Genomic DNA, 56,035 nt, shown 5'->3' on the forward strand with positions numbered 1-56,035 from the left:
AATTCGCGCAAGCGAATGATCAGACGGAAAGGGCGCCCCGCGGGGCGCCCTTTTTGTTAGGATTCAAATGCCGTGCTTCCCTCGATTTCGAGATAGCAAGCCAATACGCCAAGCTTGCGTTGAACGGCGACCCTCGACAAAATTGCAGTCAGAAATGTCCTGTAGGGGAGGATGGTGGGATGACCAAGCATGTTGAAATCGGCCGGACTGGAGTCAGGCTGCCGCAAATAGGGTTCGGTTCAACAGGCCTGGGAAGCATACCTCAGATATATGGTTACGAGGTAGACGAAGGCCGTGCGCTGGACACAATAAGGGCAATTCTCCAGCGCCCGGATGGCTTCATTGACACAGCGCGTGGGTACGCGATGGGTCGAAGTGAAGAGCGTATCGGGCAAGTCATTCGTGAACTGGGGGGGTGGCCTGAAGGCCGGGTTCTGTCCACGAAACTGGACCGGGACATGGAGAGCAACAGGTTTGATGCGTCACAAGCGCGAAGGTCACTTGAAGCAAGTCTTGAGGCCCTCGGGGTGGAACAGGTGGATATTCTCCATCTACATGACCCCGAATACGCTGCAGATATTTCAGAGGTGACCGGCACCGGCGGTGCACTTGATGAGCTGTTCCGGATCAAGGAAGAAGGTCTGGCGAAGGCAGTGGGGCTTGCAGGCGGCCGGATTGACGTCCTGATGCCGATGCTGCGTGATCGCGAGTTTGACGTCCTTCTGACACACAACAGGCATACGGTGGTCAACGTGAACTCCGCTCCAATGATCGAGCTTGCGCGGTCCAATGGTGTGGCGGTTCTGAATGCGGCGCCCTATTCCGGAGGAATTTTGGCCAAGGGAAGCTCTGCTCATCATTATTACGTCTATCAGCAGGCGACCGAAGCCGTTCTGGGCCCGGTTCGTGCAGTTGAGAGTATCTGTTCTCGTTACGATGTACCGTTGGGGGCGCTTGCGTTGCAGTTCTCAGTCAAGAACGCAGACATTGCTTCAACAATCTGCGGGGCGACATGGCCGCAACATGTGGACCAAACATTCGAATGGGCCAACTGGGCTATTCCGGATGCGGTTTGGAGCGAGTTGGCGGAACTGGGTCAATCCCAAAACGATCCTGAAACTGGGTAGGGTCTATCGGTTTTTACGTTGCGCGGTGGCTCATCACCCATTTTACAGACTGTATTGGGGTCCTGGTCGCATTTCGCCCCCTGCCAAGTCCTGCGAACCTCACCAATACACGCGGGTTCTCAACAAAAACGTCAAGGTGGGATGTTTCCCGCCAATTGGGTTTGATGAAGGGTGGTGATGCGCGTCTGTCATCCTCTCAACCGCAAAGTCAAGGAAACGGGCAGAGCGCCTTATTTGGGCGCGTTCCGCGCGGGCTTAAGTCCTTGTTTGACAAGCGCTGCGATCCATACCGGCGGCAGACAGTCTTGCTAACAGCCGCCGGTGATTGCAAATCAGGACAGCGCTGATTCAGCAGCTGCCCGGACGGCACGGATGTTGTCTCCGTAGATCTGTGGGGTTGAAACCGATCCGCCCTTGAATACCGCGGAACCGGCCACCAGCACATCCGCACCTGCCGCTGCCACAAGCGGAGCGGTTTTCGGGTCGACGCCACCGTCAATCTCGATATGCACCGGACGATCACCGATCATCTGACGCAGTTTTTTGACCTTGCCGGTCATGTCGATGAATTTCTGGCCCCCAAAGCCGGGGTTCACGGTCATCACGCAAACCAGATCCATGAGGTCCATCAGATGCTCGACCGCTTCGGCTGGGGTGCCGGGGTTCAGCGCAACGCCGGCTTTCATTCCGGCGCCGCGAATGGCCTGCAAGGTGCGATGGGTGTGGGGGCCGGCTTCGACATGTGCGGTCAGAATGTCCGCTCCAGCATCGGCATAGGCCTGGATGTAGGGATCGACCGGCGTGATCATCAGGTGAACGTCCATCACCGTTTTCACATGCGGGCGAAAGGCTTTCACGGCTGGAGGGCCAAAGGTCAGGTTTGGAACGAAATGGCCATCCATCACGTCAACATGAACCCAGTCGGCGCCCTGCGCTTCGATGGCCTGAATTTCCTGTCCGAAATTGGCGAAATCGGCGGACAGGATAGACGGCGCGATCTTGATGGTGCGGTCAAAGCTCATGGTGGCCTCGTATCAGCTGAAGAGTCGCGGATGCGTATACCCGTGAGCCGGTGGGATGGATAGCCCCCGCAAACGCTGTGTTGCCACAAAACTCTCACCGCGCGGCATTTGACCCAATGGGCTGAGAGGTGGGACCGGCGGTCGGATGCGGCTGAGAACCTTTGTTGGCTTATACCTCGTTCAGGGTCAGCGTTACACGCTCACCCGCGAAAACCGTGCGGCCGTACTCGACTGGCCGTCCATCCGGGTCGGCATTGACGCCGACCGAGAAGAGAACAGGAGCACCTTCTGACAATCGAAGTTGCAACGCCTGCGTCGCGGTCGCCCCGCGCGCGGTCAGGCGAGTCGACACGCGGACGTAATCCCTGACGCCGCAGGCTTGCAGCGCTTTGGTGACGGATTGGGTTTCGGTCAATGTCTGCAAGATTTCAGGAAACCGTTCCGCCGGGAAAACGCTCTGAAACAGGGCTATGGGCTGCCCATCCGCCAGGGACAATCCGTCATAGACGTGCACTGGATCACCCTTGTTCAGGCCCAGAGCTTCGGCTTCGGCTTCATCGGCGACGCGCGTGGTCAAAGCCAGGATTTTCTTGCCCGGTATCTTGCCGCTGGCCGAGATGTTCTTGTGATAGCGCACCCTTTTGCCGATCGGATAATCTGTTGGCCGTGCCGCAACAAAAACGCCCGCACCGCGCCGAGCGTGAACCAGACCCTGATCAGACATGTCAGCCAAAGCGCGCCGTACCGTGTGGCGGTTGACGCCATAGGTGGCGGCCAGCTGGGCTTCGGTCGGCAGGCGATCTCCGGTTTGATAGCGCCCCTCGGCGATGTCCGACGTCAGGCGCAGGGCAATACTTTTCCAGATCGGCGTTTTGCTCATACCACCAAACCTTCAAACGGTCGCAGATTGCGTTTTGACAACCTGTCAGTTAACATTTGTCTAGTTGTATAGTTCATGTAGACAACCTGTCCAAGAGGCTTTGATGGCAAACCAGACGGAAATCGGGATCAAGGCACGGAAGGAATGGATGGGTCTGTTGGCGCGCGCGCCGGACGCCGCCCTGATGGCGCTGTGGGACGGTATTCAGGACTGCCCGAGTTTCGAATGGCTGCGCAGGCCCGAGGTGGGTGGTGTCATGGTGCGTGGCCGCATCAGAGGAACCGGCGCTTTGTTCAACCTGGGCGAAATGACCGTTACGCGCTGCTCGGTCGTGTTGCAGGATGGTACGGTCGGTCACGGATATGTTCAGGGTAGGTCGAAATCCAAGGCAGAAGCGGCGGCATTGATTGATGCGATGATGCAGACGGCCGCTGCTGATGATTTGCAGGAACGGCTGCTTGATCCGCTGAGGCTGCAAATGCAGTCGATCAAGACAGCGCGCGCCGCAAAGGCAGCGGCCACCAAGGTCGAGTTTTTCACGCTGGCTCGGGGGGGAGACTGATGTCTGATCAAATGCGGTTCTCGGGGGGCTTTCAAGACGCACCTGTCGACGCGGCACATGCATTCCGCGCGGCCATGACCGTCATGGCGCGTCCGGGTGAAATCCGCGCCCTGACTGGCTGTGAACCACCTGCGCCCTTGTCCGTCGCGGCCGGCACGCTGCTCCTGACGCTTTGCGACGCCGAGACAAACGTTCACCTGGCGGGTGAAGCCGACACCGATGTGGTGCGCGAATGGCTGACCTTTCACACGGGTACACCGATGGTGGCGGCGGAAGAGGCTGATTTTGCCCTTGGCACGTGGGATGCACTGGCGCCACTCAACACCTATCGTATCGGGACGCCGGAATACCCGGACCGGTCCGCGACGCTTGTTGTGGAATGCAGGCGCCTGGAGCAGAATGGTGCGGTTCTGAGGGGCCCCGGCATCCGGGACACGGCGCGGCTTTCTTTGCCGGATGTTCCGGCTCTTCAGAACAATGCGCTGCTTTACCCTTTGGGGTGTGATTTTTTCTTCACCTGCGGTGAGGCGGTCGCAGCTCTGCCGCGTAGCACGCAAATCAGGTCCAGGGGGTAAGCCATGTACGTCGCGGTCAAAGGGGGCGAAAAAGCCATCGAGAATGCCCATGCGTGGCTTGCCGAAGAACGCCGTGGTGCGACAGATGTCGCGGAACTGAGCCTCGCGCAGATCCGTGAACAGTTGAGCCTTGCGGTGAACCGGGTCATGGCCGAAGGGTCGTTATACGATCCCGACCTTGCTGCGCTCGCGATCAAACAGGCGCGCGGCGATCTGATCGAGGCGATTTTCCTCGTCCGCGCTTACCGCACGACCCTGCCTCGTTTCGGCTGTTCCAACCCCGTCAAAACCGGCGACATGGCCTGTGATCGCCGGATCTCGGCCACGTTCAAAGATGCCCCCGGTGGTCAGGTTCTGGGGCCAACCTTCGACTACACCCACCGATTGCTGGATTTCAAGCTGGCGGCCGAGGGCGAAGTTCCAAAGGCGCCTGAAGGCCCTGTGCGGCTGGAACCGATGCCACATATTACCGCATTCCTGAAAGGCGAGGGTATCATTCAGGATGAACCTGCCCGCGATGACGTTCCGGGCGATCTGACCCGTGAACCGATGGAGTTCCCGTCCACCCGCCCGGTGCGCCTTCAGTCGCTGACTCGTGGGGATGAGGGCTTTGTGCTGGGCATGGCTTATTCGACCCAGCGCGGTTACGCCCGCAACCACGCCTTTGTCGGAGAATTGCGTATCGGCAAGGTCGTGGTTGAGCTGGACATCCCCGAGTTGGGCTTTGCCATCGACATTGGCGAGGTCGAGCTGACCGAATGTGAAACGGTGAACCAGTTCACCGGTTCGAAAACGGAACCGCCGCAGTTCACGCGGGGATATGGGCTGGTCTTTGGCCAGTCTGAACGAAAATCCATCGCGATGGCGCTGGTCGATAGGGCCTTGCGGTGGGAAGAGTTGGGTGAAGACAACGTGGGTGCGCCCGCGCAGGATGAAGAGTTTGTCCTGAGCCATGCGGACAACATTCAGGCCACCGGCTTTCTCGAACATATCAAGCTGCCGCATTACGTCGATTTCCAGTCCGAGCTGGAACTGGTCCGCAAACTGCGTCGAAAGGCCGAAGAGCGCATGTCAGAGGAGGCCATGGAATGAAAGCCGTCGTTTTTGATATCGGAAACGTGCTGGTCAAATGGGATCCGCATCTGGCATGGCTGGAGGAGATGGGCAGCCGCGAGGCGGTGGCAGAGTTCCTGGCGCGCATCAATTTCCCCGAACGCAACCTGCGGGCCGATGGAGGAGAGATGTTCGCCGATCTGGCCGCTGAACTGGAAAATGCGGAAGATCGGCAGCGCCTCAGTGTTTACGTTGAACGTTATGCCAGAACCGTTCCGCGAAAGATCGAGGGAAGCTGGCGCCTGCTTTACCGCCTGAAAGAGAAAGGCACTCCGGTTCACGCGATCACCAATTGGTCAGCGGAAACCTGGCCTGTCGGCGTGGGGGCACATCCCGAATTGGGCGAAGTGTTTGGTGTCACCGTCGTGTCGGGGCAGGAGAAGCTTTTGAAGCCTCAGCCAGAGATTTTCCATCTGCTGTGCAAGCGGGCCGGGCTTTCACCCGAGAACTGCATTTTCATCGATGACGGGCCGCACAATGTCGAAGGCGCGCGTGCGGTGGGCATGGATGGGATCCACTTCACCGCGCCGCACGCGCTTGAACGCGCTCTTTCAGAAAGAGGCTGCTTATGAGCGCGTACAATTTCGCCTATCTGGACGAACAAACCAAGCGAATGATCCGGCGGGCGATCCTCAAGGGCCTGGCCATACCGGGGTATCAGGTGCCGTTTGCCAGCCGCGAGATGCCGATGCCCTATGGCTGGGGTACCGGGGGCGTACAGGTTTCAGCCGCGACGTTGACGCCCGAGGATACGTTCAAGGTGATCGATCAGGGCGCAGACGACACGACCAACGCCGTATCCATTCGCAAGTTCTTTGAAAACACCGCAGGGGTCGCCACCACGGAAAAGACGGAACAGGCCACAATCATTCAGACCCGCCACCGCATCCCCGAGGCGAAGTTGCGCGAAGACCAGATCATCGTTTATCAGGTGCCGATTCCGGAACCTCTGCGCTTTCTGGAACCGCGCGAGACCGAGACGCGCAAGATGCACAGTCTTGAGGAATACGGGCTGATGCATGTGAAATTGTACGAGGATATCAGCCAGCACGGGGCGATTTCGACCGCTTATGCCTATCCGGTGAACGTGGCTGGACGCTATGTCATGGACCCGTCCCCAATTCCGAAATTCGACAATCCAAAGCTTGAGATGGACGCGATCCAGCTGTTTGGCGCCGGGCGCGAGCAGCGGATTTATGCGGTGCCGCCGCATACCAAAGTCGTGAGCCTCGATTTCGAGGACTACCCGTTCGAGGCCACCAAGGCCGATCATCCCTGCGACCTGTGCGGGGCCGAAGACAGCTATCTGGATGAGGTCATCACGGATGACGCGGGCAACCGGATGTTTGTCTGTTCCGACACGGATTACTGCCGGTCACGCCGCGAGGCGGGCCATGCAGGTCGATTGGCCGAAGGGAACGCGCAATGACCCCTCTGTTGCAAGTCAAAGGCATTGAAAAAAGCTATGGCCGCCGGATCGGATGCGCGGATGTGAATTTTGATCTCTTCCCCGGAGAAGTGATGGGAATCGTTGGTGAAAGTGGGTCGGGCAAGTCGACCTTGCTCAACTGTATGGGCGGCCTTCTGAAGCCGGATGCCGGGCATGTGATCTTTGATACCTGTGCAGACGGCCCGGTCGATACGGTCACAATGTCCGAGCCAGAGCGCCGGATGCTGAGCCGCACCGACTGGGCCTTTGTCCATCAACACGCGCGCGACGGGTTGCGGATGTCTGTCAGCGCCGGAGGCAACATTGGCGAGCGGCTGATGGCCGTCGGCGGACGCCACTATGGCAGCATTCGGGGCAAGGCCATTGACTGGCTGGGCCGGGTAGAGATTGACGAGAGCCGCGTCGATGACCGCCCCAGCGCGTTTTCGGGCGGGATGCAGCAACGTTTGCAGATCGCGCGCAATCTGGTGACAGGTCCTCGGCTGGTGTTCATGGACGAACCGACCGGTGGTCTGGATGTGTCGGTGCAGGCGCGTTTGCTGGATTTGTTGCGCGGACTCGTGCGTGAGATGAGGTTGAGTGCGATCATCGTCACCCATGATCTTGCCGTGGTGCGTCTGTTGGCGGATCGGTTGATGGTGATGAAAAGCGGTCGCGTGGTCGAGGCCGGGTTGACGGATCAGGTACTGGACGACCCGCAACATGCCTATACGCAGTTGCTGGTGTCCAGCGTTTTGCAGGTTTGAGGCTTTGGGGAAGGATGAAGCGATGATTGAACTTGTTGACGTCAGCAAGAGCTTCACCCTGCACAATCAGGGCGGCGCCACGATCCCGGTGGTGAAAGGCGCGTCTCTGAAAGTGGAGCCGGGTGAGTGCGTCGCCCTGACCGGGCCGTCGGGTGCAGGCAAATCCACGCTGATGCGTGTGATCTACGGCAACTATCTGGCGGCCACTGGTCAGGTGCTGGTCGCAGGGTTGGACGTGGCCAGGGCTGAACCGCGGCAGATCTTGTTGCTGCGTCGTGACACCTTGGGCTATGTCAGCCAGTTCCTGCGGGTCGTGCCTCGGGTGTCGGCGTTGGACGTTGTGGCAGAGCCGCTGCTGGCCGTGGGCTGTGACAGGCAAGTGGCAATGGACAGGGCAGCCGGGTTGCTGAAACGGCTGAATATTCCCGAACGTCTGTGGACCCTCAGCCCGACGACCTTCTCGGGCGGCGAAAAGCAGAGAGTGAACATTGCGCGGGGCTTTGCGCATGAATATCCGGCAATGCTGTTGGATGAACCGACCGCAAGCCTGGATGCGCAGAACCGGGAAACCGTTTTGTCCCTGATCGAAGAGGCCAAGAACAATGGCGTGACGATTGTCGGGATTTTTCACGATCTCGACGCGCGCGAACGGGTCTGTGACCGCGAGGTCGATGTCTCGGACTTCACGCCGGGGATGGCTGCATGACGCTTGCTCCGGTCATAGCGGTCGTGGGTCCTTCGGGGGTCGGAAAGGACAGCGTAATGAACGCGCTGGTGGCCCGGACGCCGGGTGTTCAGAGGCTGCGGCGGGTGATTACCCGTCCCGAAGGCGAAGACGGCGAAGATTTCGACCGCGTCTCGGCCGAAACATTTCAGCGGATGGAACGGGATGGCGCGTTTGCGCTGAGTTGGCATGCGCATGGGCTGTATTACGGCGTACCGAAGACGATCACGCGGCAGCGGCAGGTGGCCGAGGCCGTTCTGGTTAACCTGTCACGAACGGTGTTGCTTCAGGCGCAGGAAGTGTTTGGTGATCTGATCGTGATTTCCCTGACGGCAAAGCCCGAGGTTCTGTCCGAACGCTTGTCCTTAAGAGGGCGGGAAAGCAAGGCGGAACAGACGCGGCGTCTGGACCGGGCCCAAACGTCTTTGCCCAACGGTTTGAACCGGGTCTTGGAAATCGACAACTCCGGTGCGATGGAAGATACGGTTGCCGAAATCCTGTCGCAGCTTCAACCGGAGAGCGCGTAGCGATGGATCAGGTGGAAGCGCCCGTCCTCAGCCTCGCCCGCAAGGGCCAGATCCGTGATCTGGAAGGGCTGCGGCAGCAATGGGGCCAGATGGGTTTGCAGCGCGTTCCGAGTTGCTCTCAGGGTCGGTTTGTCCAGCTTGCCGCTCAGCGTGATGTGAAAGCGGAACGCGTCCAGTACGTAAGGATAGCCCCACTGAACCAGGTTGGCGTCTTGCTCTGGGGTCAACCCGGCGGCGCGGCGGCGGGCCAGTTCGGCCTCGGAGGTGGGCGCACGAAAACTGTCCAGTTCCCGAACACAGGCCGCGGCAAGCGCATTCAGTGCCCGCGTCTCACCCAGCGGGCGCAGGGCCAGAAAGCGGCCAAACCGAGCGATCTCGAGGCCACCCAGCGACACAGTCGGTTGGCGGGAGGCGAGCGATATGCACGCCTCTTGCAGGGCTTCGAACGTTTTGCCGTCGCGCAGTCTGAACGGTGGCTTCAGTGTCGCGTGCAGCCCGTACTTGCGCGGCACCTCCGTGACGGCGGCAACGTCGATGCCTTCGACAATCGGATGGGCAACCGGCTTTCCCGCCTCCATGTCCCAACCCAGCCAGCTGGTTGCAAATTTCGCCCATTCCTTTCCCGCGGGCGGCGCAAAATAGATCGCGTATCGCGTGAATGTCATATCGGCCTCCTTTTGCGTAGCCTTCCTCGGTCTCAACATGCGTGAAGTTCAGATGACAGAAGACTTGATCCTTGCCAATGCCACGCTTGTATTGCCGAATGAAACCGTAACCGGCAGTGTCCGGATTGTGGGTGAGGCCATCGCTGAAATCGACACCGGAAACAGGGTTCCCGCGGGCGCGATAGATTGCGAAGGCGACTATGTCAGCCCAGGGCTTGTCGAGTTGCACACGGACAACCTTGAACGTCACATTCAACCGCGCCCACAGGTGAACTGGCCCCATGCCGCCGCAATTCTTGCGCATGATGCGGAATTGGCCGGCGCCGGGATCACGACAGTGTTCGATGCCATGCGGGTTGGATCGATCCCGTCGGGCGCGCGGCGGTATGGGAAATACGCCCGCGGCCTGTCGCAGGAGTTGTGGGATCTGCGCGAACAGGATGCGCTCAAGATCAGCCACTTTCTGCACTTGCGGGCCGAGGTGTGTTCGGAAACTCTGGTTGAAGAGCTGAGCGAATTTGGACCGGAAGACAGGGTTGGCATTGTGTCCATAATGGATCACACACCCGGTCAGCGTCAGTTTCGAGATATGGGCAAGCTGGAGACCTTTCTGAAGGGCAAATATGCCATGGATGATGACACGTTCTTTCAGCACGTGGCGCAATTGAAAGGGCTTCGAGATCGCAATGGCGCACTGCACGAGGTCGAAGCTGTCAAAGCTGCCCGCCGTTTCGGAGCAGTATTGGCCAGCCATGACGACACGACTGAAGATCAGGTGAAAGTGTCCGCAGGTCACGGTATCCGTCTGGCCGAGTTCCCCACGACCGTCGAGGCGGCACGCGCCTGCCACGAAAACGACATTCAGATCATGATGGGTGCGCCGAACATAATCCGTGGGGGATCGCATTCTGGCAATGTTGCGGCCTGTGAGCTGGCCCAGCTTGGGTATCTGGACATCCTGTCTTCGGATTATGTGCCGTCGGCCTTGTTGCTTTCGGCGGTTAGGCTGGGCGAGATCTGGGGCGACCTGGCGCGGGGGATGAAGACGGTAACGCTGGCCCCGGCTCGGGCCGCAGGGTTGGAGGAGCGGGGCGAGTTGCGCGCCGACGCCCGCGCCGATGTCATCCGCTTCCGGATGCGCGCGGGTGTACCCGTCCCGAGTTCGGTCTGGGTGCGCGGTCGACGTGTGGCGTAATCAGGCCGTGTAGAACAGGTAACGGTCCGGGGCGATTGTCTTGGGCCCCTGGATCTGGGCAAAGCCGACCAGGGGCTGACCTGAAATCAACAACCCTCCGGGCTGCATGACTTTTGCGATCAGCGGGCTGAGACGCTCTGCTTCGGCGACGTCCTCGTGCTTGATGCCGCGTCCGAAATCGTAATGCGCCAGCGCGATCCTATGCCTGTCGGCCGCCAGTCTGAGCAGCATCGGTTCAGCCTCACCTTGCAGGAAATCCTCGGCCGGGGGGGTGCTGTCCGGATGGCATTGCAGGATCCGGTCCATCACCCAGATCCGGCGCTCTGGCAGGATTTCACGCAGGTGGTCATAGGTGCGGCCATTGCCCAGGCCCATATCCAGCACATCCCCCGGCTGGTCACTGATCCGCTCGGCCGCCCAGTTCAATCCGTCGCGTTGGGCCGTCAGTCGGCGCAGCATGGAATCCAATCGGCTCATGGTGATGTCCTCATTCGTTCTCTGGCGCGACCCAGGCTGTGGCGGGCCCGCTCAGCAATTTGCGCAGCAGGGCCTCGGTAAAGGTCCAGATGTCCTGATCATGGACCAGATGATGGGTCAATATGCCGAAGGGCTCGGTGTTGTCTGAACGGCCTTCGCGTCGGTCTCGCAGAAGACCAGCAGTCCGTGCGATCAGGGCGTCGGGTGAGATCAAGCCACGCGACGCGCGCCAGTCGATCGGATCAAGGTGGGTATTGATCTGCTCAAGCCCCGGTGCGGCCAGACGTGATTTGCGGGGCGTTGCGGTGGACAGGATGCGGTATCCCAGCTTTGGCAACTGTTTGACCATCTTGGGTGCAATGCGATTCCAGGGGGGCACGAACATCTGTCGCATATTGTCACCAAACAGGGACCGAAGACGCGCCATCCCGGCCTGCGCATCCGTCACCATCACGTCCAGCGGACGGTCGAGCCGAAACTCGGCCTTCTTTTCGCCGTGGGGCGCATGGTTTGTATGCGCCCACCCGTGTACGACCGGAACAAGAGACGCGCGCGCGGCAACGTATTCCGCCAGCGCGGGCGTCGCGTCGCGTGGAATGACGGCCAGATGCACGGGCAGGCCCAGTTTGTCGGCCAGCTCGGAAAGGCGGTCCAATTGCGGTGTTGGCGCAATGGCATCATCATCGCGCCACCACACAGGCAAGGGCAAGCTTTCGGCACGCCAATGGTTCAACTCGACGTCAAGTGGGCGCCAGTCGGGGTTCATGTACGCTGCTCCAGCAGGCGCCTGGCGATGTGAACGGATTGGATGGCCCCGTGAAAACCGAAATCCTGTTGTACACGGGGGCCGTCGGCCACGACACGCTCCACCGCCCGAGCCAATGTCGCCCCGCTCAACGCTCTGCTTTCCAGAACTTCGATTGCGCGCAGATCGGACAGGCTCTGCCCGCGCAGCCCTTGTTCCACCTCTTTGCCGTCGTCGAAAGGTACAAACACGGCGGCGGTACCACTTTGAAGGATATCCATGGCAGTGTTGTAGCCGCACATGCTTACCGATGCCGCTGCCAGGGGCAGCATCTGGCGGAAATCCGGTCGCACCGGTTCCAGAACAACCGAAGCACCTTCGGCCATCCGGGACAATTCCGCGATCCGAGCCTTTGCATCCGTTCCACCGACCAGCAGGCGCCAGCGCCTGTTGGGCATCTTTCTGGCGGCCTCGATGGCCGCGCGAAAGATCGGTTGCCCGACGGATCCGCCGCCAGCGCTGACCAGGATTTCATCCTGGCCCGCCGCGTCGGGGTGAGGTTGGGGCAATGCAGGCGCCACAAAGCCGGTGTAGTGAAGTCGCTTGGCCAATCGGTCCGACACCGGCCAGCTGACCGACAGGGGCGTAACGCTTTCGGTGGAATGAACCAGAATGCCGTCATAATACCGAGACACGATTTCATCCGCGCGCTCGGCCTTGGCGGGTTTGGAGGGCGGAGCCAGAATGTCGCGGACCGATCCGAGAATGACGGGACGCTCAGGCAACGCGCTTGCCGCATTCAGGGCCGCATCGAACTCGGCCGACAGTGATCGGCGACCAAAGGGGTAAAGCTCGGTGATCAGGATCTGCGGCTGGAAGCTGTTCACCGCCTGCACCAGGGCGGCCTCGCGCGTGGCGTGATAGGCCGCGTCAGCCTCGTCGCCGCTTTCGGTCAGCAAACGGGTGAAGTTGGTTCCGTCTGACCTGAGTGGCGGCAAGCCGAACAGGGTCATGCCCGTGCTGTCCAATTGCGGCGCGGGCATGCCACCCGTCACGACCATGACGTCGTGGCCATCATCCCGAAAGGCCCGCCCCAATGTCAGCGCCCGGCTGAGATGCCCGGTGCCCAACAGGTGCGTGACGATGATCATCACCTTCATTGCGGGGCCTCGCGTTTGATCAGGCGAACGGGGTCGGCGGCGGCGGTCATTGTTTTCATGTCGACGATATACAGCCGATTGCGTTTGATCTTAAAGGGGGCAGGCCCTTCAAAATTCCAACCCCAGGCCTGAGCCAGAATGACCCGCATGATACCGATATGGCAGACCGCGACCGTATCCTGCCGCAACTCGGACAGCCACGGGTCAAGCCTGTCCCGAACCTCGGCCGGGCTTTCCCCGTTTGGTGGGCGGAAATCCCAGCTCCAACTCTCGATATGACGATATCCGCTGGATGTGTCCGCGATCAGGTCAACCCCGCGCTGACCTTCCCAATCGCCCCAGTTCATCTCGGTCAACGCGTCCGAGGTGTTCGGGTCGCGACCTGTCACAATCCGCGCCGTCTCACTGGCGCGGTGCAGGGGGCTGGACCAGATGTCAGCTTTGGCCCAGTCCTGCGGCAATCCATAGCCTGCCAGTTCGGCTCGGGCGTCATCGTCCAGCGGTATGTCGCTGCGCCCCTGGATCCGTCCCGCGCGGTTCCAATGGGTGTGCCCGTGGCGGAGCAGTGCAAGCCGGGTCATGATGCGTCCTTCAGCAGGGGTCGGAGGGTTGCCCACAAGCGCTCGGTCGCCTGTGGCATCAGGTGGCGCTCTGCCACGTAGTTGCGTGCCGCAGCGCCGAGAGAGTGGCGCAGCATGGAATCCGAAAGAAGCGCTTGCATGCCATCCGCAAATCCCCTTGCACCGCTTTCGACAGACGGATAGGCCACAGGGGACAAAACATCGCGTACACCGGGCCGATCCTGCGCGACGACAGGCAATCCCGCGGCCTGCGCCTCAAGGTAAATCATCCCGTAAGCCTCATTCACTCCGGGCCATGCAAGCAGAGATGACTGTTGATAGGCGCGTTGCAGTTCTTCCCGGTCAAGCTGACCCAGAAAACGCACCCGATGTCCGAATGGTGCCATCAGGGCTTCAACCTGCCTGCGCGCCGGGCCGTCTCCTGCGATGTTCAGGTGCCAGTCCCCGGTCAAATGCGCCAGGGCTTCGGACAATATCTGATAGGACGCCAGCTTGTCCCCGTACCGCATCATGCCGACGGTCAGCATGGGTTTGCCCCCGATGGCGGCGGGGGGCAATTCGGCCATTGGCAGGAACGGAGGCAATTCGACCAAAGCCTGATCGCCAAAACGATCCCGCTGCAAAGTGATCAGGTCGTTGGCCGTGTGATAAAAGATCACATCCGCTGCATCGCAGGCCTGATGCGCCGCCCTGGCAAACTCAGCCCACGGCCCGTTTAACCGACTGGATGCGCGGGTGCTTTCCAGCTGCACATAGGGAATGCCACGCGCCTTGCAAACCCGAGGGCCCAGCAGGTCAGGTGCCTTGTAATAGTTGTGGTAGGTCACCCACAGACCGGTATCTGATGGCATGTCAGAGATAAGTCGTTTCGCTTCTTCTTCTGCCGCACGCCTCAGGGCATGTTGCAGGTCTTCGTCGCCGCTTTTGTCATAGATGCGCAAGTCGGACGCCAGATCGACCGTATCACCCTCGGCGGTCAGCGCCTGCATAAGATTCCGGGCCATTTCACGGTCGCCCGAAGGTTTCGGGCTGTCAGGAGATTTCATCGGGGCATAAAACGCGACCCGCGCCATTACGCGTTTTCCATGCACATGGAATTGAGGCGTTCAGACAGCCGTGCGATGCCGGGGGCCATCCGGAACTCGGCGATCAGGCGATCATAGGCCGCATGCGCCATCTTTGACGCTTGCTGCGGATTGGCTGACAAACGTTCCATGGCTTCTGCAAGTGCAGAGGGGTCGTCATCGGACAAAACCCCATGCGTTCCGGTTTCAATAAACTCGGGGATCGCCGAGACCGGAGTCGACAGGATTGGCAACAGCTGAGACGCGGCCTCCATCAACACATTCGGCAACCCGTCGCGGTCTCCGTCCTTCGCGATGCGGCTGGGCAGAACGAACAGGTCGGCATCACGCATCGCTTCGATGACTTCGGGCTGGTCGCAGGCCCCTTTCCAGGTGATCCGGTTCGCGATGCCGGCTGCGTTCGCCTGTGCCCGCAAAGCGTCACCCAACACGCCACCGCCGATATGGGTCCAGTGCCAGTTCAGGTCATCGGGCAGCAATGCAAAGGCCGCGATCAGACGATCGAAGCCTTTTTTCTCGACCAGCCGCCCGACGGAAATCATGTGAAAAGGACTGCCCGCAGCCCGCAGGTTTCGCCTTGGGGGCTTGGGAAAGCGAGACAGGTCCAAACCGTGATAGATCAGGTCCACGCGCTTGGGGTCATCGGCCAGGCTGCGCAGATGCTCGGCTCCGATGGCCGTGCAGGTGGCGCCGAACGTGGCCCCGCAGGATGCGGCTTGCAGCTTTTCACGTTTTTCCCAATCCGGCGACGTCCAGATATCCTTGGCATGAGCCGAAAAACTCCACGGCAATCCGCGCATGATGGCGGCGTAACGGGCAACGGAAGACGGCGTGTGCATGAAATGAGCGTACAACCCTTGCGTCCGGGCAGGCAATTCAGCGGCCAGAACACAGGCTTGCCCAAACCGGCGGATGCGATTGGGTGTCGGGTCGCGCTTCAAGTCCTGACGCCAGATCCGATAGGCCCTGTCGTAACCGGGAAGCGTTTGGGCCAAAGCCCGTGCCGCCCAGACCCGTTTGGGTTCGTCATGAAGATACTCGGGAAGGTATCGGACCTGCCCTGTGAAACGGTCATGCAAAGGATGGCGTTTCGTGTCGGTCGGGTGCCGCAAAGACCAGATGTCAAAATGATGCCCGGCATCCTGCAAGGCGACAAGTTCCTGCGCAATGAAAGTTTCAGACAGTCGTGGCCAGCCTTTGACCACAACCGCCAATCTAGGAAAATCTGAGGTCATCCGGTGGCTCGTTCCTGTTCCCAGGTCAGCAGGCTCTCGATGCGGTCGGTGACATAGTCCAGCCCGTCCAGCAATCCGCTCTGGATGGCTTGGGACGGCAGGGACTGGTGCGGCAGTTCCCGAATGGCGCGGATCATCGCCTCGGGCGTCAGGCCATCCCGGTTTTCATCCAGCATTCGGACAAGGCCCAGCCCTTCTGCACGCGAGGCCCGTATCCACTGTTCCAGTCGGGGCGTGGTGCGCGGGACGATGACGGCGCGTTTGTCAAAGGACAGAACCTCGCAGAACGTGTTGTAGCCGCCCATGCAGACGACGCCTTCGGCGCCTGCAAACAGTGTTTCAATCTGGGATTCGAAACCAACGGCGGTGACGCGACCGTTCAATGCGGCAACGCGGGTTTCGAAATCTTCGCGCAACTCACCGGACAGGAAGGGGCCATAGACCAAAACCGCCCGCGGCGACAGGTTTGGATCTTTTTCATAGGCAGACAGGACGAGGTTGACCATCGCCTTGCCGTCGCCGCCGCCGCCGGGCGTGATCAGGATATAGGGTTGTTTCGGAGGCTCGCCGACCGGACCAAGATCGCGGCGCAGATATCCCGTCCAGTGGATGCGGGACTGTGCCGCGGCGCTCAGCGGCAACCCCTTTGTCGGGTCGTAAATCGACTGCAAACCGTAAACCCAGATTTCGTGATAAAACCGTTCGGTGGCTTCAACAGCTTCCTTGCGCGCCCACTCGGCGGCCAGGACTTCGGGTTCATCCAGAACATCGCGCAACCCAAGCACCATTTTGGTTCCGCAGTTCTGTTGCAGGTGGTTCAATGTCGGCAGCAGCTCACCCCGGAACCCCGTCGGTTCCTTGTCGACGATCAGCACATCAGGGTCGAACTGCTGAACAGCGGTTTGAATCAGACCCGACCGCAACTCGGTCACTTCTTCGATGCCCATCCCGATCGTGCGTGCAGCATAAGACCCGTCTGCGCGTTTGGTGACACCGGGCAGGCGCACGTGGTCAACGCGACGGGGAAAGGTAAACCGTCCGGCCACGGGTGATCCCGTCAGGATCAGCGCGGATGCGCTTTGGTCCGCCTGCGTGATCGCGGCCGCCAAAGCCCGAGACCGGCGAAGATGGCCCAGCCCGAACGTGTCGTGACTGTAAAACAGGATACGCGGTGCGCGGCCCGGTTTGGAATTGGTTTTGCCTAGGCTCATAGTGTTGCCTGTCTTCTTGATCCCGGTTCGAAATCCGCGCGTTTGCAAGCGTTACTGTATATATCCCCGTCACGCTTGCCAAAGGAGGAATTGCTCTTCCGCAAATGTTCCAAGCATTGCGATTTGGCAACAGCATATTGACGGTTTCGCGTCATGTCGCACCAAGGCTTGAGAGGGATCGCAAAAGAACCGGTGAACTGGCAAAGGGGCAGGGCCTACAGATCCCGTTCATATTCAATTTTCGCCAGATTGAAAACATCCGGAATCGGGCAGTGCGCCAAGAACACGCCCGGACACGATATTGAGCAGGGTGCGCCCGAGCGTTTGAACTGTCTGAAACCCTTCTGTAATCTGACCGCTATCGGAAAAACTGGATGCAAAACCCCATGAAACATACCTTTCTGGCCGCAACACTTCTGGCTTTGTGGGCTTTTGTACTGGCGCTTCCGGTCAGCGTTTCAGCGCAAACATCCTTGATTCCGGGATACAACGCGGACAGTTCGTCTGCGTCCTCGCCGGAAAGCGATCTGGCTGCCGCAATTCGCGCCGCCAGCGAAGCCGGGGCCAGTGTGATTGTCATCGACAGCGCCGGGCAGGTTGTGACAACGGCAGGCGGCACGGATGCGGGCACGAATGATGCGGCGGGCGATTCGAACAATCCCATGGGTGAGGGATCGCAGCTGATGAAGGCGCAGGAGCGGTTCTCGAAATTCCGTGAGTCCATGCAATCACGGCTTGAGGCGCTGCCGTATTCGGTGTTCGAAGTGAAGTATATCCTGCGCCAGACCAGTCCGGACGGTCGCATTCAGACCTATGTGGAAGTTCTGGGCTGGAACATTCTGTTCCTGTTGTTGGGCCGCTGGCTGTCTATCGAGATATACGGGAAACGCATCGCGCGCCGCTGGGTCGTGGCGCGGATCAAGGATGAACCGCAGGGTTACCGAGAAAAGATGCCCTTCCTTCTGTTCCGGTTCCTGATGGGGATCGGAGCGACGATATTTGCCATGCTCATGGCCCTGATCGTCGGATACCTGTTTTTTGGCGAAGCGGACGATATCTCGATCCAGTTCACGGTCACGGCGATCTTCACGGCGTTCTTCCTGTCGCGCACGGTGTCCGATCTGTGGCGGATGGTATTGTCACCTTACCTGAGTCAATACCGGCTGCCACCGTTCTCGGACCGGGACGCCAAGCGGCTGTATCTGTGGGCTTCGGCACTCGCGACCTATGACATCACGGTTGTTCTGTTTTCGACCTGGGTTGCGGATTTCGGGCTGAACTACAACGTCTACGCCATGGTCTATGGCTGTCTGACAATGGTGGGCGCTTTCGGCAATATTCTGATGATCCTGTTCAATGCCCGGGCTATTTCAAATGCCATCCGGGGCGGAAGAGCGCCGGATCAGGTCTCGTGGTTGTTGCGGTTCGTATCCTTCGGCTGGGCACCTGCACTGATCGTCTATGTCGTGTTCAGCTGGTTCCGTCTGGCGGTTGATCTTGCACTGGAGAACCCAACGCCGCTGCCGCTGATCGCAAGCAGCTATATGATCTTCATGTCCGTCGTCGTTGCCTATGGTGCGATGAACTACGTGCTGGAGCGGTATTTTGACCGTTCGCGCAAGATCAACGAGATAAACGAAGAAACCGCCGCTGCCGAAGCGGATGCCGAGCCCGTGGAAACGCCCGAGGCAGAACAGCGCAAACAGTATCTTCTGACCTATGAGGATCTGGCGCGCCGGGTAGCTGGAATTCTGGCCTTTGTGATTGGTGTCTATGCCCTTGTGGTGATTTGGTACCCCGATGCGGACTGGAGCGAGGACCTGCCAGTTGCACGCGTGCTGGATGTAATGGTCATCATCTTCATCGGCTACATCCTGTTTCATTTCTTTCGCATCTGGATCGACAGCAAGATAGCGGAAGAAGTCGATGATGGCACCGAGGCCGAACTGGGCGATGAGGGCGGGGAAGGCGGGCAAAGCCGGCTGGCGACGCTGCTGCCATTGTTCCGCGGCGCAATTCTGGCCGTTGTGGTCGTGACCATCATGCTGATCGTTCTCATGGAACTTGGTATCAATGTCAGCCCGCTGTTTGCCGGTGCCGGTGTGGTTGGTCTGGCTGTCGGTTTCGGATCTCAAACACTGGTACGAGACATCTTTTCCGGGGCGTTTTTCCTGATGGATGATGCCTTTCGGAAGGGTGAGTACATCGATATCGGAGACGTCAAGGGAACGGTCGAGAAAATCTCGGTCCGGTCCTTCCAGCTGCGTCACCATCTTGGCGCGCTGAACACGATTCCTTTTGGCGAAATCAAGGTTCTGACGAACTATTCCCGTGACTGGGTGATCATGAAACTGCCGCTGCGCGTGACCTATGACACTGACGTGGAAAAGGTGCGAAAGCTGATCAAGAAGCTGGGGCAGGAGTTGCTGAGCGATCCTGTGATCGGCGAAAACTTCATACAGCCGCTGAAGTCCCAAGGCGTGATCGAGATGCAGGATTCAGCGATGATCATCCGGGTCAAGTTCATGACCAAACCGGGCGATCAGTGGTTGGTGCGCAAGAAGGTCTATCAGGAAATTCGCGAATTGTTCGCGCGGGAAGGCATCAAATTCGCGCATCGCGAAGTCACCGTGAGGTTGGCAGACGGCAAAGAGGCCGATGACCTGACGCCGAAACAGCGTGAGGCGGTAACAGGCGCGGTGCAGGCAGCGATCGATGAGGATTACCTGGACGATATCGGCCCTGGGGGCGATGATCGATAGGGGCGCGGCTGCGTACCGGATGGTCAGTTGGCGTCGAGCGGCCAGACAGGTTCTGAACTGCCCAGTTTCGACGCAGGCAAATCCCAGCGCATCGTCGCTTCGCCGACCCTCAGCGCAGGGTTGAGGCGATGGCCCGGCCCCCAGCCGGACGCCTCCGTCGCCGTGCCGAAATCCGTTGTTGCCGGGGTGATGGGCGCGGATTGTGCTTCGTCTTTGCCGAGCACGGCCAGAAGTTCGGCGGTGCGCGCCAGAGAGAGATGCGCGTGCATGATGGAATTGCCTGATGCGGCCTCGGCCAGTGCGGACAGGACGGCAGCCGCCATCAGATAGCCGGTCGCGTGGTCCAGAGCTTGAACCGGCAACGGGGTCGGCTTGTCCGCGTTCGCCCACTCCATCCCGGCATGGGCGATACCCGCGCTCATCTGGACAAGGCTGTCAAACCCGCGCCGGGTCGACCATGGACCTTGCCAGCCATAGGCATCCAGCGTGACTTCGATCCGGTTCGGAGCCAGCTCGTCACGTTTGGCCCGGGTCAGACCCAGTGCCTCCAGCGCGCCGGGTCGATACCCGTGTACGAACACATCCGCTTGAGCCAGCAACCCATGCAATCGTTCAAGGCCGGTTTCGGATTTCAGATCAAGATAGGCGCAGCGCTTTCCCAGCGATATGTCGGGGATCACCCCCGGTTCATCCCAGCCAGGCGGATCGATGCGCAAGACCTCGGCTCCGAACCCTGCAAGCGTTCGGGTAGAAACCGGGCCGGCCAGAACGCGCGTCAGATCCAGCACCCGCAACCCGGCCAGAGGCCGGTCAGCGGTGGCCCGAGGTCTGTCGCGCAGATTGACATAGCGCGGTCCCTGCCATCCGATCAAAGGGTCGCGCGACACGGCGCGGCCTTGTGGGTGATCAAGCCATTCCGTCCGGCTGCGCATGGCAGCGGCCACCCCACCTTCGGCAACAACCGCCGTTTCCAGATCCGATACTGACCAAGACCTGACGGCTTTTGCCACGGCTTCACGCTCTGGCTGGGTGGCAAGGACTTTCAACGCGGCAGAGCGATGGCGGGGCAGGTTTGTGTGCAGCCTGATCCAGCCATCAGCGGCTTTGTAGTCGCCCGCGACCGCATCCCACAAACTGGGCATGTCCCAACCTTCCGGTTTGAAGGAATAGCCGAACCACAGAGATGCCAGCCGATGATCGATCGAGACTTCGGGTGCGTTCGTGGACAGGTTGATCGCCTGGATCAGCCGGGCCATTTCCCGCCCCACGGCTGCGAAACTGGCGGTGGCCAGTTCGGAAACGGCAAAGGCGCTTGGCAGAACACCGGCACCGACCCTGTGATAGCTGCCGGCAGCGGGAAGCGTGGCCAGCAGACTCATTGCTGATAGGGGTCGAGACTGTCGCGCAGCCCGTCACCAAGGAAGTTGAACGCCAATACCACGACAATGATCGGCAGCATCGGGATTGCCGTCCAGGGATAGATCTCGATCGACGCGAGGTTCTGCGCGTCATTCAGCATCACGCCCCAACTGACTGCGGGTGCGCGCAGGCCGAGGCCAAGAAAACTGAGCGCCGTTTCCCCCAGGATCATGGCAGGGATCGACAATGTGGCCGATGCAATCAGGTGCGACATGAAGTTGGGCAGCAGGTGCTTGCGGATCACACGGCCAGAACTTGCCCCCATCATCTCGGCGGCTCTGACATATTCCTCTTCCCGCAAAGACAGGAACTTCGCCCGAACCGAGCGCGCCAAACCCGGCCAGTCGAGGATGCCCAGAATGATCGAAATGATGAAGAACACCGCGACCGGGCTCCAGTTCGAAGGCACGGCGGCGGAAAGGGCCAGCCACAGCGGCAGTTCCGGCAACGAACGCAGGATTTCGATGACGCGGTTGATGGTCCAGTCGATACGCCCGCCGAAATAGCCGGCCATCGAACCGAACAGGATGCCAAGAAAGAAGGACACCGAGATACCGATCAGACCCACTGTCAAAGACAGCTGCGCGCCATAGAGAATTCGGCTGAAGATGTCTCGGCCCAGACGGTCGGATCCCCACAGGAACAGCGTTGTCCCCTCTGGCGGGCAGAACAGATGCGTGTCCGACGGTATGAAACCGGCCAGATTGTATTCAGAGCCTTCGCAGAAGAACCGGATCGGGCGCGGGTCTTCCGTGTCGGGGACAAACTTCCATTGGAAGGTTTCAAGGTCCGCCTCGGCGACGATCGGATAGACATGTGGGCCGATAAACTCACCCTCGTGAAACCAGTTCACCGATTGTGGTGGCGCGTACAGGTGCTCCCCGTTTCGGTCATTTGGCCCGTAAGGCGCAATAAACCCGGCAAAGGGCAGCATTAGATAACAAAACAGCAGGAAGATGCCCGAGATCAGGCCCAGCTTGTGGGTTTTGAACTTGCGCCAGACCAGAACCCAGTTGGGGGCATCCAGATCGGCGCGTTCCAGCTGCTGAATCGAGGCCTGCGGATCAAACGGCGCATCATCGACATAGCGGTTGTCAGGACGATCAGTCATGCCTCGCGCCCCTCATACCGAATGCGCGGATCCAGCATCACCAGCAGGATATCAGAAATCATCGTGCCGATAAGCGTCAGCAGGGCGACGAACATCAGGATGAACGCGGACAGGAACTGATCCTGCGTCTTCAAGGCAGTCAGCAGTGTAGGGCCAATGGTTTGCAGGCCCAGAACGACCGATACCAGAACCGAGCCGGACACCATCGACGGCAGCAGGTTGCCGATATCGGCGACAAAGGGGTTGAAGGCCACCCGCAGGGGATACTTGGTCAGCATCCGTGACGGGGCCATGCCCTTCGCGATGGCGGTTTCCACATAGGGTTTGCCGAGTTCGTCCAGCATGTTCGCGCGCAGACGCTGCATCATCGCCGATGCGCCTGAAGTGCCGATGACGAAGGTCGGTACGATCAGGTGGATGAGGATGGATTTCAGTTTCTCCCAACTCATCGGCTGGCCTTCGAAACTCGGATCCATCAAGCCCCCGATCGGCAGGTTGAAATACTGGTGGCCATAGTAGAACAGGATCAGCGCCAGCAAAAAGTTCGGCGTTGCCAGCCCCAGATATCCTACGAAGGCCGAGGTATAGTCGATCCATGTCCGGGACCGCGCGGCGGCGATAACGCCCAGCGGCAATGCGACGGCATAAACAAACAGGATCGCAGCCAGATTGACCACGACCGTCAACCAAAGCGTGTCGCCGACGATTTCGGAAACGGGACGGTCGAATTCAAAGGACCACCCGTAATTGCCCTGGATCAACCCCGAAAACCCGTGCGGTCCGGGCCAGAATCCCATCCAGATCAGGTATTGTTCCCACATCGGACGGTCCAGAGCGTATTCAGCGCGCAGGAACTCTGCCTTTGCGACACCTGCCGACTGGCCCGAGGCCTGAAGTTCAGCGATCTGGTTGCTCAGATAGTCGCCGGGCGGAAGGTTGATGATTACAAAAACCAGAACCGAGACCACCAACAAAGTCAGCAGCATCGTGAAAAAGCGATACACCACGTAGCGCAGCATGATCATTTAGCTGCTCCTGCTCAATCGGCGAAAAAGAACTCGTCCGGGCGGTGAATGCCGAAATGTGCACCGGGTTCCCAGGCCCACATAGCCTGTTCCGGAACATTTCGCAGGCGGTTTGACACCACAATGGGCTGGGGGGCGCCGTTCAGGATGCCGATGGCATAGACCTGATCGGCATGGATTTTCAACATCTCGGTCCAGACAGCCGCGCGTTCTTCATCGGTCGTGGCGATTTGCCATTCATGCTCCAATTCCATCAGGCGCTGCGCCTCTGGCATGTCGGGGGCTTCACCCGCTTCGCCACCGGTCTGATAGTGCTGCCCCCATTTTGGCCAGGCCAGGAACACCTGATCTGTTGGGGCCAGATAAGCCGGGGACGTATGCGCCTGCGGAATACCGTCATCCCAACCGAACCAGACGGACGCCATGGAATTGCCCGCGAAAACGCGGTTGCGCAGGATGTCCCTGTCCAGCGGGCGCATGACCAGTTTGACACCGATTTCACGCCAGGTATCGGTCACGATCTGAAGCGCGTTTTCGACTTCCTGCCGCTCACCTGCGGTTTCGATTACCAGCTCCATTGGGCGACCGTCAGGCAACAGGCGAATGCCGTTCTTGTCGCGCTGATCCAGACCAGCCTCATCCAAAAGCGCATTGGCCTGATCAACATCGTATTGCGCCCAGGCCGCAGCGTTTTCTTCGCTGTAGAAGGGCGAGGCGGGAAGAACCGAGTTCGCGGCGGGGTGTGCGAGTTTGAAGTAAAGCGCCTGGTTGATGGTCTGCCGGTCGATGGCCAGCGACAAGGCGCGCCGCACGCGAACGTCCCTCAGTACATCGCGCCAGACATCATCAGAAAAGTTCAGGTTCGGGTAGATCGCGATCTGCGAGGCCACGCCGGTTTTCCACAACAGCGTTTTGTATCCGCCTTGTGCTTCGCCTTTCTTGAGGATCGACGCGTCTCGGAAGGCAAGGCCACGGCCTTGCAGGTCGCTTTCACCGGCGTTGGTCTTGGCGGCAACAAGGCCGGGGGCGACGATCTCCATCTCGACCACGTCAATATAGGGAAGTTGCACCCCCTTGCTGTCGATGCGGTGATAATAGGGGTTGCGCACAAAGTTGTGACGGATTTTCTTGCCCGAGCTGGCGTTCAGCCATGGCTGCAACGTGGGAAGTTCGTGGTTGTCGAACTTGTAAAGATTATCCAGCTTGTTGTGCAGCGCCGCCCAGCTTTTGACCCGGGCATCTTCAACCTGAAAGGCAAGCTCTTCCGCGTCCGCGTATTTCTCGTGATACTGTTTCAGAAAAGCGGCCGGCCGGTAAATAAATGGTGGTCGTGCTTGTGCCAGAGATTGCAGGAAGTTCGGGTTCGGGTCGTCCCATTCGAAGATCACTGTGGTCTCGTCAGGAAACGTGACCGTGGGCAATTTGCCTTCGACGATCAGAAAATCGGGCGGGCCTGACGGGCTGAGCAACTCGTTGTTGGCGACGTCTTCCCACCAATAGCGGAAGTCTTCCGAGGTAAAGGGTGAGCCGTCCGACCACTTGTGCCCTTCGCGCAGTTTCAGGGTAAATTTGCGATTGCCCTCGTTTTCATACGAGGCCAGCAGGTCGGGTACCAATTCGTAATCTTGGTTGAACCCGACCAGCCTTGCATAGCCGTAGACAACCATCTGCCGGATGTCTTTGGATCGCGTGACCATGGTGCGCAGAGTGCCACCCGGTTTCCCGAATTCTCTTCCTTTTGCGGCCAGATCCACAATCAGAGGGTCCTTGGGCAAACGCTCCTGCACTGGCGGAAGATTGCCGCTTTCAACCTCTGCGCTCCAGAAGGCGCTTTCCTGAGGTGTTGGGATTGTATCTGCCGCCGCGGGCAGGATCCCTGAAAACGCCAGCATAGCAGCCAGCAGCAGAGGGCGAATGGTATTAAACATGGCAACGTACCTTATGGCCCGGTTCCAATTCCACCAGTGAGGGTATCACGGTGTCCGAGAAACGAAAGGCTTCATCCCAACTGTCCGGCGCGCCGGCACCCAGAGAAACCAATTGAAGGTCAATCGGGCGATTGATGTCGGGTTCGGGTTGAGCGGCAATCAGCGCCTTGGTGTATGGATGGCGCGGATTGTAGAAAAGAGTTTCGGGCGGTGCCTGTTCGACGATCAGACCCCGCCGCATGACGGCAACTTCGTCAGCGATCCGTGCGACAACGGCCAGATCATGTGAGATGAACAGGTAGGACAGATTCAGGCTGTCCTGCAGGTTTTCCAGCAAGGTCAGGATTTGTTCCTGAACAGATACATCCAATGCCGAGGTCGGTTCGTCGCACACGATCAACTGCGGGTCCAGCATCATGGCGCGGGCCACGGAAAGGCGCTGTCGCTGCCCGCCGGAAAACGCGTGCGGATAGCGTTTGAGCATATCACCCGTCAGGCCGACGCGCTGCAACATCTCGGCGGCCTTGTCACGTTGTTCGGCTGTTGTGCCGATGCGGTGGATTTCCAGTGGTTCGGTCATGGCGTCCTGAATGCGCATCCGGGGGCTGAGCGAACTGTAAGGGTCCTGAAAAACCATCTGTGCCTTGCGCTGAAACGCTGTGCGCTGGGCTCGGGTCATGTTGTGCACCGTGATCGGGTCGGCATCGGGGGCGGTACGAAACAGGACTTCACCACCGGGGTCGGGCAATTCAGCCCCCAGGGCGATGCGGGCCGCCGTCGTCTTTCCCGATCCGCTTTCACCGACAATTGCCAAAGTCTTGCCGCGCGCCAGATTCAGGTCGACTCCTCGGCAGGCATAGATTGCTTTGTCGGACTGCCATCCTTTGCTGGACCGCATGGTGTAGGTCTTGGACACATCCTTCATCTGAAGGATCAGATCCGTGTCGGGCATCGGTATACCCACCGCATCCTGGTCCGGTATTTCCGGCGCGGCATCAAAAAGCTGCTTGGTGTACGGGTGTGCGGGCGCGGTCAGGATCGGGGCGGCAGGGCCGGCCTCCATGATACGTCCCTTGTGCATGACGACGACCTGCTCGGCCATGTTGGCGACGACACCCAGATCATGAGTCACCAGAATGAGCGCCATGCCGGTTTCACGCTGCAATTCCTTGATCAGGCCCAGAACCTGCGCCTGCGTGGTCACATCCAGTGCGGTGGTCGGTTCGTCCGCGATCAGCAATTCTGGTTTTGACACCATGGCCATGGCGATCATGGCACGTTGGCGCATACCGCCGGACAACTCGAAAGGGTAGGAGTCATAGGCGCGCTGTGGATCAGGGAACCCGACGCGTTCGAATTGCGTCAGGACCTTTTTGCGTGCCGCGGACTCGGACAGCCCACGATGTAGCCACAAAACCTCGCTGACCTGATTGCCAATCTTGTGCAGCGGGGACAGCGATCTCATGGGCTCCTGAAAGATCATTGAAACCCGATTGCCGCGGATGTCGCGCAGCTCACGTTCGGAAACCGTGGTGAGCTCGCACATGCCCTTGGAATCGTTCAGGGTAATCGTGCCGCTTCGAATCTGCGCCGTGCGGGGCAGGATACGTAAGGCTGCGCGGCATGTGATTGTTTTTCCCGATCCCGATTCTCCGACAAGGGCAAGCGTCTGTCCGGCTTGGACATCGAAGTTCACATCCGTGACCACGGAATTGCCCGTACCAAAGCCGATGCTGAGGTCTCTTACGGACAACAACGCGCTCATGCGGGTTTTCCACCCGTTTGACCGTTCGATGACATCGGTTACTTCAACTCCCCGTGATTTTTTGTTCAGTGTCGCGCGGTTCCGCCCGTCTAGTCAAACCCGTTCTTGGGCCGAAATGTCGCGAAATCGTGAAACTACGGGCTTCGTCGCTACACAAAGTCTTGAGATTTTGCCATCAAGGACGGCATCGGGCGCATTTATGCTCTCGAATGGTATCAAGGAGATATTTTCCGGTGTCCGAGAATCAAAGCCGTCTGGATCTGTTCATCGATCGCATGGTGTCACAGCGCGCTTGTCTGGATTACGCAATCCGGCAAACTGCGGGCATGACAGGTCCGGTGTTCGAATTGGGTTTGGGCAACGGGCGTACGTATCACCATCTTGTGCAGCACATGGATGGCCGCCCGGTCTATGTGTTCGAACGCGCGGTGGCTTCGCACCCCGACTCGACCCCGCCCGAAGATCACGTGATTCTGGGCGATGTGCGGGATACCCTGCCTGCATCGGTTGAGCGGTTCGGCGCGTCAGCCAGCCTGATCCACGCGGATCTTGGTGGGCACAATCGCGAAAAGAATGACAAATTCGCGCGGTTTGTATCTCCGCTCATCGAGCCTTTGCTTGCTCCGGGCGGGCTGATGGTCTCAAGTGATCGGATGTATTTCGAAGGGCTGACCGAGATGCCGTTGCCCGAAGGCGCCGTCGAAGGGCGCTGTTTCATATATCGCCGCTGACCGAAAAGGAGTAACGGCATGATTTTTTACGATTGCTCCACTGCTCCAAACCCCCGTCGTGCGCGGATGTTCATTGCCGAAAAAGGATTGGATATCGAAACGCATGAGGTCTCGATTGCGAAAGGTGAACAATTGAGCGAAGCCTTTCGCGCCGTGAACCCACGGGCCACGATCCCGGTTCTGGTAACGGATGACGGAACCGTTCTGACAGAAAATCTGGGCATTGCGGCATTTCTGGAGGCACGGTTTCCCGAACCGCCTTTGATGGGCCGAACCCCCGAAGAAAAAGGATTGGTTCTGATGTGGAACGCGATCGTCGAACATCAGGGCGGGGCACCGATTGCCGAGGCTCTGCGCAATGGACATCCTGCCTTCAAGGATCGCGCCATTCCAGGCCCTTCCAATCATGCGCAGATTCCCGAACTTGCACAGCGCGGGCGCGAGCGTGTGGCATCCTTCTTTGAAATGCTGGAATCACGTCTGACGGAAAGCCCTTTTGTGGCCAGTGACGTGTTTTCCCTGGCGGATATCTCGGCTTTCGTTTTTGTCGATTTCGCCCGCGTCATCAAGATGCGTATCCCGGAAGACAACGCGGCCACCCTGGCGTGGTTTCGAGCCATCCAATCTCGTCCAAGCGCAAGTCTGTAAACCTGCCGAACCGTGCCGTGTTGCGTTGTGATCGGCACTGTACAGAAATGTCTAGACAGATGTGAACAGTGCCACTAGCGTCTCCTCAGATTCTGTTCAGGGGAGGTCGGGATGAAATCCCAATATCGCGTCGTGGTCATCGGAGGAGGCGTTGTCGGGGCCTCGGTTCTGTATCACCTGGCCAAGTTTGGCTGGTCGGATGTCGTCATGTTGGAGCGGCGGCGGCTGGCGTCTGGGTCGTCCTGGCACGCAGCGGGAGGCATTCATGCTTTGAATGCCGATCCGAACATGGCGTCTTTGCAGGCCTATACGATTGATCTGCTCAGCGAGATCGAGAAGGAATCAGGCCAGAATATCGGCCTGCACATGACCGGTGGTCTGACGCTGGCGGGAACCCCCGAGCGGTGGGAGTGGTTGCAGGCCAATTACCGTATCTTCCAGTCCATCGGCATTGACGATTGTGAATTGCTGAGCCCGGAAGAGGCGCAGAAACGCTGCCCGATCATGTCCACCGATGGCATTCTGGGCGCGATGTGGGCCGACCGAGAGGGGTATATCGACACCACCGGCACCGTGCAGGCCTATGCCACCGCCGCAAAAAAGCGCGGGGCGGAATACTATGAGGAAACCAAGGTCGAGGAACTGATCCAGACCGCCGATGGCTGGCAAGTGGTGACCGACCGGGGCACGATCACCTGCGAACATGTGGTCAATGCCGCCGGCCTGTGGGCTAAGCAGGTGGGGCGCATGGCAGGGGTCGAACTGCCGGTCTCGCCGCTGAAACACCACTATCTGATCACCGACACGGTGCCCGAGGTCGCTGCGGCCGATTTCGAGATGCCGATGACCGTGGATCTGGAAGGCTTCACCTACATGCGGCAGGACCAGAAGGGCGTTCTGGTCGGCATCTACGAGGTCGATCACGAACACTGGGCCATGGACGGCGCGCCGTGGAATTATGGCGAGGAGCTGTTCAAGGAGCAGCTGGACCGTATCGAAAACGAACTGACGCTGGGCTTCGAACGCTATCCGGCGATCCAGAATGTGGGCATCAAGACATGGGTGAACGGCGCGTTCACCTTCTCGCCCGACGGCAACCCTCTGGTCGGTCCGGTCCCGGGCAAGCGCGGCTATTGGACCGCCTGCGCGGTGATGGCCGGGTTTCTGCAAGGCGGCGGCGTCGGCAAGACGCTGGCCGAATGGATGATCCATGGCGAGCCCGAGGCCGACGCCTGGCCGATGGATGTGGCGCGCTATGGCGACTATGCCCAGAACAAGCGCTATATCCGCGAGACGACCGGGCAGTTCTATTCCCGCCGCTTCGTGATGACCTATCCGAACGAGCAACTGCCCGCCGGACGGCCGCTGAAAATGGCACCGGCGCATGATGCAATGACCGAGGCGGGTTGCAAATGGGGCGTCAGCTGGGATCTTGAAGTACCGCTTTATTTCGCGCCGAAAGGGTTCGAGGAAACGCCGACGCTCAAGCGTTCGAACGCGCATGACATCGTGGCCGAGGAATGCAAAGTGATCCGCGAAGGTGCGGGCTTGCTGGATATTTCGGGCTTTTCTCGGTTCGAGGTTTCCGGTCCGAACGCAGAAGCCTGGCTGGATATGGTAATGGCCTCCAAGCTCCCCGGCCCGGGTCGTGCGAAACTGGCCCCGATGTTGGGTGAGGATGGGCGGCTGAAGGGCGATCTGACGGTGCTGAACTGGGGCGACGGGACCTGGTGGATCATGGGCAGCTATTACCTGCGGGCCTGGCATATGCGCTGGTTCGACGATCACATGATGGATGGCGTCAATATCCGTGATTTGGGCGAGGAATATTGCGGCTTTGCCGTGGTCGGGCCGAAGTCACAGGCGGTTGTGGAAAAACTGGCGGAACAGGATATCTCGGGCTTGAAGTTCATGGGTTGCGGCGATTTCGATATCGGCCTCGTGTGCGCCCGCGTCGCCCGCATGTCGGTGACCGGAGAAAAAGGGTACGAGATCAACTGCCGCTATGGCGACCACATCAAGCTGCGCCGCATCCTGCTGGAAGCGGGGGCCGGGGAAGGTATCCGCGAATGCGGCTTCAACGCGATGCTGTCAACACGGCTCGAGAAGAGCTTTGGCATCTGGTCGGCAGAGTTCACGCAGGCCTATACACCGGGCATGACAGGAATGGATCGCTGGATCGACTGGGACAAGGACTTTGTTGGAAAGGCGGGCGCGCTTGCCGAACGTGACGGCAACGGCCCCGCGCAAATTCAGGCGACACTGGAAATTGATGCACTGGATGCAGATGCCAGCGGATACGAACCGGTCTGGGCCAATGGCGAGCGCGTTGGCTTCGTAACCTCGGGCGGCTACGGGCACTATATCGGCAAGTCTTTGGCGATGGCCCTGATCGATCGGGACAAGGCGGAACCGGGCACGGAACTGTCCGTCCATGTGGTGGGCGTTGAACGTCCGGCGCGCGTGATTGCGCCGTCGCCTTATGATCCTCAGGGCAAAGCGATGCGAGGCTGATCATGACTGCTGCGGAGCGCGGACGCCGACGGCGGGGGCGGGGGGCTGAAGCCGCCCCGCAGCCCGGTCGCGATGTGAACTATCGCCAGCTCAGGAATCCTTTTCCATTGATGGAAGTGTTCCCGGCCGACCAAATCGCGGACATGCATGACACCGCGTTGCGGACTCTGGAAGATTTGGGGGTGAAGACCCTGCTTCCCGAGGCGCGGAAACTGTTCAAACAGGGTGGCGCGCGGGTGGATGAAGACAGTGAGATGGTCTTTATCGGGCGCGAGATGGTTGAAGCCGCAGTCGCTTCAGCGCCCAAATCCATCGGCTGTCGCGCCGGTGCCCGGCGTCGCGATTTCACGCTGGAATTGGGCTCTGTGGTTTTCCAGCCCGGAGCCGGCGCCCCGAATGCCACCGATCTTGAACGCGGTCGGCGCCCGGCGACGGGTCAGGATTATCTGGAGTTCCTCAAGCTCACCCATCATTTCGACGTGTTCCAGATGATCTCGCCACAGGTCGAGCCGCAGGATGTGCCGACCCATCTGCGTCATTACTTCACGACTCGGGCGCAGATGGAACTGACAGACAAGTTTCCGTTCTTCTTTTCGCGTGGAACCCCGCAGGTGATGGACTGCTTTGAGATGCTGACCACGGCCCGCGGTCTTTCGGATGATGCGTTCCGGGGCCATGCCCACTGCTACACCATCATCAACACCAACAGCCCGCGCACGTTGGATATCCCCATGGCGCAAGGTCTGATCGACTTCGCCCGCCACGGTCAGATGTCGATCATCACACCCTTTACCCTGATGGGCGCGATGGCACCGATCACCGTGGCCGGGGCGATCACCTTGTCTCATGCCGAGGCCCTTGCCGCGCTGACTTTGACCCAACTTGCCAATCCTGGTGCTCCGGTCTGCTATGGCACGTTCACCAGTAACGTGGACATGAAGTCCGGCGCGCCCGCCTTTGGGACGCCGTCGCACTTTCAGGCATCGCTGGCTGCCGGTCAACTGGCGCGGCATCTTGGTTTGCCCTGGCGTTCGGCTGCCGGATCGGCGTCAAACATCAACGACGTGCAGGCCGCGAACGAGAACCAGTTTGGCCTTTGGGGATGCCTGATGGCCGGGGCAACGGTGATCATCCACTCCGCAGGCTGGTTGGAGGGCGGGTTGACGGTTTCCTTCGAAAAGCTGGTCTGCGATGCGGAAGTGCTGAACATGGTCGCCGAACTGTGCGCAGGTGCGCAGGCGGGGCCGTCCGAGATTGGGTTTGAAACTGCATTGAGTGAGGTTGAACCCAGTGGCCACTTCTTTGCATCAAGCCAGACGATGGAGCGCTATAATACTGAGTTCTATCAACCGCATGTCCATGACTACGCCAATTTCGGCACCTGGGCCGAACGCGGGTCGGTGGACGCGAACCATCGGGCAACGGATGTTTGGAAAGGCATTTTGAACGACTTCCGGGCGCCCGCTGTCGACAATGATCGGACAGGTGATTTACATGAGTTCATTGCCCGTCGTACCGCCGAGGGCGGTGCCCCACCGGAGAGTTGAATGAGCCCGAAACCGATCCTTCATCGCGATGACCCCGAGGCCGAACCATTGATCGGCAACATCAAGGTCACGCGCGACGACTGGCTGAACGTGGCGATGGATGTGCTGATTTCGGACGGGGTGGACCAGATCAAGGTCCTGAACCTGGCCGAACGGATGGCAGTATCGCGGTCGTCGTTCTATTGGTACTTCAAATCCCGGCAAGAGTTGCTGGATGCATTGCTGGCGCGCTGGCAGGCCACCAACACCGCCGCCTTGGTCGCGCAGGCCGAAGCACCAGCCGAGACGATAACGGCGGCCGTCTGCAACGTTCATCGGTGCGTGGTGAACACCGATCTGTTCGATACTGCGCTGGATTTTGCCGTACGTGACTGGGCGCGAAAATCAGGCAAGGTGCGGCGTATTCTGGACCAGTCGGACGCCCGCAGGCTGGAAGCGCTGCACGCCATGTTCGCCCGCTACGGCTATTCCGAGATCGAAGCCGAAACCCGGGCGCGCGTGCTGTATTACATGCAGATCGGTTATGATCTGGCGCAATTGAATGAACCTATCGAAATGCGGCTGTCGATGGTGCCGCATTACCTCTACGCCTTCACAGGTGTCGAGCCGAAACCCGAGGAAGTTGAAGAATTCAGCGAGTATTCCCTGCGCTTTTGGAAAGGAAACCAGACATGAGCCAACCAGACGCAATCATCATCGGAACCGGCGTGATCGGCGCGGCCATTGCGTTCGAGATGTCCAAGGCGGGATGGAAAACACTGTCGTTGGACCGGAATTCTCAGGTCGGGCACGGTTCTACCGCGGGGTCGTGCGCAATTATCCGGATGCATTATTCCACATTCGATGGAACCGCGCTTGCCTGGGAAGGCTACCACTACTGGCGCGACTGGGCCGCGTATCTTGGCTTGCCGGAAGACGCCAACCTTGCGCAGTTCCGCGAAACCGGCTGTCTGGTCATGAAAACCGAGGCGAACGGGATGCTGGAAAAGCACATGCGCAATTCGTCCGAGCTGGATTGCCCGTTCGAGGAATGGTCAGGTGAAAAAGTGCTGGAACGCTTGCCAGTCTATTCGCTGGACAGCTTTGCTCCCGCACGACGAATGGACGACCCTGAATTCGGCCAACCCAACGGGCGCAGAATGACGGGCGGTGTGTACTGGCCTCAGGCGGGATATGTCACCGACCCGGCCCTGTCGGCCCAGAACCTGATGGATGCCGCGAAACTGCATGGGGCAGAGGTGCGTACCGGCGCTGAAGTCACGGAAATCCTGACCGAGGGCGGGCGCGTTTCCGGCGTCAAGCTGGCTTCGGGCGAGGAAATCCACGCCAAGGTTGTGGTCAATGTGGCAGGACCTGGTTCGTCCATCATCAACAAGATGGCCGGCGTTCTGGACGATATGACCATCAAAACCCGGCCCTTGCGGCAAGAGGTCGTGCACGTTCCAGCCCCTGAAGGGTTCGATTTTGAACACGACGGAACCATCGTTTCGGACAGTGACATTGCCTGCTATTGCCGGCCGGAACACGGCAATCACATCCTTGTCGGATCTGAGGATCCGGAATGTGATCCGCATCAGTGGTGCGAGGACGATGTGAACTACAATCGTGAATTCACCGATCAATGGACCACGCAGGCCATGCGGTATGCGCAGCGTGTGCCCAGCCTTGGCATTCCATCAAAAACGCGGGGTGTGGTTGACCTGTATGATGCGTCTACCGACTGGATTCCGATCTATGACAAGTCCAGCCTGCCGGGGTTCTACATGGCCTGTGGTTCAAGCGGAAACCAATACAAGAACGCGCCGATTGCGGGCAAGATGATGGCGGCATTGATCGACTACTGTGAAAACGGGGCTGATCACGACGCGAAACCGTTGCAGTTCGAATTGCCATATATCAAGCGGACAATCGACGTGGGCTTCTACTCGCGCAAACGCCCGATCAATGAGGAAAGCAGTTTCTCGGTTCTGGGCTAGTCGCGTTTCGCAAACGGTCTATGTCGTGTGTGGCTGTCAACAAGTCCGGCCCTGACATGACCGACCGAAAGACAACCGTATTGATCCTTGGCAGCGCCCCATCGGCGCTGGAGGCGCGGGCATGGTCGCGCGCGCCTTTCACGCATATCGTCGCCATCAACAACGCGTGGCGCATCCGAGAAGACTGGGATTACCTGATCCACCCCGAAGACTTCCCGGCAGAGCGCCGCCCTGGAAAAGTTTTTGGCACTCAACACATAGTCACTGCCGACGAATACGTCCCAAGACAGAATGACTATGGCGGGTTCGTCTATGCCGGCGGAACGATGGCTTTCACGGCAGGCTATTGGGCTTTGTCAGCCCTGAGCCCGGATGTTCTGGCTTTTTCCGGTTGCGACATGATGTATTCAGGATCGGGACGAACACATTTTTACGGAAATGGCACTGCGGACCCTTTGCGAGAGGACGTGACACTGCGTTCGCTTGAAGCGAAGGCCGCCCGACTGGGTCTTTTTGCAGCCGCTCAGGGGTGCAGAACCGTACGGTTATCCGGCGCGCCAAGCCGGCTGGTATTTCCATCCGTCAACATATCTGACCTGACAGCCGCACCGCTTCCCGATATTGCCGCCATGCACAATGTGCAGCGAATGGAAGATGATCTTGGATATTATGTAGCCTCTGGTCGGTATTGGGAAGTTGAACACCGGTTCGACCCTGCTGCGATTGACGCATTGGATCGGATGTGGCTAAGGGCCTATCGGCTGGCCGTATCGGAAAACGCGGCCTGGCACCGTCAGGCGGCGGCGAAGGTAACCCAGGCCCAAACCATCGCAACATAAGTCAGGTTGTGCATCAGCTGATCCAAACCTGCGGCGCGCCAAAACGCGGGTTGCGTTGGCTCAAGTCGCTTTTTGTCTGAATAGCTGGCCTTGATGAAATCGATATTGAAATGGATGAACCATTCCAGCGCCCCGACAATCAGAATAAAAGACAACGGCGCGCCGAACACCAAAAAAACGACGACAGAACCCACAACATGCACAGCGGCATGTTGCGCGCGTCCCAAGTGAAAATACTCACCCCGACCGGAAAGCATCTTCGGTGTCTGGAGGTAGTAGTCAGCGAACATATGCTTGATCAGCAAAAGACAAAGCATAAGAAACACTGCGCCAATACTGGCAGTCAAAAGAACCCTCCCGATATCGTTCTGACGCCAACATTAGGCAATAAAACGGGCACGCGTAAATGAACTAGTTCACATTCGGTCAAGAAATTTTCCAAAAGGGAAAAATTTGCTTATCCTGTCTGGATGATATTTGATTCATGCTGTTGAAATTGCATGCATTGCGTTTAATCCACGTCGAAGGTCAGCAGCAGGGGCAGGTTCCATAGAACGCACAATTTTCCGCTTTATCTGGAAATACTCCAAGCGCGAACAGCTGATCCTGCTGGCCGTGACGGCGACGCTGTTTCCTTTGCTGTACCTCACGCTTGAGTTGCCAAAACGAATAATCAATGACGCGATCGGGTCGTCCACCTCTGAGGTGACGATCTGGGGCTATTCCATGTCGCAGACCAGTTTTCTGGTTGTTCTGTGCTTTGCCTTTCTGGCGGCCGTGCTGTGCCACGGCCTGATGAAAATGCGCATCAACACCATGAAGGGCGTGCTGAGTGAACGGATGCTGCGGCGCTTCCGCTATCAGTTGATCAGCCGGGCGCTGCGCTTTCCTCAACCCTATTTCGAGCGTGTCAGCCAAGGTGAAATGGTGTCAATGATCACCGCCGAAAGCGAGCCGATGGGCGGCCTGATGGGCGATGCGATCAGCCAGCCGGTTCTTCAGGCCGGCCAAATGATCACCATACTTTCCTTCCTGTTCCTGCAAAGCGTCTGGTTCGGGCTGGCCGCGGTGGCACTGATACCCTTGCAGGCCTGGTTGATCCCCAAGCTGCAACGCCAGATCAACCTGCTGAACAAAAAACGCATTCAGGAGGTTCGGGTTCTGGCGGCGCAGATCGGCGAGAACGCAGCGGGCGCGTCCACCCTGCGGACCAATGGCGGCTGGCGTTTTCGCCGGTCGATGATCTCAGAGCAATTGGGACGCCTGTTCGGCATCCGTTTCGAGATCTATCAAAAGAAGTTTTTCATGAAATTCCTGAACAACTTCATCTCGCAGCTTACACCGTTCATGTTCTATCTGGTTGGTGGTCTGTTGGTGCTTCAGGGCTCGGTTTCACTGGGGGCGCTGGTTGCCGCATTGGCTGCGTACAAGGATCTCAGCTCACCTTGGAAGGAACTGCTGACCTATTACAACCAGACCCAGGACATGTCGCTGCGCTGGGATGTGGTTCTTGACCGTTTTGCCCCGGCCGGAATGCATGATGAAACCTTGTTCAAAGGTGAACCTACCGAGTGGCCGCACCTGAACGGCGACATCGTGCTGCATCACGTTTCGGTGCGCGACATGGATGGCAATCAGGTGCTTGATGATCTGGACCTCAGTTTTCCTGCCGGAAAGACAATTGGGATCGCCGCCCCCAGCGAGGAAGATCGACGCGCCATCGGCGAATTGCTGACACGGGAAATACGTCCAAGTGCTGGCCAGATTCGGATCGGGGATCTGAAACTGGCCGAGGTGCATCAGGCGGTTGTCGCCGCGCGTATCGGGTATGTCACATCACGCCCTGTCATGTTTCAGGGTACGCTGGGCGACAACGTGATGATGCCGATGCGGTTCAAACCGCTGACTGACCCGCCGGACGATCCGGATTTTCTTGAAACTCTGAGGGCGGGCAACAGTGCCGATCCGTTCAGGGCGGAATGGCTGGACCCAACTCTGGCCGGCTTTCAGGACGCCGCAGAACTGCGTGCCTGGTGGTTGCAGTTGATTGATGGAATGGGGTTTGGCGCAGCGCTGTTCCAACGGGGCGCCGAACAAAGTTTCGATGCGGCCGAGCATTGTGAACTGGCAAAGAAACTGATCGAGCTGCGCCCGGTCGTGCAGCAGGCCGTTCGGGAGGCCGGGCTGGAACAACAGGCGCTTGTCTTTGACCGGAACACCTATAACGCGGCTCTGCCTGTGGCTGAAAATCTGCTTTTCGCAACGCCACGTGTTCCTGTGACACAAGCTTTGCTTGCGCAGCAAAAGGTCTTTCTTGGACAGTTGCGTGAACTGGGGCTGGACGAGACATTGATCGCGTTGACCCGCGATGTGATCGACATGCTGCGCCAGATCTTCGGGATCGATGGAACCGACCACCCGTTGTTCCAAAAGCTTGGTCTTGATGCAAAAACCTATGAAATTGCAGTGGATCTGGTGGACCAGACCCGCAAAGAAGGTTCGGACGGGCTGGATGACGAACAGCTTGCCAACATGTTGGCGGTGCCATTTGTGATCTCTGCCGAACAGATCGGACCTGCGTTCACGGATGAACTGAAGGATCGCATCCTTGAACTCCGGCACAGCCATTCCGAGAAACTGATGGAGCGTTTGCAAGACGTCTTCGTTCCATTGGATACGAACGTCTTTGCGCCCGGATTGACGGTCATGGAAAATGCGCTGTTCGGAAAAGTCAGCCAGATTGGCGGTTCCCGTTCGGACGAAGCCCGCAAGGTGATTGTCGATGTGTTGGCTGAAAACGGCGCGCGCCCATTGGTCACAGAGCTGATCTATGATGTGCAGGTTGCTTTGGGCGGTCAGAATCTTCCGGCGGTATTTGCCGAACCCTTGGCCTTTACCCGTGCGACGATCAAGAAACCTGACATCCTGATTCTGGAAAATGCGCTGGCCAGCTACGACATGAAAACGCAGGTTGCTGTCTATAAACGGCTTCGTGAACTGCTGCCGGACACCACTGTTGTCTATCTGAATGATCAGTTCGAAAACCCCGGTGCATTCGACATGTATGTGGAAATCCGGCAAGGTCGTGTGGTCTCGGACGGAGGGCCTGTGGAGGTGGAGGAAGACAGTGCAGCATCGGCGGATTTGACGCGGAAACTGCGCGCTCTGGAACAAACCCCGTTGTTTTCGGGCCTGGATCGGCGGCAGCTGCGCCTGCTGGCCTTTGGTGCGCGCTGGTTTGATGCCGAGCCGGGGCAGGTGGTGTTCTTGAAAGATGACCAACCCACCGACGGTGCCTATGTGGTGCTGGAGGGCGAAGCAGGTTTGTATCTGCCGCAAGAACAGGGGCCTGACCAATTGATCACCAAAGTCGGGCCTGGTGCTTTGGTCGGAGAGTTGGGCCTGATCAGAAAAGAACCACGTGCGCTGAGCATGGTGGCGGAAACCCAGCTTTCCTGCTTGCGGATCGGTGAAGAAGAATTCCTTGCCGTTGTGGAAAACGACGCGGCGACCGCATTCAAGCTGTTGCAGGTGATCGCCGGCTATGTGTCCAATTAGCGATCAGCAGTCCGTGTTGCAGAACAAATCATAAAGCAGACGGATCACTTTTTCCGTGGCGCCGTCGCGCAATGAATAATAGATTGTTTTGCCTTCCCGACGCGTCGAGACCAACTCTTCCTCGCGCAGGCGCGCCAGCATCTGGCTGACTGCGGCCTGCCGCAGCTGAAGCAGCACTTCAAGTTGGCCAACGGATTTTTCACCACCACCAAGATGGCACAAGATCATCAGACGCCCCTCGTGCGCCAGTGTTTTAAGAAATGCAGCCGCGCGTGCAGCATTGTCTTTCATGTCCGGCAGAGCGTCTGTTGGGTGTTCCTGAGGTTCGGTTTCGTTAAGTGCCACTTTCTGACCGTCATATCGCGTTTGTGATGCCAATATGCATCAAGGCCATTGATATTGTCACCCCTCGGTTGCCGGGGCGCCCCCTTGAAAAGCGTTGCCTTCAACGTAATTGCATGGGTCCTCCTGCATTTGCAGATGCAACCCGTCGCCGTCATATGGGTGCGCGCGGGCCAGGTCTTCATCGACATCAATCCCAAGGCCCGGAGCATCCGGGGCAGCGACAAAGCCATTCTCGACCCGGATCGATCCCTTGATCAGTTGATCGTGGAACGGTGTTTCGATGGTTTCCAGAAGCAGCAGGTTGGGAATGGACGCCGCCAGATGAATATTGGCGGCCCATTCCACCGGACCGGCATACAGGTGCGGTGCCATCTGCGCGTTGAAGACCTCGGCCATGGCGGCGACTTTCTTCATCTCCCATATTCCGCCTGCGCGTCCCAGGGCCGGTTGCAGGATTTCGGCGGCTCCGGCGCGCAGGACGGCTCCGAATTCGGCCTTTGTGGTCATCCGTTCTCCGCTTGCAACCGGAATGCGTACATTGCGCGCGACGCGGGCCATGTCTTCGATATTGTCCGGCGGCGTAGGTTCTTCGAACCACAGAGGTTGGTATGGTTCCAACGCCTGCCCCAAACGAATTGCACCGGCTGTGTTGAACTGGCCATGAGTGCCGAACAGCAGATCGGCCCTGTCCCCCACGGCCTCGCGGATCGCCTTGCAGAAGGCAACGGATATGGAAATGTCGCGCATCGCGGGCATGTGCCCGCCGCGGATCGTATAGGGGCCGGCCGGGTCGAATTTCACGGCAGTGTAGCCACGTTTTACCATTTCCGCCGCCGTTTCACCGGCCTGTTCGGCAGAGGTCCAGAAATCGTTCAGGTTGTGCTGGGGCAGGGGGTACAGGTAAGTATAGGCCCGGATCCGGTCATTCATCCTGCCGCCCAGCAGCGCATGCACCGGCCTGTCGCGATCTTTGCCCAGAATGTCCCAGCAGGCTATTTCCAACCCCGAGAATGCGCCCATCACCGTCAGGTCCGGCCGCTGCGTAAAGCCGCTGGAATAGGCGCGGCGGAACATGAGTTCAATGTTTTCGGGGTTTTCTCCCAACATATGCCGGTCGAACACGTCCTGAATGACATGACGCATCGCTTCGGGGCCCACGGACGAGGCATAACACTCACCCCATCCCGTGATGCCGGTATCGGTCGTCACTTTGACAAGTATCCAGTATCGCCCTCCCCAGCCAGGAGCGGGCGGGGCGGTGACGATGACGTCTAGATCCTGAAGTTTCATCCCAAGTCCTTTTGGTGGGTCAGGTCCTGTCGAACAGGATCACATTTCGCTTGGCCGATCCGGTTTTGGTGTCGGCGATGGCCTCGTTGATCTGATCCAGAGACCAGCGGCCCGAGATCAGCTCGTCCAGTTTCAGCCGCCCCTGCTTATACAGGTCCACCATCCATGGTATGTCGCGCTGAATGACCACGTCGCCCATTTTCGACCCGACGATACCCTGGCCCAGGGCTGCCAATACAACAGGTTCATAGCTGGCCATGTCACCGGAATGTGGCATCCCGATCATGATCGCCTTGCCGCCGCGCCCAAGATAGCGCGGAGCTTGATCATAAGCGGGAACCGCGCCGACAGTGATCAGAACGGCATCGGCACCGCGTCCACCCAGCGCCCTGTATGCAGCTTTCCAAGGTTGATCCAAGCTGGCCAAAACGCCGTGGGTTGCGCCGAACTCTTTGGCGACCTCAAGCTTTTCTTCGGTCATGTCCACGGCCACGATCCGCCGGGCGCCTGCAATCCGCGCGCCTTGAATTGCGTTCAGGCCGACACCGCCGGCCCCAATGACCACCACGTCCTGACCGGGGCGCACGCCCGCCGCATTCACCGCAGCGCCGACCCCGGTGATCACACCGCAGGACAGCAGGCTGGCCAGTTCCTTGGGCAGGTCATCCGGGATTTTGACGATCTGGCGGTGGCTTACCACGACCTTTTCGGCAAAGGCCCCGCATGCCATCGCCTGTTCGAGCGGGCCGCCATCGCCTGTTTTCAATGGACCTTTGACAGTGTCGTAGGGTGTTTCGCAAATTGTCGGTTGCCCGCCTGCGCAAGCAGGGCAAGACCCGCAGGCGCGGATCAGGGTCACCACCACAGGGTCGCCGACCTTGAAATCCCCGGCCGCCTCTCCGACTGCGGTGATCACGCCTGCGGCTTCGTGCCCGTAAACGGCTGGCAGGAACCCTCCCCATGCGCCTTCGGCATAGGAAATGTCCGAATGGCAGATGGCCACGGCATCCAGTGTCACCTCGACCTCGCCCGTGCCGGGGGGTGCCAGATGAACGTCTTCGATCACCAGTGGCTCGCCAAATGCCCGGCAGACTGCGGCTTTGATTTTTTGCATGTTGTCCCTCACTCCCGTTGGGTTCACGGTGGCGCGGGAAAAGGCGGCTCGCAAGGCAGAAACCGCCATTTGCGTGTCGTTGTTACGCTACGACAGGCCGGGACCGTCTAAACAGAAGGAACCCTGCCAGCATCAACATGAGTGCCAGCAGGAAAGGGGCGCCGGGCAGGTAGAGCGGGGTGTCAGGTCGAATGAACTGCGCGAATACGCTGGTCATCACCAACGGTGAGATCACCATCGAAAGCGCATGCAACGCAGTCAGGACACCTTGCAATTCGCCTTGCTGCGAATCTGGTGTGGCCCGTGACATCATCGCCTGAAGGGCGGGCGTGATGACCGCCCCAATGGCGGTAATCGGAATGAGAAGCAGTGCAATCAGGCCGTTGGTCAGAAAGGCCAGAATGGCGAAGCTTATGATTTCAAAGATCATGCCATGGATGATTGTTGCCCGCTCGCCCAAAAGCCGGATGGCCGGGCGGATCAGACCGCCTTGCACGACGGCCATGCCGATACCATAGATTCCAAGCGACAGGCCGATCATCTGCGCGGACCAACCGAAGCGCTCGGTCGTGAAATAGGACCAGATGGCCGGATAGACGTAGATTGAAACCGAATACAGGAAATAGACCCACAGCATCGGCTGGATGCCGGGCAATGATGCTATGGCGCGAAGCGAGTTCACCGGGTTCGCGCGTCGCAGGTTGAAGGCACGCCTGTTTTCATCGGTCACCGTTTCGGGCATCACGAAATATCCGATGCAGAAGGTCAACGCCGCCAAACCCGCAGCAGCCCAGAACGGTGCACGAGTTCCAAATTCGCTTAGCAATCCGCCGATCACCGGACCCAGGACGAACCCCACGCCAAAAGCGGCGCCCAGAAGGCCGAAATTTGCGGCCTTGTCTTTTGGGTCGGACACATCCGCCATGAAAGCCGCCGCTGTAGAATGGGTGGCCGCCGTGATGCCGCCAATGATACGTCCGACCAGCAAAAGCCAGATACTGCCCGCCATGGCCATGACGACATAGTCCAGCGCCATGACGAACAAGGACACCAGCAATACCGTTCTACGCCCGTAAGCATCGGACAGATTTCCCAGAATGGGGCCGAAGATGAATTGCATCGCGGCAAAGGCTGTGCTCAGCACACCGCCCCAGATCGCGGCATTGGCCAGGGTGCCGCCCTGAACCTCGACAATCAGTTGCGGCATGATCGGCATCACAAGACCAATGCCCATAGCATCGATCATGACGATGCCGAGGATGAAGAAAAACGGCAGACGCATGGGACCTGAACAAATGAGTTGTGAGCGGCACCCTAGTCATGCCCGACGAATGAGGAAAGAGACAGTTCCGCCGGACACCCCATGTCGTTGCGGCAGGTTGCTAGAGTTTGCCCGCCAGTTCGGACAGAAGCTCAGCCAATTCCTGCGGATGTGAAAAAAACGGCGAATGCGAGCTGTCGATTGTACGTCGAAGGTTTTCGGGGACGCAGGCGCTCATGTCTGCCTGGTACTCGGTCGGTATCGTGTGGTCGTCGGTTGTTCGGATATAGGCCTTGGGGACCTTGGCAAAGCGTGCGCCGACAGGCAGCGGTGTTTCTTGTGGCAGGATGGCTTGCGGACACAGGCGCGCGTATGCGTATGGCAGGATGTCGTCCGGGCAATCGTGATAAAACAGCTTTGGGACCGCATCCACGGACACGGTATAGGAAAGCCCGTCCGCAGATTTTTCCACTGCGTGCGCAATGGTTTGCCGCGACCCGCGCCTGCGCATTTCCGCCATCGAAAGACCATCCCGGGGGACATAGGCACACAGGTAAATCAAAGCGCGCATTGCATCCGGGCGCGCCTCGGCCGCTGCGCTGATCGGAAAGCCGGCCCAGGAATGGCCGACGACGATCGTATCGGGTGTACAGGCGTTCAAAATGGCATCGCGGCAACTGTCCAGCGTGACGTCGGCCACCGGCGTGGGGTCTGCACCATGGCTGGGCATGTCGATGGCGCGGGCGGTATGGCCCAGGGCTTCCAAAGCGGGGATCAGGTCGCGCCAGCACCAGGCGCCGTGACACGAGCCATGGACCAACAGGAAGGACGTCATTGTCATTCTCCTTCAGACATGTCCGATCTCGGTCAGAAATCCGGTCAGGATTTCTGCGTATTCCGCGGGTTTCTCAACGCAAGGCAAATGTCCGGCGCGGCGGATCAGCCGAAATCGGGATCCGGGAACAAGATCAATCGTTTCCCGCACCAGATCGGGCGGGGTCGATCCGTCTTCGCTGCCCGCAATCCCAAGCGTGGGCAGGCGCAGGCCGCTTGTTGGGGTATAAAAGTCGGTACCGGCAATGGCGGCACAGCAGCCCAGATACCCTTCGACTGGTTGGCTGACCATCATATCGCGCCAGGGCAGGTGGTTTTGCGCGCGGCGGTATTCGCGCGAGAACCAACGCTCCATCGTGGCATCGGCCAGAGCCTCGATCCCGCCCTTTCGCACCGCCTGAATACGCTCTTGCCAGATCGAAGGCGTGGCGATCTTGGCAGCGGTGTTCGACAGCACCAGCGCACGAATCTGGTCCATGCGTTTGACCGCCAGCCCCTGCGCGATCATCCCGCCAATCGAGAGGCCGACAAAGACGCAATCGCGAACCTGAAGGTGATCCAGCAGCGCCTCGGCATCCCGCACCAAAGCGCCCATCGAATAGGGTGCAGGGGGCACCGAGGATTGCCCGTGCCCACGTTTGTCATACCGGATGACGCGCAGCCCGTCGGGCATGTATGGCAGCACCGCGTCCCAGAGATGCAGGTCGGTTCCCAGGGAATTGGCAAACACAATGGGTGCACCGTCCGTGGGGCCGTCGATGCGATAGTTCAGTTTCACGTCGCCCAGATCAGCGATCATCATGACAAAGGTCCTTGTCGTCATGCGGTCCTGATGCAATTTGCACAGCTTTCGCACCCATGTCAGGTCAGGAATTCCAACGCCTTAGCAAATATTCCCGGATCGACATTCCCGCCCGATGTGACGACGATCACGTCGTCGCCTTCGATCTCGTCGCCCCGGAAAAGGGCTGCGGCCAGGGCTACGGCGCCGCCGGGTTCCAACACGATTTTAAGGCGCAGAAAGGCATATGCCATGGCCTGCAATGCCTCGTCTTCGGTGACAGAAAGTCCGGGGCCGCAAAGACGGTGAAGGATCGGAAAGGTGATGTCGCCGGGCTGCGGTGTCAGGATCGCATCGCATATGTTACCCGACGCCGCATTGTTGTTTTGAATGCGACCTGACGCCAAGGATCGTTTGACGTCGTCGAACCCTTCCGGCTCACAGGGGCGCGCCCGCAAATTCGGCGCGTGTTTCTCCAGCGCCAGCGCAATGCCCGAGGTCAAACCTCCGCCGCCGCAACAGATCAGAACATCCGCCTGCGAAACCCCAATTTCCGCTGCCTGCCTGGCGATTTCCAGCCCGGTTGTGCCTTGCCCCGCGATGACCTGCGGTTCGTCATAGGGGCGGATCAGGGTCAGACCCCGTTCGGCAGCGATGGCCTCGCCTATTTCCTCCCGTTTTTCATTCGCACGATCGTACAAAACGACTTCGCCGCCCAGCGCGCGGGTGTTGTCGATCTTGAGTTGCGGCGCGTCCGACGGCATGACAATGACCGAGGCAATCCCGTGCTTCGCGGCGGCCATCGCAACGCCTTGCGCATGGTTGCCTGATGAATATGCGATCACACCACGCTGGCGTATGCCCTCATCCAGCGCCGAAATGGCCGACCACGCGCCGCGAAACTTGAAACTGCCTGTATGTTGCAGGCATTCCGGTTTGACCCAAATCCGGCGGCCCGCAAGCGTGTCGAGAAAGGGCGACGACAGGATCGGCGTTTCGCGAACGTGTCCTTTCAGCCGCTCTGCGGCGGCTTCGATCATCTCAAATGTGCTCATGCGGCGTTCTTCAATACCTTCTGTATCAGGTCCAGTGATTGGGGTTCGTTCAGGAAAGGAACATGCCCACGATCCGGTACCTCGACCGAGATCAGGCCCGGGTGTCGGTGCCGCATCTCGGCCAGAGTGGCCACGCCCAGAACATCGGAATTCGCGCCCCGGATCACACCGGTGGGAATGTCGCGCAAGGCTTCGAAGAACACCCATAGATCAGGGGCTGCCCCGCTTGCAGCTTGTTCAAGAAGCGCCTTGCGCAAGGCTGGATCATATCGCAACTTCAGCCCATCCTTGCGCATTTCATACTGAAATTCTGCCTGTTTGCGCCAGGTTTCCAGTGGAACACCGGGAAATTGCGGCTCCATTACGTGTTTCAATTCGGCGGCGGCTTCATCATAGGTTTTGGCCGTGGGCTGCGCCCCCACGTAGGCCATGATCTTGGCGATACCCGACGGCTCGATAACCGGCCCCACGTCATTCAGAATTACGGCGGCCAGACGTTCAGGATGGCTTGCGGCCAGCGCCATGGCGATCAACCCGCCGCGCGATGTGCCCAGAATGACTGCTTTAGCGATCCCCAGATGATCGAGCAGCTCAATCGCGTCATGGGATTCGCGGAAGATATTGTAGTTCATGAAATCGGAGTCGTATTCCGAACGCCCGCGCCCCCTGTAATCCATGGCGATCATGCGCAGGCCCGAGGCATGTGGCGCAAAAAACGAAAAGTCGCGGCTGTTTCGAGTCAGACCGGCCAGGCACAAAAGCGGCGTGCCGGTGCCGGTCTCTTCGAAATAGATGCGCCTGCCGTCCGTTGTCATGAATTCTGACATCAGATACCGGCCAGCTTGGGAATCGAGGTCAGATCGGACAGCACATGCGCAGGTGTCCAGGGAAGGCGATCCATGGGTTCACCAATCCGATTGACCCATGCGGTCACAAAACCGTACCCGCTGGCCCCGGCAGCGTCCCAGCCGTTCGAACTGACGAACAAGACCTCATCGCGTGCGCAGCCAAACCTGTCTTGCACCAGATCATAGACACGGGCGTGGGGTTTGAAGACGCCGACGCTTTCGACCGACAGAACATCATCCAATACATCGCCGATTCCGGCGGAATTCACGGCTCCGTCCAGCATGGGGGGCGACCCATTGGACAGGATCGCCGTGTGCAGCCCACCATCCTTGAGGGCTTTCAGCATGGCCGGAACTTCGGGATAGGCCTGCAATTCCCAATAGAGATCAAGCAGACGTTGGCGCAGTTCCGGGTTGCCTTGCAGGCCTGTGGCCTCCAGAGCCCAATCCAGCCCGTCCTGGGTGACGTCCCAGAAATCCGCATGCGCATCCGCCACGGCGCGCAGCCATGTGTATTGCAGTTGTTTCAGACGCCAATGCCCCGCAACGGTGGTCCATTTGTCTTTCAGGGCTTCGAAACCCGGCTCGTCTGCCGCCTGTCGGGCAGCCGCGGCAACATCGAACAATGTTCCGTAGGCGTCGAACACACAGGTCGTGATCGCCATATGATCCTCCTTTGATTGCGCGCAGGTTGGCACATCGGCGCAGGGGGTGAAAGAGCCGAGGGTTTACAACATTGTGTCAACCTATAGGGTTGGCCGCTTAACCCCTTGGAACGGCCGGAGGCCACGATGACCGAAATCAAACAAGGCGACACGGTTCGCATCCACTACACCGGGACGTTGCTGGACGGCAAAGTCTTTGACAGCTCGGACGGGCGTGATCCGCTGGAATTCGTGGTCGGGTCGGGCCAGATCATCCCGGGTCTGGACCGTGCCATGCCGGGCCTGTCCACCGGGGACAAGACGCGGGTCGAGATTGCCTGCACCGACGCCTACGGCCCGATCAACCCGGCGATGCGTCAGGAAATTCCCCGTGAAGGCATTCCAGACGACATCCCCCTGGATCCAGGGACACAGTTGCAGATGCAAACGCCAGAAGGTCAGGCCGTGCCTGTAACGGTTGTGGATTCAAACGACGCCACCGTTACCCTGGATGCAAATCATCCGCTGGCAGGGCAGGATCTGGTTTTCGAGATCGAAGTCGTTTCAGTCAACTGAGACATGGTTCGAGCCGGATGTCCGGCCCGGATCTCACCCTATCAGAGCGTGAAACGCGGCCCGCACCTGTGGCTGCGTAAAGAAGACAAATACCAGCAGCAGCGAAGTCAACGTAAGCAATAGCACCCTAGCCCGTTGGCTGAGAAAGCCGGGTTTTCGCCTGCTTTGCGTGACGCGTGCATTATTTGCAATGATCTGGTCAAGTTTGCTCATATCGATTACCTGCCGCTAAATGATGGTAAAATCTGGGCAGCGGCAGGGAAAGATATGGTCACATGGATTCGGGTTGAGGCATGCCCAGAACGTGGAAACCACCGTCAACGCGGATGATCTCACCCGTCGTGCAGGCACCGGCATCTGACGTCAGGTACACAGCCGTTCCGCCGACAGCTTCAAGTGTGGCGTTAGAGCGCATCGGTGCATTCTGATCGCAGAATTTGTAGGTCTTGCGCGCGCCGCCGATGGCTGCACCGGCGAGGGTTCTCATCGGCCCCGGGGAAATCGCATTCACGCGGATGCCATCGGGGCCAAGATCGTTGGCCAGATAGCGCGTTGCTGATTCCAGCGCAGCCTTTGCGACACCCATCACGTTGTAGTTGGGCACAACCCGGTTGGAACCCTGATAAGTCAGGGTCAACAGGGAACCGCCATTGTCTTTCATCATCGGATAGGCGCGACGCGCGACCTCGATGAAGGAATAGGCCGAAACATCCATCGAATGCTTGAAATTCGCCCGTGTTGTATTCAGGAACCGACCTGTCAACTCGGACTTATCCGAATAGGCGATCGCATGGACCAGGAAATCTATGGTGGGCCAACGTTCGGCCAACTCGCCAAAAGCGCGATCCAGAGACTCGTCGTCGGTGACATCCGCATCGACCATGAAATCGCTGCCCAGGCTCTGAGCCAGCGGCTCCAGCCGTTTTCCGAATGCCTCGCCCTGATAGGTGAATGCCAGTTCGGCGCCAGCCTCGTGCATGGCCTTGGCAATGCCCCACGCAATCGAGCGGTCATTGGCCACGCCCATGATCAGGCCGCGTTTACCTTTGAGAAGATCCGACATTACTTTCACCCGTTATACTTTGAAAGAACCATGGACCCGTTTGTGCCGCCAAAGCCGAAGCTGTTGGTCATGACACTGTCCAGTCCTGCGTTTTCAACCACTTGAGTCGCAATTTCACCGGGCTGAATGCCTTCGGCAAGCGTGTCGACATTGATCGATGGTGTAATGAAATCATTTTCCAGCATCAGCAGGCAGAAAATAGTTTCAAGCGCGCCCGCCGCGCCCTGAGCGTGGCCTGTCATCGACTTTGTCGAGGAGATGGGGGGTACGTTGCCTTCGCCAAAGATGCGGCGCACTGCCTCTACCTCACCCACATCGCCGACGGGGGTCGAGGTGCCGTGGGCATTGATATAGCCGACCTTGCGCCCCTCGGGCAGGGTACTCAGAGCAAGTCTCATCGCGCGCTCGCCGCCCTCACCTGAAGGAGCAACCATGTCGTGGCCGTCTGAAGTTGCGGCATAACCCGTAACTTCAGCATAAATCTTGGCGCCGCGGGCCAGGGCGTGGTCCAGTTCTTCCAGAACAACGATTCCACCGCCGCCCGAAATCACGAAACCATCGCGGTTTTCGTCGAACGCGCGCGAGGCTTTATCGGGTGTGTCATTATATTTCGACGACATGGCGCCCATTGCATCGAACAGGCAGGAAAGCGTCCAGTCCAGTTCTTCACCGCCGCCGGCGAACATGACGTCCTGCTTGCCAAGCATGATCTGTTCGGCCGCGTTGCCGATGCAATGCAGCGAGGTCGAGCAGGCCGACGTGATCGAATAGTTGATGCCCTTGATCTTGAACGCGGTCGCCAGATTGGCCGAGATCGTCGAGCACATGCATTTTGGCACGGCAAACGGCCCGATGCGCTTGGTCGCGCCCGTCTTCAGAACAGTCTGATGCGCCGTCAGCATCGCGCTGGTCGATGGTCCGCCAGAGCCAGCAACAAGCCCGGTGCGCGGATTGACGATCTGGTCTTCGGTCAGACCAGAATCGGCAATCGCCTGGCTCATGGCGATATGTGCATAGGCCGCCCCTGGACCCATGAAGCGCAATGTGCGCTTGTCCACATGCTGGGCCACGTCGATCTTGAGCGTTCCTGCGATCTGGCTGCGAAAACCATGTTCCGCCATCTGTTCGCTGGCCACGATCCCGGATTTACCTGCTTTGAGCGAGGTCAGTACCTCTTCGGCATTGTTCCCGATCGAGGACACAACCCCCAGACCGGTGACGACTACTCGACGCATGTGCGCACTCCTTGTTTCAGACCGTTCAGGCTCAGGCCTCGGACAGAACGACCTTCATGTCCTTGACATCATAAATCATCTCGCCATCGGCTTCGACAATGCCATCCGCCACACCCATTGTCAGGCGGCGCGTTTGAACCGCTTTTTTGAAATCGATTTTATACGTCAGCATTTTACGGTTCGGGCGCACCATGCCGGTCAGCTTTACTTCGCCGACGCCAACGGCCATGCCGCGCCCTTGCCATCCACGCCAGCCAAGGTTGAAACCGGTCAGTTGCCAAAGCCCGTCCAGCCCCAGACAGCCCGGCATGATCGGGTTGCCCGGAAAGTGGCACTCAAAGAACCAAAGGTCGGGTGTGATGTCGAATTCGGCCAGCACATGGCCCTTGCCGTGCAGACCACCATCCGCAGAGATGTCGGTGATCCGGTCCATCATCAGCATCGGTGGGGCGGGCAATTGTGCGTTGCCGGGGCCAAATAACTCACCGCGAGCGCATTTCAGCAGATCATCTTTGTCAAAACTGCTAGGGAACTGGGCCATTCTGCCACCTTTCCTGCCGGGGGTCTGTCTTTACATCTGGCTTCGTCTAACACCCGTTTGCAAGGTCCTGCAAGAGCGGCGCGCCACATCATGTTGTGTTGGTTCTTATCTTGCGAATGAATTTCATTTGTAATTGCCGGTGATGCGCCCCTATATATATAGGCAGCAATAACGGGTATCGGATCGATGACACCTCAGAGCCGCGAAATCGCAACAGGTTGGCTGGTGAATGCCGGCTTGCGACCGACGCGTCAGCGCGTGGCGCTGGCCGAGCTTCTGGTGGGCGACGGCCGCCATCGCCATGTCACCGCAGAAAGCCTTTTTGAATCGGCAAAGGCGAATGGGGATGCGGTGTCTCTGGCAACGGTCTACAACACCCTGCGTGCTTTCTGCGATGCAGGCGTCCTGCAAGAAATCACAGTGGACGGATCGAAAAGCTATTTCGACACGAACACACACGATCATCCTCACTTTTATTGGGAAGACGACGCAAGGCTAAGTGATGCGCCGTCGGATCAGCTGGTCATTCAGCGCCTTCCCGAGGCGCCGGAAGGTGTCGAAATCGCCTCTGTCGATGTCGTCATTCGCTTGCGCAGGAAGTAACAGACCTTAAACGCCTGTCAGCCCGGCCACCAAAACACGTTCGGCCTTTTCTATGACCGTGTCAGAGGGCCCTGTACCGTGCCGTGCCAGAACGACGGATTCCGCTGTGTCCGGATTGGCGATCGGTACGCTGACCAGATGCTTGTTGTCATAGCTGAAGCTGCTGGGTGGGCTGGCATAGCTGATCCCGATTCCCTCACCATGGGCGGCAAGGCTGCGTTGAATCTCAAGGGATGCGGCCCGGTGCGCGACGGTAGGGCGCAGCCCGTTTTGTCGGAACAGGCCGAGAATGTGTTGGGCGGACAAACCTTCCGAAGACAGAATCAGCGGATAACCCTCCAGCGCCGCAAGGGTGACTTCCGTGGTTGTCGCCAATGGATGATCCGGGGGCATCAACGCTTTCGGTCTACTGTCGAACAGCTTTGTACGGGCGAACCCCGCATCCATGGTCAGGTCGTATGTGATTGCAATGTCAATCTGGCCATCCATCAATCCATTCAGCAGCCCTTCGAAGGACCCGGCCACATATGTAAGGTTGATATCAGTGAACCTGTCTCGGAGAAGTTGCAGGGCCGGGGCCAAAAGGAAGGGGGCCAGGTCCGTAAAGCAGCCCAATCTCAGCCTGGTGGTGCCCGGCGCGGAGGTATCGGACGTTTCGATTCGCGCAGCATTTTTCAGCAAGACCTCGGCCTGGTCTATGAACGCACGTCCCTGGGGTGTCAGTGCCATGGCTGCACCTCGGCGGCGAACGAACAGCGGAAACCCCAAATGGGCTTCAACACGCGTCAGCGCAGTGGACAAGGCCGGTTGCGAAACATTGAGATGCTGGGCTGCCGCCGACAAACTGCCGTGACCCCCGACTGCACAGACATATTCATATTGGCGCAGTGAAATATATAACATGAGCTTAATAATAACTTCGAAAGATATGATTTGAACAGAATACATTTTTCCGGGCAAAAACAAAAAAAACTTCAGGAGCTTCCGATGCCACACCCTCTTGTTTCTCAGCAGATGATCGACACTTATCAGGCCGACGGCGTCGTACTGGTCAAAGGGCTGTTTGCGGATCACGTGGATCAACTGCGCGATGGTGTGGCCGCGAATATGGCCGATCCCGGTCCCTATGCCTCGGAAAACAAGAAGGCGGGTGAAACAGGTCGTTTCTTTGATGATTATTGCAACTGGACCCGGATTCCACAGTTCCGCGACGTGATCGAGACGTCTCCTGCAGCTGAGGTTGCCGCGGATCTGATGCAATCGAGACGCGTTCAGATGTTTCACGATCACGTGCTGGTCAAGGAACCCGGTACGTCGATGGCGACGCCGTGGCATCAGGACGGCCCATATTATTTCGTCGAGGGTCAGCAGACGATCAGCTTCTGGTCTCCGCTTGATCCGGTCAGGCAGGCGACGCTGCGGTGTGTCGCCGGGTCGCACCGATGGGAGAAAGAAGTTCTGCCGACCCGATGGGTTTCCGAGGACGGCTTTTTCCCGGATGAAGGTCAGTACATCCCTGTGCCGGATCCGGATGCCGAAGGTATGAAGATCGTCGAATTCGAGATGGAGCCCGGCGATGCCGTCGCTTTCAACTATCGCACGCTGCACGGTGCGCGCGGAAACCAGTCGGACAGCCGTCGCCGCGCCTTTTCACTGCGGCTGGTGGGCGACGATGCCCGGTATGTAGAGCGCCCCGGCCGAACCTCGCCCCCGTTTCCCGGTCATGACATGACGCCGGGACAGCGCCTGCGCGAGGATTGGTTTCCGATTCTGTTGCAGCGCCAGGCCGGCTCAGAACCACTGACCTGATTCGATCAGCCCGAGATCCAGCAGCTGGCGGGACTGCCATTCAAACGGCACCGAGTTGCGCCAGCAAAAGCTTCGGATGTCAAAGGTTGACCCTGCATTGGATTTCAGCGCCTTCGCGGCACGGAAGGAACAAATGGCGGCCGTCAGGTTGTGATGCCAGGGACAGGAATAGGTATTGTATTCCGGTTCGTTGAACGTGTGATCGGGTCTCAGCACCAGGTTTTTTTGCGCTTTGAACAATGCGATGCGGTCGATCCTGCGACGTTCGTAGGGGATGTGGTCCTCGAACCGCCATCGCAACCCGCCTGAAAGATCCACCTGACGGTCCAGCGGTTGGCCGCTTGGGTCCTGGCGGGTATGGACATAATAGCCAACGCTGTCGAACATGGCCTGATCGGGGGCCACGCCATTGGGATGTGCGGTCAGATCCTCTGCGTACAGGTCGATGACATAGCTGAGCATCGCATTGCGACGCTCTTCACCATGAAAGACAAGCATCTCGCCCACGCTGCGCGTTTCGCAGTAGGGAAAGAACAGGTATTCGGCGTTGTAGCAATAATACATCCAGATGCCGGGTGCGGCCTGAATGATCCTGTTTATGGTTTCGAACACAACCAGCCGGGGAACACATTTCAAATTGACCCGATGCACCTTGGCGGACAGGTCCTCTGTCAGGTGAAACTCGTCCGGGGCAAAGACGATGACGGATTTGAAACCCAGCCTTAGATGATGGTGCAGCGTGCTGGCCAGCTCTACGTCGTCCTCGGCAAAAATCAATGCTACGGGGCCTTTGGCCAGTGCGGCCTGTCCCGATTTCAGGAAATGGTCGAGGGAATCGTACGTCATCGGGTGCTTTTTGGTCCGGCCTTGCTGGAAAGTCCTGCCAAATTCGGGTAATTGCGCCCGCATTGCAAGCGGCGTTCGAAGCGTATAGATGACGCCGATCCAGCGAATGCAAAGGCCCGTCCCATGTCCGAACCGAAGAAGCTGTTTATCAAGACTTATGGCTGTCAGATGAACGTCTATGACAGTGAACGCATGTCCGAGGCGCTGGGCGGGCAGGGCTATGTCGAAACCAAAACGCCTGACGATGCCGACATGATTCTGCTGAACACTTGTCACATCCGCGAAAAAGCGGCTGAGAAAGTTTATTCAGAACTCGGTCGCTTCAAGGGTCTGAAGGCCGAAAAGCCTGACCTGAAAATCGGTGTGGCAGGCTGTGTTGCGCAGGCCGAAGGTGAAGAAATCATGCGCCGCCAGCCGCTGGTCGATCTGGTCGTCGGTCCGCAAAGCTATCACCGTTTGCCCGAGATGGAGGCCAAGACCCGTGCGGGCGAAAAGGCGCTGGACACCGATTTCCCCGAGGAAGACAAGTTCGAAAAACTGAAAAACCGTCCCAAGGCCAAGCGCGGCCCGACGGCGTTTCTGACTGTTCAGGAAGGGTGCGACAAGTTCTGCGCCTTCTGCGTGGTGCCTTATACGCGTGGGGCCGAAGTCAGCCGCCCCGCGGATCGCATCATCCGCGAAGCCCATGATCTGGTTGAACGCGGCGTGCGCGAGATCACGCTGCTAGGTCAGAACGTGAACGCCTATCACGGGGCCGGCCCCGACGGAGACGTGACCCTGGCAGGGCTGATCTGGGAACTGAACAAGGTTGACGGGCTGGAACGTATTCGTTTCACCACGTCGCACCCCAATGACATGGCCGACGACCTGATCGAGGCACATGGCAGCTGTGAGAAACTGATGCCGTATCTGCACCTGCCGGTTCAGTCGGGCTCGGACCGTATCCTCAAGCGAATGAATCGCAGCCACACGGCAGAAAGCTATCTGCGCCTGATCGAACGCATTCGTGCGGCGCGCCCGGATATTGTGATGTCAGGGGATTTCATAGTCGGCTTCCCCGAAGAAACCGAAGAGGATTTTCAGGCAACGATGGATTTGGTTGAAGAGGTCAAATACGGCTACGCCTATTCCTTCAAGTATTCCACACGCCCGGGAACACCGGCGGCCGAGCGGGCTCAGGTTGATCCGGCTGCGGCGGATGATCGATTGCAGCGCCTTCAGGCCCTTATCACAAGATACCAAAGGGAAATTCAGGACGGTATGGTCGGTCTTACAGTCCGCGTTTTGTTTGAAAAACCGGGCCGCCTGCCGGGCCAGATGGTCGGAAAATCCGAGTATCTGCATTCGGTGCACGTGAAGGGCACCGGGATTGCCGTTGGTGATCTGAAAGAGGTCCGGATCACCGACTCGGGCGCCAATTCTTTGGCGGGTGAGCTGCTCTGAGTCGGTAAGATTCCGCCGTTCAGACACCATAGTTGGTGTTTGTTTCGAAAATTTACCCTTGATTTATTGCTTGGAACTATGCTCGGAGAGGAGCCATGTTTTTTCAGGCGCTGTTTTTGCGTCAAAAAAACGATTATTCGCCGATCCCGAGATCGGAGTGATGGAGGTACGAGTGCCAATCTTGAACAGCTTCAGGACCCTGAGCCTAGTGAAAACCTTGCCCTTGGCCTCAGTTGTCACTTTTTTTGCCAGCGCGACGATTGCCGGAGACCTGAAAGGCACGACAACCGATCCTGTCGTTATCAGCCCCAAGAAGTTCAGCAGTGACGTCAGTGCATTTTACCTGGGGATTGCTGGCGGCTACGCCTCAGGCTGGGACGATCGATTTGGTCTGAGAACGCCCGCCGGGCTGTTTGATATTGGCGACCTGAACGTATCCGGCGCATACGGTGGCTTTCGTGGTGGCTGGCGTGGTGTTCTGCCTTCAAGGTGGGGGCGTGATTTCGTTTATGGTTTTGAAGTCAGTTATGATTTCGGATCCTTGGACGATAGTGTCAGAACCCAGATCTCTGGTGCCGATGTTCAGGGTGGGACAGAGGTTTCTGACGTTTTGTCCCTCAGGTACCGAAGCGGCCTGACAAGTCGAAACGGTCGGGTTCTGTACTTTTTCAGTGTCGGTTACTTGTGGGGGGATGTTGAGACAACCAACAATATCGCAACGGGGACTTCGACACAGAATTTTGCGGTGTCGGATCGGCGGGGCGGATATACCGCAAGCATCGGTGCCGAACACAAGCTGACCGACAATTGGTCGGTCACCGGCGAATACGAATACGTCCAGTTC

At 58.8% G+C, this 56,035-nt stretch carries 54 protein-coding genes (1 of these 54 cut by a window edge); 24 read left to right on the plus strand and 30 right to left on the minus strand.

The genetic code is table 11. From position 1 onward, the window contains the following. The first annotated feature begins 179 nt into the window (after positions 1–179). Positions 180–1,127 carry an aldo/keto reductase gene (locus GOW09_RS08210; protein ID WP_171117285.1) on the plus strand — a complete coding sequence of 316 codons (948 nt, stop codon included), beginning with the start codon at positions 180–182 and terminating at the stop codon, positions 1,125–1,127. A gap of 332 nt (positions 1,128–1,459) precedes the next feature. On the opposite strand, the gene rpe is transcribed toward GOW09_RS08210, so the two are convergent. Both rpe and phnF read right to left on the minus strand, forming a co-directional pair. Further along, a complete protein-coding gene (gene rpe / locus GOW09_RS08215; RefSeq protein WP_171117287.1) occupies positions 1,460–2,149 on the minus strand; it encodes a ribulose-phosphate 3-epimerase in 690 nt (229 codons plus the stop codon). A gap of 169 nt (positions 2,150–2,318) precedes the next feature. Further along, positions 2,319–3,029, minus strand: coding sequence for a phosphonate metabolism transcriptional regulator PhnF (gene phnF, locus GOW09_RS08220; protein WP_171117289.1), 711 nt, complete (start codon positions 3,027–3,029; stop codon positions 2,319–2,321). Between the two features lie 103 nt (positions 3,030–3,132). Between phnF and phnG the strand changes: the two genes are divergently transcribed. Genes phnG through phnN form a run of 8 tightly spaced genes read left to right on the plus strand, consistent with a single transcriptional unit; the run spans position 3,133 to position 8,726 of the window. Next, positions 3,133–3,591 (plus strand): phosphonate C-P lyase system protein PhnG, encoded by a 459-nt coding sequence (phnG, locus tag GOW09_RS08225; RefSeq protein WP_171117291.1) that lies wholly within the window; start codon positions 3,133–3,135, stop codon positions 3,589–3,591. Continuing rightward, the gene (gene phnH / locus GOW09_RS08230) at positions 3,591–4,166 is read left to right on the plus strand and encodes a phosphonate C-P lyase system protein PhnH (RefSeq protein ID WP_171117293.1); all 576 of its coding nucleotides are present in this window, start codon (positions 3,591–3,593) and stop codon (positions 4,164–4,166) included. The genes phnG and phnH overlap by 1 nt, the downstream gene beginning before the upstream one ends. Positions 4,167–4,169: 3 nt before the next feature. Next, positions 4,170–5,258, plus strand: a complete 1,089-nt coding sequence (locus GOW09_RS08235) for a carbon-phosphorus lyase complex subunit PhnI (RefSeq protein WP_171117295.1) — start codon at positions 4,170–4,172, stop codon at positions 5,256–5,258. Continuing rightward, the gene (locus GOW09_RS08240) at positions 5,255–5,851 is read left to right on the plus strand and encodes an HAD family phosphatase (protein WP_171117297.1); all 597 of its coding nucleotides are present in this window, start codon (positions 5,255–5,257) and stop codon (positions 5,849–5,851) included. Before GOW09_RS08235 ends, GOW09_RS08240 begins: the two co-directional genes overlap by 4 nt. Then, entirely contained in the window at positions 5,848–6,708 is an 861-nt protein-coding gene (locus GOW09_RS08245; protein ID WP_171117299.1) for an alpha-D-ribose 1-methylphosphonate 5-phosphate C-P-lyase PhnJ, read from the plus strand. The genes GOW09_RS08240 and GOW09_RS08245 overlap by 4 nt, the downstream gene beginning before the upstream one ends. Next, positions 6,705–7,475: a phosphonate C-P lyase system protein PhnK gene (phnK, locus tag GOW09_RS08250; RefSeq protein ID WP_171117301.1), complete on the plus strand. Its 771-nt coding sequence runs from the start codon at positions 6,705–6,707 to the stop codon at positions 7,473–7,475. Before GOW09_RS08245 ends, phnK begins: the two co-directional genes overlap by 4 nt. 22 nt (positions 7,476–7,497) lie before the next feature. Beyond that, a complete protein-coding gene (gene phnL / locus GOW09_RS08255) occupies positions 7,498–8,181 on the plus strand; it encodes a phosphonate C-P lyase system protein PhnL (protein WP_152457124.1) in 684 nt (227 codons plus the stop codon). Continuing rightward, entirely contained in the window at positions 8,178–8,726 is a 549-nt protein-coding gene (gene phnN / locus GOW09_RS08260) for a phosphonate metabolism protein/1,5-bisphosphokinase (PRPP-forming) PhnN (RefSeq protein ID WP_171117304.1), read from the plus strand. The genes phnL and phnN overlap by 4 nt, the downstream gene beginning before the upstream one ends. Here the strand turns inward: phnN and GOW09_RS08265 are convergent. Continuing rightward, positions 8,708–9,391, minus strand: coding sequence for a DUF1045 domain-containing protein (locus GOW09_RS08265; protein ID WP_171117307.1), 684 nt, complete (start codon positions 9,389–9,391; stop codon positions 8,708–8,710). The genes phnN and GOW09_RS08265 overlap by 19 nt on opposite strands. 52 nt (positions 9,392–9,443) lie before the next feature. On the opposite strand from GOW09_RS08265, the gene GOW09_RS08270 reads away from it, so the two are divergent. Further along, entirely contained in the window at positions 9,444–10,586 is a 1,143-nt protein-coding gene (locus GOW09_RS08270) for an alpha-D-ribose 1-methylphosphonate 5-triphosphate diphosphatase (protein WP_171117309.1), read from the plus strand. On the opposite strand, the gene GOW09_RS08275 is transcribed toward GOW09_RS08270, so the two are convergent. From GOW09_RS08275 to GOW09_RS08305, 7 genes are read right to left on the minus strand one after another with little or no spacing between them, the layout of a single operon-like run. Further along, positions 10,587–11,063, minus strand: coding sequence for a class I SAM-dependent methyltransferase (locus GOW09_RS08275; RefSeq protein WP_171117311.1), 477 nt, complete (start codon positions 11,061–11,063; stop codon positions 10,587–10,589). Between the two features lie 10 nt (positions 11,064–11,073). Next, entirely contained in the window at positions 11,074–11,829 is a 756-nt protein-coding gene (locus tag GOW09_RS08280; RefSeq protein ID WP_171117313.1) for a polysaccharide deacetylase family protein, read from the minus strand. Next, entirely contained in the window at positions 11,826–12,968 is a 1,143-nt protein-coding gene (locus GOW09_RS08285) for a glycosyltransferase family protein (RefSeq protein WP_171117315.1), read from the minus strand. The genes GOW09_RS08280 and GOW09_RS08285 overlap by 4 nt, the downstream gene beginning before the upstream one ends. Beyond that, positions 12,965–13,549, minus strand: coding sequence for a histidine phosphatase family protein (locus GOW09_RS08290; protein WP_171117317.1), 585 nt, complete (start codon positions 13,547–13,549; stop codon positions 12,965–12,967). Before GOW09_RS08290 ends, GOW09_RS08285 begins: the two co-directional genes overlap by 4 nt. Then, positions 13,546–14,622, minus strand: coding sequence for a glycosyltransferase family 4 protein (locus tag GOW09_RS08295; protein WP_171117319.1), 1,077 nt, complete (start codon positions 14,620–14,622; stop codon positions 13,546–13,548). Before GOW09_RS08295 ends, GOW09_RS08290 begins: the two co-directional genes overlap by 4 nt. Then, positions 14,622–15,869: a glycosyltransferase family 4 protein gene (locus GOW09_RS08300; RefSeq protein ID WP_171117322.1), complete on the minus strand. Its 1,248-nt coding sequence runs from the start codon at positions 15,867–15,869 to the stop codon at positions 14,622–14,624. Before GOW09_RS08300 ends, GOW09_RS08295 begins: the two co-directional genes overlap by 1 nt. After that, a complete protein-coding gene (locus GOW09_RS08305; protein WP_171117324.1) occupies positions 15,866–17,080 on the minus strand; it encodes a glycosyltransferase family protein in 1,215 nt (404 codons plus the stop codon). Before GOW09_RS08305 ends, GOW09_RS08300 begins: the two co-directional genes overlap by 4 nt. A 386-nt stretch (positions 17,081–17,466) precedes the next feature. Between GOW09_RS08305 and GOW09_RS08310 the strand changes: the two genes are divergently transcribed. Continuing rightward, positions 17,467–19,842 carry a mechanosensitive ion channel family protein gene (locus GOW09_RS08310; RefSeq protein WP_152457134.1) on the plus strand — a complete coding sequence of 792 codons (2,376 nt, stop codon included), beginning with the start codon at positions 17,467–17,469 and terminating at the stop codon, positions 19,840–19,842. Positions 19,843–19,865: 23 nt separating this feature from the next. Here GOW09_RS08310 and GOW09_RS08315 read toward each other — a convergent pair whose 3' ends face one another. From GOW09_RS08315 to GOW09_RS08335, 5 genes are read right to left on the minus strand one after another with little or no spacing between them, the layout of a single operon-like run. Continuing rightward, positions 19,866–21,221 (minus strand): CoA transferase, encoded by a 1,356-nt coding sequence (locus GOW09_RS08315; protein WP_171117326.1) that lies wholly within the window; start codon positions 21,219–21,221, stop codon positions 19,866–19,868. Continuing rightward, a complete protein-coding gene (locus GOW09_RS08320) occupies positions 21,218–22,372 on the minus strand; it encodes an ABC transporter permease (protein WP_171117328.1) in 1,155 nt (384 codons plus the stop codon). Before GOW09_RS08320 ends, GOW09_RS08315 begins: the two co-directional genes overlap by 4 nt. Then, entirely contained in the window at positions 22,369–23,397 is a 1,029-nt protein-coding gene (locus GOW09_RS08325; protein WP_152457137.1) for an ABC transporter permease, read from the minus strand. The genes GOW09_RS08320 and GOW09_RS08325 overlap by 4 nt, the downstream gene beginning before the upstream one ends. A 14-nt stretch (positions 23,398–23,411) precedes the next feature. Beyond that, positions 23,412–25,325, minus strand: a complete 1,914-nt coding sequence (locus GOW09_RS08330) for an ABC transporter substrate-binding protein (protein ID WP_171117330.1) — start codon at positions 25,323–25,325, stop codon at positions 23,412–23,414. Further along, positions 25,318–27,090 (minus strand): ABC transporter ATP-binding protein, encoded by a 1,773-nt coding sequence (locus tag GOW09_RS08335; RefSeq protein WP_171117332.1) that lies wholly within the window; start codon positions 27,088–27,090, stop codon positions 25,318–25,320. The genes GOW09_RS08330 and GOW09_RS08335 overlap by 8 nt, the downstream gene beginning before the upstream one ends. 209 nt (positions 27,091–27,299) lie before the next feature. Between GOW09_RS08335 and GOW09_RS08340 the strand changes: the two genes are divergently transcribed. The 7 genes from GOW09_RS08340 to GOW09_RS08370 all read left to right on the plus strand — a co-directional run bounded on the left by GOW09_RS08340 (position 27,300) and on the right by GOW09_RS08370 (position 35,345). After that, positions 27,300–27,821, plus strand: a complete 522-nt coding sequence (locus GOW09_RS08340; RefSeq protein ID WP_171117334.1) for a class I SAM-dependent methyltransferase — start codon at positions 27,300–27,302, stop codon at positions 27,819–27,821. Between the two features lie 18 nt (positions 27,822–27,839). Continuing rightward, positions 27,840–28,469 (plus strand): glutathione S-transferase family protein, encoded by a 630-nt coding sequence (locus GOW09_RS08345; protein WP_171117336.1) that lies wholly within the window; start codon positions 27,840–27,842, stop codon positions 28,467–28,469. A gap of 111 nt (positions 28,470–28,580) precedes the next feature. After that, positions 28,581–30,983, plus strand: coding sequence for an FAD-dependent oxidoreductase (locus tag GOW09_RS08350; protein ID WP_171117338.1), 2,403 nt, complete (start codon positions 28,581–28,583; stop codon positions 30,981–30,983). Positions 30,984–30,985: 2 nt separating this feature from the next. Further along, a complete protein-coding gene (locus tag GOW09_RS08355; protein ID WP_171117340.1) occupies positions 30,986–32,530 on the plus strand; it encodes a trimethylamine methyltransferase family protein in 1,545 nt (514 codons plus the stop codon). Then, a complete protein-coding gene (locus tag GOW09_RS08360; protein WP_171117343.1) occupies positions 32,531–33,205 on the plus strand; it encodes a TetR/AcrR family transcriptional regulator in 675 nt (224 codons plus the stop codon). Beyond that, positions 33,202–34,506, plus strand: coding sequence for an FAD-binding oxidoreductase (locus GOW09_RS08365; RefSeq protein WP_171117344.1), 1,305 nt, complete (start codon positions 33,202–33,204; stop codon positions 34,504–34,506). Before GOW09_RS08360 ends, GOW09_RS08365 begins: the two co-directional genes overlap by 4 nt. A 56-nt stretch (positions 34,507–34,562) precedes the next feature. After that, entirely contained in the window at positions 34,563–35,345 is a 783-nt protein-coding gene (locus GOW09_RS08370; protein WP_171117346.1) for a hypothetical protein, read from the plus strand. Here the strand turns inward: GOW09_RS08370 and GOW09_RS08375 are convergent. Further along, positions 35,300–35,662 (minus strand): DUF3307 domain-containing protein, encoded by a 363-nt coding sequence (locus GOW09_RS08375; RefSeq protein ID WP_371419740.1) that lies wholly within the window; start codon positions 35,660–35,662, stop codon positions 35,300–35,302. The genes GOW09_RS08370 and GOW09_RS08375 overlap by 46 nt on opposite strands. A gap of 244 nt (positions 35,663–35,906) precedes the next feature. On the opposite strand from GOW09_RS08375, the gene GOW09_RS08380 reads away from it, so the two are divergent. After that, positions 35,907–38,903: a cyclic nucleotide-binding domain-containing protein gene (locus GOW09_RS08380; protein WP_171117874.1), complete on the plus strand. Its 2,997-nt coding sequence runs from the start codon at positions 35,907–35,909 to the stop codon at positions 38,901–38,903. Between the two features lie 3 nt (positions 38,904–38,906). Here GOW09_RS08380 and GOW09_RS08385 read toward each other — a convergent pair whose 3' ends face one another. The 9 genes from GOW09_RS08385 to GOW09_RS08425 all read right to left on the minus strand — a co-directional run bounded on the left by GOW09_RS08385 (position 38,907) and on the right by GOW09_RS08425 (position 47,096). Further along, positions 38,907–39,194 carry a helix-turn-helix transcriptional regulator gene (locus GOW09_RS08385; RefSeq protein WP_171117877.1) on the minus strand — a complete coding sequence of 96 codons (288 nt, stop codon included), beginning with the start codon at positions 39,192–39,194 and terminating at the stop codon, positions 38,907–38,909. Positions 39,195–39,305: 111 nt separating this feature from the next. After that, positions 39,306–40,538, minus strand: coding sequence for a mandelate racemase/muconate lactonizing enzyme family protein (locus GOW09_RS08390; RefSeq protein ID WP_171117348.1), 1,233 nt, complete (start codon positions 40,536–40,538; stop codon positions 39,306–39,308). Between the two features lie 19 nt (positions 40,539–40,557). Continuing rightward, positions 40,558–41,652 (minus strand): Zn-dependent alcohol dehydrogenase, encoded by a 1,095-nt coding sequence (locus tag GOW09_RS08395; RefSeq protein WP_171117350.1) that lies wholly within the window; start codon positions 41,650–41,652, stop codon positions 40,558–40,560. An 82-nt stretch (positions 41,653–41,734) separates the two neighbouring features. Then, positions 41,735–42,934: a TCR/Tet family MFS transporter gene (locus tag GOW09_RS08400; RefSeq protein ID WP_171117352.1), complete on the minus strand. Its 1,200-nt coding sequence runs from the start codon at positions 42,932–42,934 to the stop codon at positions 41,735–41,737. A 100-nt stretch (positions 42,935–43,034) separates the two neighbouring features. Then, positions 43,035–43,748: an alpha/beta fold hydrolase gene (locus GOW09_RS08405; RefSeq protein WP_171117354.1), complete on the minus strand. Its 714-nt coding sequence runs from the start codon at positions 43,746–43,748 to the stop codon at positions 43,035–43,037. A 12-nt stretch (positions 43,749–43,760) separates the two neighbouring features. Beyond that, positions 43,761–44,549 carry a 3-oxoadipate enol-lactonase gene (gene pcaD / locus GOW09_RS08410; RefSeq protein WP_171117879.1) on the minus strand — a complete coding sequence of 263 codons (789 nt, stop codon included), beginning with the start codon at positions 44,547–44,549 and terminating at the stop codon, positions 43,761–43,763. A gap of 59 nt (positions 44,550–44,608) precedes the next feature. Next, on the minus strand, positions 44,609–45,583 hold the full coding sequence (locus GOW09_RS08415; RefSeq protein ID WP_171117357.1) for a threonine/serine dehydratase: 975 nt from the start codon (positions 45,581–45,583) through the stop codon (positions 44,609–44,611). Then, positions 45,580–46,410 carry an alpha/beta fold hydrolase gene (locus GOW09_RS08420; protein ID WP_171117359.1) on the minus strand — a complete coding sequence of 277 codons (831 nt, stop codon included), beginning with the start codon at positions 46,408–46,410 and terminating at the stop codon, positions 45,580–45,582. Before GOW09_RS08420 ends, GOW09_RS08415 begins: the two co-directional genes overlap by 4 nt. Further along, positions 46,410–47,096: a haloacid dehalogenase type II gene (locus GOW09_RS08425; protein ID WP_171117361.1), complete on the minus strand. Its 687-nt coding sequence runs from the start codon at positions 47,094–47,096 to the stop codon at positions 46,410–46,412. Before GOW09_RS08425 ends, GOW09_RS08420 begins: the two co-directional genes overlap by 1 nt. Positions 47,097–47,222: 126 nt before the next feature. On the opposite strand from GOW09_RS08425, the gene GOW09_RS08430 reads away from it, so the two are divergent. Further along, entirely contained in the window at positions 47,223–47,651 is a 429-nt protein-coding gene (locus GOW09_RS08430; RefSeq protein ID WP_171117363.1) for a peptidylprolyl isomerase, read from the plus strand. A gap of 271 nt (positions 47,652–47,922) precedes the next feature. Here GOW09_RS08430 and GOW09_RS08435 read toward each other — a convergent pair whose 3' ends face one another. The 3 genes from GOW09_RS08435 to fabA are packed head-to-tail and all read right to left on the minus strand — an operon-like array spanning position 47,923 to position 50,490. Further along, a complete protein-coding gene (locus GOW09_RS08435) occupies positions 47,923–48,714 on the minus strand; it encodes an enoyl-ACP reductase (protein ID WP_171117365.1) in 792 nt (263 codons plus the stop codon). A gap of 5 nt (positions 48,715–48,719) precedes the next feature. Continuing rightward, complete coding sequence (gene fabB, locus GOW09_RS08440; RefSeq protein WP_171117367.1) at positions 48,720–49,949, minus strand: beta-ketoacyl-ACP synthase I; 1,230 nt, start codon at positions 49,947–49,949, stop codon at positions 48,720–48,722. 31 nt (positions 49,950–49,980) lie between these two features. Next, positions 49,981–50,490 carry a bifunctional 3-hydroxydecanoyl-ACP dehydratase/trans-2-decenoyl-ACP isomerase gene (fabA, locus tag GOW09_RS08445; protein WP_171117369.1) on the minus strand — a complete coding sequence of 170 codons (510 nt, stop codon included), beginning with the start codon at positions 50,488–50,490 and terminating at the stop codon, positions 49,981–49,983. Between the two features lie 186 nt (positions 50,491–50,676). Between fabA and irrA the strand changes: the two genes are divergently transcribed. Continuing rightward, positions 50,677–51,093: an iron response transcriptional regulator IrrA gene (gene irrA / locus GOW09_RS08450; protein ID WP_117872833.1), complete on the plus strand. Its 417-nt coding sequence runs from the start codon at positions 50,677–50,679 to the stop codon at positions 51,091–51,093. Between the two features lie 6 nt (positions 51,094–51,099). On the opposite strand, the gene GOW09_RS08455 is transcribed toward irrA, so the two are convergent. Further along, positions 51,100–51,996 carry a LysR family transcriptional regulator gene (locus GOW09_RS08455; protein WP_171117371.1) on the minus strand — a complete coding sequence of 299 codons (897 nt, stop codon included), beginning with the start codon at positions 51,994–51,996 and terminating at the stop codon, positions 51,100–51,102. A gap of 84 nt (positions 51,997–52,080) precedes the next feature. Here GOW09_RS08455 and GOW09_RS08460 point away from each other — a divergent pair, with 84 nt between their 5' ends. Then, positions 52,081–52,902, plus strand: a complete 822-nt coding sequence (locus GOW09_RS08460) for a phytanoyl-CoA dioxygenase family protein (RefSeq protein WP_171117374.1) — start codon at positions 52,081–52,083, stop codon at positions 52,900–52,902. Here GOW09_RS08460 and GOW09_RS08465 read toward each other — a convergent pair. Beyond that, entirely contained in the window at positions 52,885–53,748 is an 864-nt protein-coding gene (locus GOW09_RS08465) for a hypothetical protein (protein ID WP_171117376.1), read from the minus strand. The genes GOW09_RS08460 and GOW09_RS08465 overlap by 18 nt on opposite strands. A 123-nt stretch (positions 53,749–53,871) precedes the next feature. Here GOW09_RS08465 and miaB point away from each other — a divergent pair, with 123 nt between their 5' ends. Both miaB and GOW09_RS08475 read left to right on the plus strand, forming a co-directional pair. Beyond that, the gene (miaB, locus tag GOW09_RS08470; protein ID WP_171117378.1) at positions 53,872–55,191 is read left to right on the plus strand and encodes a tRNA (N6-isopentenyl adenosine(37)-C2)-methylthiotransferase MiaB; all 1,320 of its coding nucleotides are present in this window, start codon (positions 53,872–53,874) and stop codon (positions 55,189–55,191) included. 208 nt (positions 55,192–55,399) lie between these two features. Beyond that, positions 55,400–56,035: the 5' portion of an outer membrane protein gene (locus GOW09_RS08475; protein WP_371808033.1), read on the plus strand. The gene runs 93 nt beyond the window's last position; the window shows 636 of its 729 coding nt (coding positions 1–636); its start codon is at positions 55,400–55,402; its stop codon lies off the right edge, out of view.

The sequence above is a fragment of the Ruegeria sp. HKCCA5463 genome (genome assembly GCF_013034175.1).
Lineage (GTDB): Bacteria > Pseudomonadota > Alphaproteobacteria > Rhodobacterales > Rhodobacteraceae > Ruegeria.

Excerpts from the sequence above, each read along its gene's own strand:
- GOW09_RS08210 (WP_171117285.1), top strand. The coding sequence starts at position 180 with ATGACCAAGCATGTTGAAATCGGCCGGACTGGAGTCAGGCTGCCGCAA.
- rpe (WP_171117287.1), bottom strand. The coding sequence starts at position 2,149 with ATGAGCTTTGACCGCACCATCAAGATCGCGCCGTCTATCCTGTCCGCC.
- phnF (WP_171117289.1), bottom strand. The coding sequence starts at position 3,029 with ATGAGCAAAACGCCGATCTGGAAAAGTATTGCCCTGCGCCTGACGTCG.
- phnG (WP_171117291.1), top strand. The coding sequence starts at position 3,133 with ATGGCAAACCAGACGGAAATCGGGATCAAGGCACGGAAGGAATGGATG.
- phnH (WP_171117293.1), top strand. The coding sequence starts at position 3,591 with ATGTCTGATCAAATGCGGTTCTCGGGGGGCTTTCAAGACGCACCTGTC.
- GOW09_RS08235 (WP_171117295.1), top strand. The coding sequence starts at position 4,170 with ATGTACGTCGCGGTCAAAGGGGGCGAAAAAGCCATCGAGAATGCCCAT.
- GOW09_RS08240 (WP_171117297.1), top strand. The coding sequence starts at position 5,255 with ATGAAAGCCGTCGTTTTTGATATCGGAAACGTGCTGGTCAAATGGGAT.
- GOW09_RS08245 (WP_171117299.1), top strand. The coding sequence starts at position 5,848 with ATGAGCGCGTACAATTTCGCCTATCTGGACGAACAAACCAAGCGAATG.
- phnK (WP_171117301.1), top strand. The coding sequence starts at position 6,705 with ATGACCCCTCTGTTGCAAGTCAAAGGCATTGAAAAAAGCTATGGCCGC.
- phnL (WP_152457124.1), top strand. The coding sequence starts at position 7,498 with ATGATTGAACTTGTTGACGTCAGCAAGAGCTTCACCCTGCACAATCAG.
- phnN (WP_171117304.1), top strand. The coding sequence starts at position 8,178 with ATGACGCTTGCTCCGGTCATAGCGGTCGTGGGTCCTTCGGGGGTCGGA.
- GOW09_RS08265 (WP_171117307.1), bottom strand. The coding sequence starts at position 9,391 with ATGACATTCACGCGATACGCGATCTATTTTGCGCCGCCCGCGGGAAAG.
- GOW09_RS08270 (WP_171117309.1), top strand. The coding sequence starts at position 9,444 with ATGACAGAAGACTTGATCCTTGCCAATGCCACGCTTGTATTGCCGAAT.
- GOW09_RS08275 (WP_171117311.1), bottom strand. The coding sequence starts at position 11,063 with ATGAGCCGATTGGATTCCATGCTGCGCCGACTGACGGCCCAACGCGAC.
- GOW09_RS08280 (WP_171117313.1), bottom strand. The coding sequence starts at position 11,829 with ATGAACCCCGACTGGCGCCCACTTGACGTCGAGTTGAACCATTGGCGT.
- GOW09_RS08285 (WP_171117315.1), bottom strand. The coding sequence starts at position 12,968 with ATGAAGGTGATGATCATCGTCACGCACCTGTTGGGCACCGGGCATCTC.
- GOW09_RS08290 (WP_171117317.1), bottom strand. The coding sequence starts at position 13,549 with ATGACCCGGCTTGCACTGCTCCGCCACGGGCACACCCATTGGAACCGC.
- GOW09_RS08295 (WP_171117319.1), bottom strand. The coding sequence starts at position 14,622 with ATGGCGCGGGTCGCGTTTTATGCCCCGATGAAATCTCCTGACAGCCCG.
- GOW09_RS08300 (WP_171117322.1), bottom strand. The coding sequence starts at position 15,869 with ATGACCTCAGATTTTCCTAGATTGGCGGTTGTGGTCAAAGGCTGGCCA.
- GOW09_RS08305 (WP_171117324.1), bottom strand. The coding sequence starts at position 17,080 with ATGAGCCTAGGCAAAACCAATTCCAAACCGGGCCGCGCACCGCGTATC.
- GOW09_RS08310 (WP_152457134.1), top strand. The coding sequence starts at position 17,467 with ATGAAACATACCTTTCTGGCCGCAACACTTCTGGCTTTGTGGGCTTTT.
- GOW09_RS08315 (WP_171117326.1), bottom strand. The coding sequence starts at position 21,221 with ATGAGTCTGCTGGCCACGCTTCCCGCTGCCGGCAGCTATCACAGGGTC.
- GOW09_RS08320 (WP_171117328.1), bottom strand. The coding sequence starts at position 22,372 with ATGACTGATCGTCCTGACAACCGCTATGTCGATGATGCGCCGTTTGAT.
- GOW09_RS08325 (WP_152457137.1), bottom strand. The coding sequence starts at position 23,397 with ATGATCATGCTGCGCTACGTGGTGTATCGCTTTTTCACGATGCTGCTG.
- GOW09_RS08330 (WP_171117330.1), bottom strand. The coding sequence starts at position 25,325 with ATGTTTAATACCATTCGCCCTCTGCTGCTGGCTGCTATGCTGGCGTTT.
- GOW09_RS08335 (WP_171117332.1), bottom strand. The coding sequence starts at position 27,090 with ATGAGCGCGTTGTTGTCCGTAAGAGACCTCAGCATCGGCTTTGGTACG.
- GOW09_RS08340 (WP_171117334.1), top strand. The coding sequence starts at position 27,300 with ATGGTATCAAGGAGATATTTTCCGGTGTCCGAGAATCAAAGCCGTCTG.
- GOW09_RS08345 (WP_171117336.1), top strand. The coding sequence starts at position 27,840 with ATGATTTTTTACGATTGCTCCACTGCTCCAAACCCCCGTCGTGCGCGG.
- GOW09_RS08350 (WP_171117338.1), top strand. The coding sequence starts at position 28,581 with ATGAAATCCCAATATCGCGTCGTGGTCATCGGAGGAGGCGTTGTCGGG.
- GOW09_RS08355 (WP_171117340.1), top strand. The coding sequence starts at position 30,986 with ATGACTGCTGCGGAGCGCGGACGCCGACGGCGGGGGCGGGGGGCTGAA.
- GOW09_RS08360 (WP_171117343.1), top strand. The coding sequence starts at position 32,531 with ATGAGCCCGAAACCGATCCTTCATCGCGATGACCCCGAGGCCGAACCA.
- GOW09_RS08365 (WP_171117344.1), top strand. The coding sequence starts at position 33,202 with ATGAGCCAACCAGACGCAATCATCATCGGAACCGGCGTGATCGGCGCG.
- GOW09_RS08370 (WP_171117346.1), top strand. The coding sequence starts at position 34,563 with ATGACCGACCGAAAGACAACCGTATTGATCCTTGGCAGCGCCCCATCG.
- GOW09_RS08375 (WP_371419740.1), bottom strand. The coding sequence starts at position 35,662 with ATGCTTTGTCTTTTGCTGATCAAGCATATGTTCGCTGACTACTACCTC.
- GOW09_RS08385 (WP_171117877.1), bottom strand. The coding sequence starts at position 39,194 with ATGAAAGACAATGCTGCACGCGCGGCTGCATTTCTTAAAACACTGGCG.
- GOW09_RS08390 (WP_171117348.1), bottom strand. The coding sequence starts at position 40,538 with ATGAAACTTCAGGATCTAGACGTCATCGTCACCGCCCCGCCCGCTCCT.
- GOW09_RS08395 (WP_171117350.1), bottom strand. The coding sequence starts at position 41,652 with ATGCAAAAAATCAAAGCCGCAGTCTGCCGGGCATTTGGCGAGCCACTG.
- GOW09_RS08400 (WP_171117352.1), bottom strand. The coding sequence starts at position 42,934 with ATGCGTCTGCCGTTTTTCTTCATCCTCGGCATCGTCATGATCGATGCT.
- GOW09_RS08405 (WP_171117354.1), bottom strand. The coding sequence starts at position 43,748 with ATGACGTCCTTCCTGTTGGTCCATGGCTCGTGTCACGGCGCCTGGTGC.
- pcaD (WP_171117879.1), bottom strand. The coding sequence starts at position 44,549 with ATGATGATCGCTGATCTGGGCGACGTGAAACTGAACTATCGCATCGAC.
- GOW09_RS08415 (WP_171117357.1), bottom strand. The coding sequence starts at position 45,583 with ATGAGCACATTTGAGATGATCGAAGCCGCCGCAGAGCGGCTGAAAGGA.
- GOW09_RS08420 (WP_171117359.1), bottom strand. The coding sequence starts at position 46,410 with ATGTCAGAATTCATGACAACGGACGGCAGGCGCATCTATTTCGAAGAG.
- GOW09_RS08425 (WP_171117361.1), bottom strand. The coding sequence starts at position 47,096 with ATGGCGATCACGACCTGTGTGTTCGACGCCTACGGAACATTGTTCGAT.
- GOW09_RS08430 (WP_171117363.1), top strand. The coding sequence starts at position 47,223 with ATGACCGAAATCAAACAAGGCGACACGGTTCGCATCCACTACACCGGG.
- GOW09_RS08435 (WP_171117365.1), bottom strand. The coding sequence starts at position 48,714 with ATGTCGGATCTTCTCAAAGGTAAACGCGGCCTGATCATGGGCGTGGCC.
- fabB (WP_171117367.1), bottom strand. The coding sequence starts at position 49,949 with ATGCGTCGAGTAGTCGTCACCGGTCTGGGGGTTGTGTCCTCGATCGGG.
- fabA (WP_171117369.1), bottom strand. The coding sequence starts at position 50,490 with ATGGCCCAGTTCCCTAGCAGTTTTGACAAAGATGATCTGCTGAAATGC.
- irrA (WP_117872833.1), top strand. The coding sequence starts at position 50,677 with ATGACACCTCAGAGCCGCGAAATCGCAACAGGTTGGCTGGTGAATGCC.
- GOW09_RS08455 (WP_171117371.1), bottom strand. The coding sequence starts at position 51,996 with ATGTTATATATTTCACTGCGCCAATATGAATATGTCTGTGCAGTCGGG.
- GOW09_RS08460 (WP_171117374.1), top strand. The coding sequence starts at position 52,081 with ATGCCACACCCTCTTGTTTCTCAGCAGATGATCGACACTTATCAGGCC.
- GOW09_RS08465 (WP_171117376.1), bottom strand. The coding sequence starts at position 53,748 with ATGACGTACGATTCCCTCGACCATTTCCTGAAATCGGGACAGGCCGCA.
- miaB (WP_171117378.1), top strand. The coding sequence starts at position 53,872 with ATGTCCGAACCGAAGAAGCTGTTTATCAAGACTTATGGCTGTCAGATG.